The organism is Capnocytophaga sp. oral taxon 338 str. F0234 (assembly GCF_000192225.1).
Classification (GTDB): domain Bacteria; phylum Bacteroidota; class Bacteroidia; order Flavobacteriales; family Flavobacteriaceae; genus Capnocytophaga.
In genome coordinates this window covers 39,602-80,766 of sequence record NZ_GL872413.1, presented here as the reverse complement: position 1 = coordinate 80,766, position 41,165 = coordinate 39,602, and the positions used below count along the sequence as shown (strand labels likewise).

The 41,165-nt window shown below is 37.0% G+C and carries 40 protein-coding genes; 26 read left to right on the top strand and 14 right to left on the bottom strand.

What is annotated here, in order from left to right; genetic code table 11:
• From HMPREF9071_RS00355 to HMPREF9071_RS00340, 4 genes are all read right to left on the bottom strand, one after another.
• Positions 1 to 1,355: hypothetical protein (locus HMPREF9071_RS00355; RefSeq protein WP_009744535.1), on the bottom strand; the 1,355-nt coding region annotated here is incomplete at its 3' end.
• 188 nt (positions 1,356 to 1,543) lie between these two features.
• Positions 1,544 to 3,118, bottom strand: a complete 1,575-nt coding sequence (locus tag HMPREF9071_RS00350) for a hypothetical protein (RefSeq protein ID WP_009744534.1) — start codon at positions 3,116 to 3,118, stop codon at positions 1,544 to 1,546.
• A gap of 11 nt (positions 3,119 to 3,129) precedes the next feature.
• A complete protein-coding gene (locus HMPREF9071_RS00345) occupies positions 3,130 to 3,960 on the bottom strand; it encodes a DUF5689 domain-containing protein (RefSeq protein WP_009744533.1) in 831 nt (276 codons plus the stop codon).
• A 15-nt stretch (positions 3,961 to 3,975) separates the two neighbouring features.
• Entirely contained in the window at positions 3,976 to 6,723 is a 2,748-nt protein-coding gene (locus HMPREF9071_RS00340) for a TonB-dependent receptor (RefSeq protein ID WP_009744532.1), read from the bottom strand.
• 320 nt (positions 6,724 to 7,043) lie between these two features.
• Between HMPREF9071_RS00340 and HMPREF9071_RS00335 the strand changes: the two genes are divergently transcribed.
• The 3 genes from HMPREF9071_RS00335 (at position 7,044) to HMPREF9071_RS00325 (ending at position 9,375) form a co-directional block, all read left to right on the top strand.
• Positions 7,044 to 7,580, top strand: a complete 537-nt coding sequence (locus HMPREF9071_RS00335) for a GNAT family N-acetyltransferase (protein WP_009744531.1) — start codon at positions 7,044 to 7,046, stop codon at positions 7,578 to 7,580.
• Positions 7,581 to 7,702: 122 nt separating this feature from the next.
• A complete protein-coding gene (locus tag HMPREF9071_RS00330; RefSeq protein ID WP_009744530.1) occupies positions 7,703 to 8,389 on the top strand; it encodes a hypothetical protein in 687 nt (228 codons plus the stop codon).
• A gap of 38 nt (positions 8,390 to 8,427) precedes the next feature.
• Positions 8,428 to 9,375 carry a DUF4300 family protein gene (locus tag HMPREF9071_RS00325; RefSeq protein WP_009744529.1) on the top strand — a complete coding sequence of 316 codons (948 nt, stop codon included), beginning with the start codon at positions 8,428 to 8,430 and terminating at the stop codon, positions 9,373 to 9,375.
• A gap of 59 nt (positions 9,376 to 9,434) precedes the next feature.
• Here HMPREF9071_RS00325 and HMPREF9071_RS00320 read toward each other — a convergent pair whose 3' ends face one another.
• The 4 genes from HMPREF9071_RS00320 to HMPREF9071_RS12410 form a co-directional block, all read right to left on the bottom strand.
• A complete protein-coding gene (locus tag HMPREF9071_RS00320) occupies positions 9,435 to 9,719 on the bottom strand; it encodes a transcriptional regulator (RefSeq protein WP_009744528.1) in 285 nt (94 codons plus the stop codon).
• Positions 9,709 to 10,308: a hypothetical protein gene (locus HMPREF9071_RS00315; RefSeq protein WP_009744527.1), complete on the bottom strand. Its 600-nt coding sequence runs from the start codon at positions 10,306 to 10,308 to the stop codon at positions 9,709 to 9,711. The genes HMPREF9071_RS00320 and HMPREF9071_RS00315 overlap by 11 nt, the downstream gene beginning before the upstream one ends.
• Positions 10,309 to 10,667: 359 nt before the next feature.
• Positions 10,668 to 11,150 carry a cation:proton antiporter gene (locus HMPREF9071_RS12415; RefSeq protein ID WP_371258691.1) on the bottom strand — a complete coding sequence of 161 codons (483 nt, stop codon included), beginning with the start codon at positions 11,148 to 11,150 and terminating at the stop codon, positions 10,668 to 10,670.
• Complete coding sequence (locus tag HMPREF9071_RS12410) at positions 11,135 to 11,560, bottom strand: cation:proton antiporter (RefSeq protein ID WP_009744525.1); 426 nt, start codon at positions 11,558 to 11,560, stop codon at positions 11,135 to 11,137. The genes HMPREF9071_RS12415 and HMPREF9071_RS12410 overlap by 16 nt, the downstream gene beginning before the upstream one ends.
• 357 nt (positions 11,561 to 11,917) lie before the next feature.
• On the opposite strand from HMPREF9071_RS12410, the gene aspA reads away from it, so the two are divergent.
• The 23 genes from aspA (at position 11,918) to HMPREF9071_RS00195 (ending at position 35,409) form a co-directional block, all read left to right on the top strand.
• Positions 11,918 to 13,312 carry an aspartate ammonia-lyase gene (gene aspA, locus HMPREF9071_RS00305; protein ID WP_009744524.1) on the top strand — a complete coding sequence of 465 codons (1,395 nt, stop codon included), beginning with the start codon at positions 11,918 to 11,920 and terminating at the stop codon, positions 13,310 to 13,312.
• Positions 13,313 to 13,753: 441 nt separating this feature from the next.
• A complete protein-coding gene (locus HMPREF9071_RS00300) occupies positions 13,754 to 13,984 on the top strand; it encodes a DUF2007 domain-containing protein (RefSeq protein WP_009744523.1) in 231 nt (76 codons plus the stop codon).
• Complete coding sequence (locus HMPREF9071_RS00295) at positions 13,981 to 14,784, top strand: HAD family hydrolase (RefSeq protein ID WP_009744522.1); 804 nt, start codon at positions 13,981 to 13,983, stop codon at positions 14,782 to 14,784. Before HMPREF9071_RS00300 ends, HMPREF9071_RS00295 begins: the two co-directional genes overlap by 4 nt.
• Before the next feature lie 198 nt (positions 14,785 to 14,982).
• Positions 14,983 to 15,648 (top strand): hypothetical protein, encoded by a 666-nt coding sequence (locus HMPREF9071_RS00290; protein ID WP_009744521.1) that lies wholly within the window; start codon positions 14,983 to 14,985, stop codon positions 15,646 to 15,648.
• 294 nt (positions 15,649 to 15,942) lie between these two features.
• Entirely contained in the window at positions 15,943 to 16,965 is a 1,023-nt protein-coding gene (locus tag HMPREF9071_RS00285; RefSeq protein ID WP_009744520.1) for a DUF4434 domain-containing protein, read from the top strand.
• A 207-nt stretch (positions 16,966 to 17,172) separates the two neighbouring features.
• Entirely contained in the window at positions 17,173 to 17,688 is a 516-nt protein-coding gene (locus HMPREF9071_RS00280) for a PAS domain-containing protein (protein WP_009744519.1), read from the top strand.
• Positions 17,689 to 18,035: 347 nt separating this feature from the next.
• On the top strand, positions 18,036 to 19,421 hold the full coding sequence (gene gldK, locus HMPREF9071_RS00275; RefSeq protein ID WP_009744518.1) for a gliding motility lipoprotein GldK: 1,386 nt from the start codon (positions 18,036 to 18,038) through the stop codon (positions 19,419 to 19,421).
• A 50-nt stretch (positions 19,422 to 19,471) separates the two neighbouring features.
• Positions 19,472 to 20,170 carry a gliding motility protein GldL gene (gene gldL, locus HMPREF9071_RS00270; protein WP_009744517.1) on the top strand — a complete coding sequence of 233 codons (699 nt, stop codon included), beginning with the start codon at positions 19,472 to 19,474 and terminating at the stop codon, positions 20,168 to 20,170.
• Between the two features lie 37 nt (positions 20,171 to 20,207).
• Positions 20,208 to 21,767, top strand: a complete 1,560-nt coding sequence (gldM, locus tag HMPREF9071_RS00265) for a gliding motility protein GldM (RefSeq protein ID WP_009744516.1) — start codon at positions 20,208 to 20,210, stop codon at positions 21,765 to 21,767.
• A 14-nt stretch (positions 21,768 to 21,781) separates the two neighbouring features.
• Positions 21,782 to 22,684, top strand: a complete 903-nt coding sequence (gene gldN, locus HMPREF9071_RS00260) for a gliding motility protein GldN (protein ID WP_009744515.1) — start codon at positions 21,782 to 21,784, stop codon at positions 22,682 to 22,684.
• A gap of 45 nt (positions 22,685 to 22,729) precedes the next feature.
• On the top strand, positions 22,730 to 23,290 hold the full coding sequence (locus tag HMPREF9071_RS00255) for a Crp/Fnr family transcriptional regulator (protein WP_009744514.1): 561 nt from the start codon (positions 22,730 to 22,732) through the stop codon (positions 23,288 to 23,290).
• Between the two features lie 76 nt (positions 23,291 to 23,366).
• Positions 23,367 to 24,062 (top strand): L-2-amino-thiazoline-4-carboxylic acid hydrolase, encoded by a 696-nt coding sequence (locus HMPREF9071_RS00250; protein ID WP_009401265.1) that lies wholly within the window; start codon positions 23,367 to 23,369, stop codon positions 24,060 to 24,062.
• A gap of 108 nt (positions 24,063 to 24,170) precedes the next feature.
• Positions 24,171 to 25,460: a hypothetical protein gene (locus tag HMPREF9071_RS00245; protein ID WP_009401263.1), complete on the top strand. Its 1,290-nt coding sequence runs from the start codon at positions 24,171 to 24,173 to the stop codon at positions 25,458 to 25,460.
• Positions 25,461 to 25,978: 518 nt separating this feature from the next.
• A complete protein-coding gene (locus HMPREF9071_RS00240; RefSeq protein WP_009401262.1) occupies positions 25,979 to 26,506 on the top strand; it encodes a Crp/Fnr family transcriptional regulator in 528 nt (175 codons plus the stop codon).
• An 81-nt stretch (positions 26,507 to 26,587) separates the two neighbouring features.
• Positions 26,588 to 27,640 carry a nitroreductase gene (locus HMPREF9071_RS00235; RefSeq protein WP_009401261.1) on the top strand — a complete coding sequence of 351 codons (1,053 nt, stop codon included), beginning with the start codon at positions 26,588 to 26,590 and terminating at the stop codon, positions 27,638 to 27,640.
• Positions 27,641 to 27,686: 46 nt separating this feature from the next.
• On the top strand, positions 27,687 to 28,547 hold the full coding sequence (locus HMPREF9071_RS00230) for a DUF6268 family outer membrane beta-barrel protein (protein ID WP_009401260.1): 861 nt from the start codon (positions 27,687 to 27,689) through the stop codon (positions 28,545 to 28,547).
• 371 nt (positions 28,548 to 28,918) lie between these two features.
• Positions 28,919 to 29,701 (top strand): hypothetical protein, encoded by a 783-nt coding sequence (locus tag HMPREF9071_RS00225; protein WP_009401259.1) that lies wholly within the window; start codon positions 28,919 to 28,921, stop codon positions 29,699 to 29,701.
• Between the two features lie 57 nt (positions 29,702 to 29,758).
• On the top strand, positions 29,759 to 30,460 hold the full coding sequence (gene prfH, locus HMPREF9071_RS00220) for a peptide chain release factor H (RefSeq protein ID WP_009401258.1): 702 nt from the start codon (positions 29,759 to 29,761) through the stop codon (positions 30,458 to 30,460).
• A 48-nt stretch (positions 30,461 to 30,508) separates the two neighbouring features.
• Positions 30,509 to 31,900, top strand: a complete 1,392-nt coding sequence (locus tag HMPREF9071_RS00215) for an RtcB family protein (protein WP_009401257.1) — start codon at positions 30,509 to 30,511, stop codon at positions 31,898 to 31,900.
• A gap of 123 nt (positions 31,901 to 32,023) precedes the next feature.
• Positions 32,024 to 32,881: a hypothetical protein gene (locus HMPREF9071_RS00210; protein ID WP_009401256.1), complete on the top strand. Its 858-nt coding sequence runs from the start codon at positions 32,024 to 32,026 to the stop codon at positions 32,879 to 32,881.
• 47 nt (positions 32,882 to 32,928) lie between these two features.
• Positions 32,929 to 33,663 carry a hypothetical protein gene (locus tag HMPREF9071_RS00205; RefSeq protein WP_009401255.1) on the top strand — a complete coding sequence of 245 codons (735 nt, stop codon included), beginning with the start codon at positions 32,929 to 32,931 and terminating at the stop codon, positions 33,661 to 33,663.
• Between the two features lie 11 nt (positions 33,664 to 33,674).
• Positions 33,675 to 34,385 (top strand): DUF4272 domain-containing protein, encoded by a 711-nt coding sequence (locus HMPREF9071_RS00200; RefSeq protein WP_009401254.1) that lies wholly within the window; start codon positions 33,675 to 33,677, stop codon positions 34,383 to 34,385.
• A 499-nt stretch (positions 34,386 to 34,884) separates the two neighbouring features.
• Positions 34,885 to 35,409: a hypothetical protein gene (locus tag HMPREF9071_RS00195; RefSeq protein ID WP_009401252.1), complete on the top strand. Its 525-nt coding sequence runs from the start codon at positions 34,885 to 34,887 to the stop codon at positions 35,407 to 35,409.
• 37 nt (positions 35,410 to 35,446) lie between these two features.
• Here the strand turns inward: HMPREF9071_RS00195 and HMPREF9071_RS00190 are convergent, their stop codons facing one another.
• The 6 genes from HMPREF9071_RS00190 to HMPREF9071_RS00165 are packed head-to-tail and all read right to left on the bottom strand — an operon-like array spanning position 35,447 to position 41,045.
• Positions 35,447 to 36,289 carry a ChaN family lipoprotein gene (locus HMPREF9071_RS00190; RefSeq protein WP_009401251.1) on the bottom strand — a complete coding sequence of 281 codons (843 nt, stop codon included), beginning with the start codon at positions 36,287 to 36,289 and terminating at the stop codon, positions 35,447 to 35,449.
• A gap of 13 nt (positions 36,290 to 36,302) precedes the next feature.
• Positions 36,303 to 37,187, bottom strand: a complete 885-nt coding sequence (locus HMPREF9071_RS00185; protein ID WP_009401250.1) for a DUF4835 family protein — start codon at positions 37,185 to 37,187, stop codon at positions 36,303 to 36,305.
• 23 nt (positions 37,188 to 37,210) lie between these two features.
• A complete protein-coding gene (gene coaBC / locus HMPREF9071_RS00180; protein ID WP_009401249.1) occupies positions 37,211 to 38,422 on the bottom strand; it encodes a bifunctional phosphopantothenoylcysteine decarboxylase/phosphopantothenate--cysteine ligase CoaBC in 1,212 nt (403 codons plus the stop codon).
• Positions 38,403 to 38,750, bottom strand: coding sequence for a DNA-directed RNA polymerase subunit omega (locus HMPREF9071_RS00175; protein WP_009401248.1), 348 nt, complete (start codon positions 38,748 to 38,750; stop codon positions 38,403 to 38,405). The genes coaBC and HMPREF9071_RS00175 overlap by 20 nt, the downstream gene beginning before the upstream one ends.
• A complete protein-coding gene (locus tag HMPREF9071_RS00170; RefSeq protein WP_009401247.1) occupies positions 38,747 to 39,547 on the bottom strand; it encodes an outer membrane protein assembly factor BamD in 801 nt (266 codons plus the stop codon). Before HMPREF9071_RS00170 ends, HMPREF9071_RS00175 begins: the two co-directional genes overlap by 4 nt.
• Before the next feature lie 37 nt (positions 39,548 to 39,584).
• The gene (locus HMPREF9071_RS00165) at positions 39,585 to 41,045 is read right to left on the bottom strand and encodes an aminoacyl-histidine dipeptidase (protein WP_009401246.1); all 1,461 of its coding nucleotides are present in this window, start codon (positions 41,043 to 41,045) and stop codon (positions 39,585 to 39,587) included.
• Between the last annotated feature and the right edge of the window lie 120 nt (positions 41,046 to 41,165).

The following is a 41,165-nucleotide window of genomic DNA, read 5'->3' as shown; positions in this document are numbered from 1 at the left end:
CCTTGTGTTCTAAATGTACCAGTGGCAGTAAGTTCATAACCTTCTGTGGCGAGTTTGTCCTTTGTTTCATTGGAAAGGGCATCATAATTCTGCGGGATTACCTGAATTTCAGTACCATCCTTGAACTTGAAATAAGGGAGATTATTCTTTATAGTGATAATCCCATGTAGCTTTACCTTTTTACCGAGATGAGCAGTATAGTCCGCCACTTTGGATGTAGAGGCTTCTAAGGTAGGAATTTCTTCTGGAATAGGAGGGGTTATATTTCCGAAAAGTAAGTCCTCTGTAGCATTTTGGTAGATAATTTGTCGTACTACAGGGGAGGATTCGTCTTTTTTGTAGTCAGTAAATATCCCTGTTACGGTCACCTCTTGACCGACTGTTTTAAGTTTATCACTTATTTCAGAGGGAAGTTCTTTGAACTTAGGCGTGAATATTTGTATGAGTGTATTATCAGAGAGTTTGAAGAAGGATTTGTTTCCTTGTATTTCAGCTATATTTCCATGTAGTTTCACCTTTTTACCGAGATGAGCAGTATAATCGGTTATTTTAGCTGTAGAAACTTCTAAGGTAGGAACTTCTTCTGGGGTAGGAGGGGTTATATTTCCGAAAAGTAAGTCCTCTGTAGCATTTTGGTAGATAATTTGTCGTACTACAGGGGAGGATTCGTCTTTTTTGTAGTCAGTAAATACCCCTGTTACGGTCACCTCTTGACCGACTGTTTTAAGTTTATCACTTATTTCAGCAGGGAGTTCTTTGAACTTAGGCGTGAATATTTGTATGAGTGTATTGTCAGAGAGTTTGAAGAAGGATTTGTTTCCTTGTATTTCAGCTATATTTCCATGTAGTTTCACCTTTTTACCGAGATGAGCGGTATAGTCAGCTACTTTGGATGTAGAGGCTTCTAAGGTAAGAATTTCTTCTGTCTCAGGAGATTTCCCGAAATTGAGGTCTTCCTTGCCTTCGTAAACAATTTCCTTAATAGTTTGTCCATTCTTTAGCTTATAATTGGTAAAGGTTCCTGTTACACTTACTTCTTGTCCTTCTGTGTTGAGCTTAGTGATTATCTCTTGAGGGAAGCTCTGAGTGTTATATGAGAAAATCTTTATAAGAGTACCATCAGAGAATTTGAAGTAAGGAATGTTGTTTTGCAGTGTGATATTCCCGTGTACAATGAGTTTTTTCCCTTCTACAAAATCAGCCTCCTTGGCAGTAGAAGCCTCTAATGTAGGGAGTTCTTGAATTTTTGGAATTTGTCCTTTTTTTACAGGAGGAACTCCATCTTGTTCTTCTTTTTCGCAAGAGACCCATAATAGGCCTATCAACATAAAACTGAGTAAAAGTAATCTTTTCATAAATATAGTATTTAAATTCTTGGTTGATAGAATAGTTTTTTGTTTTCTGATAGGAGATTTTGATACCTGTTCAGTGCTACAAAATTAACAATATTTTCGTTATTTTCAAAATATTTTTATTGGAAAATATAAATTAGAAAAGGTCTACTCCCTAAGAAAGTAGACCTTTAGATTATGATACTAAGAAATTAGTTTGTCCATTTGATATTATCAAAAATAACTTGTTTACTAGGGTTAGAAAGTTTTATAGTAATTGTATAACTACCAGTTTTGTTAAACTCTTTAGAGTAAGTAGCTTTAGGCGTATCGTAAGCAAATTTTTTCTTATCAAGTTCTGTTGTACTGTTCTCATCTCCCTCGTAGATAATGAATTCCCTACTCTTTGTATTGGTGTAGAAAGGCTTGTAATCAAAAGAGAAATTCTTTACTCCATTAGGGAAAGTTATTTTAATGTAGCCTTTTTTATACCCATTAAGTACCAATCCCTTACCATCAATAGCATAATCTATATCTTCTTTTGTTTCTGTACGACCTTGAGCTTCCAATTTTACCCCATCAGAACTTTCTTTTTCAACAGCGTTTCCATAACTCTTGGAGATATTAGTGATCCATTCAAAATCAAATATCCCTGATGGTGAAGGATTAGGATTGGGATTAGGATTAGGTTGAGGGGTGGTACCTTGTCCGAATTTTAAAGCATCTTCACTTTCATAAACAAGTTGCTTAATTACAGTGGTAGAATTCTTAGGAGTAAAATCCTTGAAAGTACCTGTTGCAGTGAGTTCCTGACCGTTTGTTTTGAGTTTTGTTTTGGTATCTGCAGAGAGTGCATCGAATACACTTTTTGGTGAATAGAGTAGGATTTTTGTTCCATCTTTGAATACAAAGTAGGACTTTGTTCCATCCACACTAATGTTTCCGTGCACAGTAGCTTTCTTCCCTATAACATAATCACTTGCAGTTGCATTGGCAGCCTCGATGGTGTCTGAAGGTTGAGGTTGAGGGGTGGTACCTTGTCCGAATTTTAGATCATTTTCACTTTCATAAACAAGTTGCTTAACTACAGTGGTGGAATTCTTAGGAGTAAAATCTTTGAAAGTACCTGTTGCAGTGAGTTCCTGACCGTTTGTTTTGAGTTTTGTTTTGGTATCTGCAGAGAGCGCATCGAATACACTTTTTGGTGAATAAAGCAGGATTTTTGTTCCATCTTTGAATACAAAGTAGGACTTTGTTCCATCCACACTAATGTTTCCGTGCACAGTAGCTTTCTTCCCTACAACATAATCACTTGCAGTTGCATTGGCAGCCTCGATGGTGTCTGAAGGTTGAGGTTGAGGGGTGGTACCTTGTCCGAATTTTAGATCATTTTCACTTTCATAAACAAGTTGCTTAACTACAGTGGTGGAATTCTTAGGAGTAAAATCTTTGAAAGTACCTGTTGCAGTGAGTTCATGTCCATTTGTTTTGAGTTTTGTTTTGGTATCTGCAGAGAGCGCATCGAATACACTTTTTGGTGAATAGAGTAGGATTTTTGTCCCATCTTTGAATACAAAGTAGGACTTTGTTCCATCCACACTAATATTACCGTGTACAGTAGCTTTCTTCCCTGATACATAATCACTTGCAGTTGCATTGGCTGCCTCAATAGTATTTGAAGGTTGGGGTTGAGGCTGAGGAGTTATAGGAGGAATACTCTCTGGATCTTTTGCACAAGAGCCTATAAGTAAGCCAAGTGCAAGACTAAATAATAATAACTTTTTCATAAGAATAGTTTTTAATTTGTTGTTTGTATGTCATTAATAGCATTAATATAAAATTGATAATTGTTTCCGTACTTGGTCAGTACACCTGTAATACGTAATTTCCCTGCAGGGACAAGGTCTTTGATGTAAGAAGCATAACTACTGGTTAAAAAAGGAAGAGTACCACTTGCACCATCTGTAAGAGTATAGGTAGTATTATACTGATCACGAGGATTGTGAAAAGGTTTTCCTACATCAGCGGATTGGAAAGAAACATTGTTTAGAATAAGTAGTTTATTCTCTTGCGTAGACTTGTCAAAACTTAGATTATCAAAGCTTGTAGCAAGTTGTGACATAGGAGCCTTTTCAGTGGTAGGTATGATGATATCTTCATACATAGCTGAAGGGAGATTACTTATCTTAGTGTTTCCTCCAGCAGTTTTTCCATGTCCATAGCCTACTTCAAGTAAGGAATAGCGACTGCTGAACCATACGGTAGTTCCCTGGAGGCGAACTTGTACCTTAGTACCTATAGGATATTCGCCATAAAGCCCTTTTTTATCAATGGCTACAGCTATTGTTCCTGATTTGTCAGGAGCTTGTACATAGACCTTTTTATAAAAATTTCCTGCTTCGTCACTGGAAATTACATATCCTTCAAAAGCTTCATTATCATTATATTGAGTAAAAGAAGTGCTGACTTTTGCTCTTAGCTGTGCATAAGTAATTAAGGTGCCTGTGAAGGCTTTGGCTTTGGCATCTTGTTCTTTGGCAAGGTCTCCTGTATTAGGCTTGTCATAATTGGAAACCTTACTACAAGAAGTAAGGAGGCTGAGCCCTATAAGAAATATTATTTTTTTCATGCTGTTATTTTTTAATTAAAGACTTAAGGTTAGATTCAGATAGTAGGTAGTACCATAACCAATGAAATACTTGTTACCAAAAGTAGGATAACCGCTTTTGCGATCCTTAAGCATTGCTTGATAATCTCCCTTACGAGCCTGTTCAAAACCATTGGTTTTGTATTGAGTATTGAGTAAATTGTTTACACTGATAAAGGCATTAAGGAAGTGTCCCTTTATTCTCCATGATTTTCCTGCGGAAGCATTCATAAGAAATAGAGTAGGCAATTTTTCTTGTCGTAACAATCCTCGAACAGCATTCTCATCAACATTAGTATAGCGACTACCTGTATTAGGATCAAGATAGATATTCTCTGTACGAAGACTTGGAGCAATACCAATATAATTATTGTTGAACAAGTTGGCAGTAACTCCTATCCACCAGTAGTGAGGGCTCTGGTATTCTAATCCTAAGGAGTATACTTGCTCAGGTGCTTGTCCAGCATGGTAATCTTTCAAGTATGCTACTAAAGGATCTCCTACAAGTCTCTTGTCGGAGGATTGGAAAAGAATGGGATTATTTGTGTAAGTATATTGATTGATAGAAACGACTCCTGTAGCTTTCCATGAGGCAGTGATTTGCACTTCTGCTCCTAATTCTCCTCCAAAGTGGAGTTTTTCAATATCTGCCATCGTTTGAGTGAGGAACCCTGCGGACTCATCACCAAGACGAGACTGAGTAAAGAAATAGCTTTTTTCAGTAGCATTTTCGAACTTAGTTACATATCCTGTAAGGCGAGCCTTTATATAAGGCATGCGTATAATATAGCTCCCATCGGCAGTAATTTGGGTTTCTGGTTTTAATCGGAAAGGAATAATAGAGTTGGAATTACGGATATTCACAAAAACATTATTCAAAGGTTGTGCTTCTTCAAAGTAACCAGTGTTAAATTGTAAAATATGACGACCAGTGATACTATAGGTAAGTCCTGCTTTAGAACTGAAAGTATTAAAATATTTTACACCACTCTTACCTTTAGAGTCCACATATACAGAGTTATTAGCAAAGAGTCCTTCTCGCTCATAATTGGTACGATTCACACGACCTGCCACATAGAAGTCCGCCTTTCCGTACTTAAAGCGTAACTGTCCAAATACATTAGCTCTTTGTACAGTAGCTTTATAGTGATATTGATATTTGTCCCCTTCTCCAAGTCGTAGGTTTTCAGTAGTGTCATAATTCTCACCTGAATAATAACTCTTATTAAGGAAATATTGTCCTCCTAGTAGGTCATTGATCTGTTGAAAGTTCTCTGTCCCAATGTGTTGATAAGAAACACCTCCGTTAAAAGTAATATTTGAGGCTATTTTAGTAGTTCCTATTACATTAGCAGTAAGAGTTTTGGTATCAATAATATCTTCATTAAGGGAGAACATGCTTTCTCCTCCTGTATTTGTATTTATCTGATAGAGCTTATCCCAATTAAGTTGTTTATTGGCTTTGAAATAGTCTATTTGCCTTGCTGCTTTATCCCATGCAAAAGGATCTCCTTCGCCTGTGGATGCATCATACATATTATAATAATAGGTAGGCATATTAGTGTAATAGGAAGGGTCAGGGTTTTGTGATTTTACGTATTGAATACGAGTATCTCCTACTTGTCCAAACTGATAACCTAAGTGGGCGGTAATTTTGGTGTCTCCTTTATGGTAAGTATTAGAAAGAACAAAAAGAGGTTCTGCAATGCGTTTCATTTTGGAATTACGAACATAGTCTCCTTGCATACCCCAATTAGGATTGTAGTTTCTCCCTCCTAAGGAAATAGTCTCTTGGGTAAGAGGAGCTGATTTTCCACGATTGTTATAGGAGTAAATTCCCATAAGATTAGTGGAGAAGTAAGGACTTGCCTTGTATTCCACTGCAGCAGAAACTCCATAGGACTGATATACCATCCCTTCTATGGAAGGGATGAGCCATGTTTTCCCATTTCCTCCACGATAGGATGCAGATACCATATATCCCCAATTGCTAGGAGTAATCCCTGAATTATAAGTAACCATCGCACGTCCAAAGTAGTTTCGGTTGGTAGTAGTCCCTGAAATACGGAGTCCATTACGAAGCTCAGAAGGGGCAATAGTAATAGAATTACTACCAAAGACTCCCCCAAAGTCATTCTCTGAGGCACCTACCCCAGTAACAATTACTTGACTACGAGTAGCATCATTCAACCCTCCCCAGTTGCTCCATTGAGGGCGACCAGTCTCTACTTTGTTCATATTTACTCCGTTGACAAGTACCGTTGCGGTGCTACTTTGGTAACCGCGAGGTCGGTAGAATACAGGACTGAAATCAAAGGAAGAACGACGAAAATATAAGTCCTGAGAGGATTGTAGGAATCCAGAAATCATTTCTGGACTGCCTTCTTCATCATCCAGTTCTTCATCAGCTATACTAATAGTGGTACCCACTTGTTCTTCAGTGGAGACATTCTCTCTTTGTAGAACAACAGCAGGCAATGAGGTGGGTGCCTGTAAGTCCACTCGTACTTTCTGAAGTTGATATCCATTAGCATGGATACGCAGGATGTAATTTCCCTGTGGAAGGGATAACTCAAAAACTCCTTTTGAGTTCGTTTGTGTGCTCTGCTCCTGTCCTTCTATGGAAACAGTAGCCTCAGATAATGGAGCTTTTCCATCACTGACTTCTCCCTTAAGTGTAATGTTCTGTGCAAGAACAGTCGCACTTCCTAAAAGGAGAAAAAAAGAAAAAATCAAAGATTTCATTGTGCTTTTTTAAAATGAGTTTTGTTTAAAGTATATAAAATTTCCTTCTGCAAATTTACTCTTTTTTTTCTAAAAAAATACTTTTCAAATGTTAAAAAATGAAAGGAAAAAGTTTCTTCTTATAAGAGAGATTTTTATCAATAGGGAGCCTTGATATATCTTTCTAGAAAATTCTTTTGAAGGAGATGGATATATAAATTATAATTAAAAAAATAATGTATATTTGCAAAATAAAAACAGCAATCTTAAGAATCTCTCTTAAATTATGTATAAGGAAGATCTGTATATTACTGTATTGTTAACTATAATAATTCTGTATAATGAGTACAATAGTAATACTTAGAACCCCTCACCTTTTACTCCGTCCTTGGGAAGTTTCCGATGCCGAAGCACTATATACACAAGCACACAACCCTATTATAGGCAAGATGTGCGGTTGGCAGCCTCATAAAAGTGTAACAGAGAGCCGAGAGATTATTGAAATTGTACTTCGCAAGTCTCATTCTTTCGCTATTTGTTTGCCTAACAATACTCCTATAGGAAGTATTGGATTGAATTTGCAAGGAGAAAGCAACCTTCCTGTGGGCGAAAATGAAGCTGAAATAGGCTATTGGCTGGGAGAAGACTTTTGGGGCAGGGGTTATATGACAGAAGTCTCACTATGCATCATACAATATGCCTTTGATAACTTACACCTTACCCAGCTGTGGGCAAGCGTATACAAGGAAAATATTGCCTCACAGCGGGTACTTGAAAAATGTGGTTTTCGCTATCATCATCTCCTTGAAGATTTCTTGTTTCCGCTTATAGGGGAACGACATACGATTTTGGTGTATACATTAAATAAAGAAAAATGAAGATGAATACTCAAGAGATTGACGCTAAAAGTCTGCAAAATGCCTATCGCCTTTTTAGGTATAGAACAATCTTATTATGAGAGTCATTAATCATTGAACATTAACCATTAACCACTCACATTATGTACTCTGTAAATACTTGGCATAAAAAATTTAATTTTGTAATCATTCCTGAAGAGTTTGAAGCTATATTCAGTAGAGAAGATTATGAGTTTGTAACTAACAATATGCGAGTTGATATGGATTATATCAGCACAGAAAAGCAGGAAATTTTTACTGCTTATCAGCAATATTATGAAAAAATACTGCTTCGTGAGGAAAAGTATAATCACAAAATCCTGTGCCCTTTTGAAAATAAGATGCGTCAAAGTATGATTGACCAAACTCAGAAACTTATTTTCCCTGAGGTAATACTCAATGGCAAGGTGTCCGATAAGTATAAGTTGGTGCGCTCAAAAGAACCTTTTATGAATATTGACCCATTTCATCTTCTCTACATAAAGGAAAAAAAATTGCTCTCTACCATCTATTTCGAACCTGAAAGTACGTTTGGGTTGAGGCTTACTTATCCTAAAACCATTAGTCTTGCGGATAAAAATAATAACCTAAGAGGTAATTACGATACAGAAAAATATCCTATATGTGTGATTTTTAACGATATAGTAAATCGGATTAAGAAAATTAGTCATAAAGCAAAGATGGTCAAAAGAGAGCAGTTACTCAAACCTGATTTCTGGATTTCTGACAAGGCAAAGGAGCAAGTAGGAAAGAACTATTATTTACAGCAAATGGGATTGGTGTTTGTTTAAAAATATAGAACAATATAAAAAGGAGAAAAACATAAAAAATGAAAAAAATTGTATTGACTCTATTTTCTTTAGTCGCAATAGCCTGCCAAGAAAAGAAAACTCCTACTACAGCAGCGATAAATACCTCACAAGTGGCTGAGGAAAAAGCCACATCAACGCTGACCTACTCTAATTTGGTAGATACTGCTACTCAAGACGAGGTACAAAAAGCCCTTACAGCAGCAGGGATAGCTGAGCAAAATATAACTTCTTTTTTGGAACAAGTAAATCTTTTCAACCAAACAATAGGTGATAAAGCAGGTTTAGTATCCAAAGGTTTTGTTACTATTGATAGCTTACTTCCTAAGTATGACGAGGTAGCTATACAAACCGACTGGACGACCAAATACCCTACTTTTCAGGGGTATAACTGCCGCTTGACTTCCTTTACGCTCTTGCGTGATTTGATCGCCTTTCCCGATAAAAAATTTGCTAATAAAGGAGGGGACGAAGTACTCTTTATAGACCGAGAGTCTTTACGTAATGCTCCTAAGAAGCTTTTTACCACAAAAGAGGAAAATGATTTCTTTGCCCTCTTTACCGAAGTGCCTACTGCCAATACCAAGGATATCAATGCTCATTTGCAAGCCATGCAACGTGCTTGGAAAGAGCGTGGTATCTCTTTCCACTATAAGGGCGACCCTACCAAGGCATCACTTATCTCAGTGGTATTTCACTCTCAAATCACCCCAGAGGAGAATATGCTCTTTGTTGGTCATGTGGGGGTATTGGTGCCTTTTGAGAGCAAACTCCTTTTTGTAGAAAAACTCGCCTTCCAAGAGCCCTATCAGGTGATTATCTTTGCCAATCGTACTGAACTAAGCGATTACCTGATGAACCGCTATGATGTGGAATGGGAGCAGCCCAATGCTATTCCCTTTATCATGGAGAACGATACGTTAATGGATGGCTATCGTCCTAATCCGTATAAGGGAATAGGTAGATAGAAGAAAAGAGGCTGTCCAAAGATTTTTCGGATAGCCTCTTTAATACAAACATCACTATACTAAAGTTTTAGATAGCTTCTTAGAGCTTCTATATAACTTTCAAAGGCAAGAAGTCCTTTATGAGTAAGGGTGACTTCTGTATTGGGATAATTCTCCTTGAAAGACTTGTTAATAGTAACATATCCTGCAGCTTCTAATTTTTGGATTTGAACAGAGATGTTTCCAGAGGTAGCTTGAGTTACCTCCTTAATATGAGTAAAATCTACCTTTTCCTCAGAGATAAGTAAGGACATGATGGCAAGTCTTAATTGGGAATGTAATAAAGGATCTAAATCACTGAACATTTCTTTGCCTTTTATAGTCAGAATAAAACCTAATGCCGGGGACAAGGAATAGTAAGCATGCCAGTATGGAAGAGAGTAAAGGTAGCGTATACTTCTCATAATGGACAAATAGAGTACTATAAATAAGAACAATACCTATCAAAGAACTTACTATCCAAATGGAAATTCTTAAGTGTAAAGCAATTGCCAGAGCGACAAAGGAGAAGGGTAGATAAATTATCAATATGGCAATACGATAATCCTCCCAACTCGTATAAGGAATAAAGAAACAAATAGTTGCACCTAATCCTGATACCAACCAAAGCCAATCTAAACTATCAGAAATTTTCTTCTCTTTTCTACTTTTTATGCCTTCTTTCATTTTTGTAAAGAAGGAAAAGACAAAACCTAAAGGCATAAGTATTACCCATCCCATCCATGAATAATTTGGATAGTAATTCAAGGTAAGCATAGCAAATTGTAGTACCCCAGCTGCTATGATTAATACACTCCAAAAGATTAGAAAGAAACCATTTTCCTCATACTTTTGCTTTCTTTGTTCTATGATAGCTTGGATGAGTTTTAAGCTATCAGAAGGCTGTAGTTCCATGATTAAAAATTTAAATATTAAATACATTGCAAACGTAAATAAGTTTATTATATAAACCAAATTTTTTGTAAAATAGTTATTAACAGGATAACTATTTCATTTTGATTATATTAGTAATTATTTTCCCATTTTTCCTCTTTCAAATTGATTTGTCGTTTAAAGGAACGTATGATTTGTTCATTTAGTTGAGGGTTTTTATTGAGTTGAGCGAGGTATTCTCGCTGATAGTGTAGGATTGCAATATATTTTTTACGTACTTCAGCGGTAGTGCTACATTTAGGGGTATCCAGCTGGAATTGCCATATATCTTTCTGGTTCTGGAGTAAGAAGCTATTGGTAATACCTTCTCTGTAATGTGTTTACATATATTCCAATGCTATACGTGCAAGTTCTTTACGGATAAATGTCTTAGCTTCTGTATTAGGGAGATGTTCATTATAGTTAGGGAAGGTTATTTGCTTGATGAGAAAAGGCAGGGTGAGTCCCTGTACTATAAGAGTTACCAGTATTACAATAAAAGTCATATATAATACAAGGTTACGATGAGGAAAGGAGAGAGCTACTGCCAAGGAAAGTACTCCGCACATACCAGCCCAACCAAGAATAAGAGGGATGCCTACATTGTTATACTTACGTCCATCAGCTACTTTAATGAAATGTTTTATTATCTGGGTAATTACTACTGCACTATAAGCGCAGAGAATATGTATTCCGATAAGCACTCCTGCCATGAGTACTCCGTAGTAGGTAGCCGTACTTAGAGCGATTCCTTCTTCCTCAATACTTGAAAGGATTTGAGGAAGGCTAAGCCCTATGAGTGAGAAAGCTAAACCATTAAGGATAAAAATGATATTATCCCATATAGCGATTGCTTTATTGCGTAAGGAAGAACCATATTAGCGACCCATGCTATCACTGCTGCTGTGATAAATACTACAATAAAGAAAAAACTAAAAATAATACGACGCCATTTCCATAGTTCCTTTAATGATAGTGCCCATGTATCAGCATAGAGCAAAGGAGAAAGGAAGATAAGAAGTACCCAGTTCGGATCTATTACAATAGTGGGAAGTTCAGGACTGAAACTCAAAGCCAAACCACCCAATACTAACAGTATGGGATAAGCAACTTTTATACGATTAGCAAGCATTGTAAGTCCTACAATAACAGTAAGAATGTTAATAAATAAGGAAAAGATACCACCATGATGCCGTCTTATTTTCTTGAAGGGTAAAAATAATAAAAAATACATATTTGATAAAATGGAAAATGAAAATTCTCTAGAACTTAGAGGATAAAAAATAATGGCATTTCCTCTTAAAGAGAATAAAATATCATTAGAAGTTAATAAGTAAATTTACTTTATACCCTATTTTTTTAATAACATGGAATTAATTGAAATATTTTATTAAAAGAAAAACCACAATATTTTTATGATTTGTACATATATTTAACAGTTAGTGGTTATTTTTAAAGAGAATTACATTTGTTTTCTGCGGAAACAAAATTGTATTGTTTTGTGGAAAAAAAGATAGAAAAGAAAGAGGTTGTATAAGAAAAAAAACGTAACTTAGCGCCACTTTTTAGATAATATAAAAATCATTTATATATGAAGGAGTTTAGAATAGAATCCGATCTTTTGGGAGAATTACAAGTTCCCAAAGAAGCTTACTATGGAGTGCAAACACAGCGCGCCTTAGAAAACTTTCACATTTCAGGAAGTAAAATGAGTGACTATCCTGAATTTATTCGTGCTTTTGCTTATGTAAAATTAGCCGCAGCTCAAGCTAATGCAGCTTTAGGAGTACTTCCTAAAGAGATCGGGGCTGCTATAGAAAAAGCCAGTCATGAGGTAATTGAAGGTAGGTTCAATGATCAATTCCCCGTAGATATGTTCCAAGGAGGAGCAGGTACTTCAGTGAATATGAATACCAATGAAGTAATAGCTAATCGCGCTTTGGAAATTTTAGGATATGAAAAAGGAGATTATGTACATTGTTATCCTAATGACCATGTGAATTGTTCTCAATCCACCAATGACTCTTATCCAACAGCTATTAAGTTAGCCGTGTTCAATATGAACAAGATATTGGTAAAACATGCACAAGAACTTGCTAAGGCTTTCCGTGCTAAAGGAAAGGAATTTGCAAGTGTAATCAAGATGGGACGTACTCAATTGCAAGATGCCGTTCCTATGACTCTTGGTCAGGAGTTTGAAGCTTATGCAGCGAGCCTTGAAGCTGAAATTGCTACCTTGAACAAAACAGCCCAATCCTTATTAGAAATTAATATGGGAGGTACTGCAATAGGTACTGGGCTTAATGCTCCTCATGGCTATGCAAAACTTTGTACTGAAAACTTAGCTAAAGCTACAGGAGATGCTTTTGTCCTATCTCACGACCTTATAGAAGCAACTCCTGATACAAGTGCTTATGTGTTCTATTCTTCAGGATTAAAGAAATTTGCTGTAAAACTTTCTAAGATTTGTAATGACTTGCGCTTACTTGCCTCCGGACCTCGTGCAGGATTAAGTGAAATTAATCTTCCTCCTATGCAACCAGGTTCTTCCATTATGCCAGGAAAAGTAAACCCTGTAATTCCTGAAGTAGTGAACCAAGTTTGCTTTAAAGTAATTGGTAATGATCTTACTGTTACCTTTGCTGCTGAAGCAGGACAGTTAGAATTGAATGTAATGGAACCTGTTATTTGCCAAGCAATTATGGAGTCCATAACTCTTTTCCAAAACGCTTTAGATACACTTAAAGACAAATGTGTGGTCGGTATTACTGCTAATAAGGAAGTATGCCTTAATATGGTAAAGAATAGCATAGGAATTGTAACTGCACTTAACCCTCATATAGGATACAAGAATAGTACTAAGATTGCTAAAGAAGCACTTCAAACAGGAAAAGCAGTGTATGACTTAGTACTTGATCATGGATTGCTCTCCAAAGAAAAATTGGATGAAATCCTTGATCCTAAGAATATGATTGTTGCTAAGTAGATTTGAATACATAGCTTATATAGCAAAAACTTTGTGAGGATTTCCTTACAAAGTTTTTTGTTTTTATATAGAAATATTTTTGTACATTTGCCCAAGAAAAACTATAAAAGTAGCAATAGTGGTAGGAGGATGCTTCTGGTGTATGAAGGCTATCTATAAATGATTAAGCGGAATCAGTCAGCTATTTTTTACCTGAATGAAGAGCAACATAGAATAACAGAATATTCTAAGAGGGGCTCTTAGGAATCATCATTATGGGGAGCTGAATATGAAATAGAGACCCTTCCTGTTACAAAGTCTATCCTGCACAGGAAAATTATCATCAAAATTATTATGAGAATAATACCGATAGAGTCTATTGTGTTTTCACTATAGTGTTGGAAATTAATAAAATACAAGATCTTTTTACAAATAGAAAACCTAAATATAAAAAATTAGAACATGAAGACAGAACTTAAAAAACTTTATGAAGGGAGTCTCCCTGCAGTAACTTTGCTTAAGGGAGCTTTAGAACAAGAACATATCACCCCTATTATTAAAGATCCTATGGCTTCGGCTACTATTGCAGGATATGGAGCTTTAGGTACTGATCAGCAGGTGTTTGTCTTTGAAGATCAATGGGAAGAAGCTAATAAAATCCTTGAACAGCTTAACATAGAGAAAGAAGGATGATAAAACTTATTGTTTCTGATATGGATGGGACGCTTCTGAATAAAAATCATGAGCTTCCCAAGGAGTTTATGCAGGTATTTGATCTGTTGCAAGAACGAAAAATATATTTTTGTGTAGCTAGTGGTCGTCAGTACTTGAGCCTGTTATACTATTTTGAACCTATTAAGAATCAAATAGGATTTATTTCTGAGAATGGGGCTTTTGTACAAATAAATGGAAAAGTAGTCTATGAAAGTTCTATAATTCCCTATCATATCAATCAGGTATTAGCTCTTTGGGAAAAGTTTCCTCAGTTAGCTATAGGTTTGTGTGGTAAGGAGGCAACTTACTTATTACCTACAACGCCTTATGCGGAAGAGCAAGTGAATATCTATCATACTAAGGTTGTGAATATTAAGGATTTTTCTCAAATAGAGGATACTATTTTTCAAATGACTTTATTTGATCCAATAGGAGCTAAAAATCATTCTTTCCCAACTTTCTCTAAACTTTCTCAAGAAGGACTAAAAGTAACACTTTCAGGGGTAAATTGGATAGATATTACAAATGAAGGCGTTAATAAAGGTATAGCTGTTAATGCTTTACAAAAAGAATTGACCATATCTCCAGAGCAAACAATGGTCTTTGGCGACTATATGAATGATTTAGAAATGCTTAGAAGAGCTACTTATAGCTATGCCATGAAGAATGCTGAACCTGAAGTTAAAGAAGTTGCCTCTTATGTAACAGAGGAAGATAATGACAATAATGGGGTGTTAAAAACTATAATAGAAAAGTTAAAAATATCTCTTGTTTCTTAATTGAATAAGATTAATAATTTTATTCAATAGACTATTTCTGCTAATAAATTTTATTTTCCAAATAAAATTAAGAGATTAACTAAACTTTAATCAGAGATATTGACTTTTTATAGATAAAGCGTACTTTTGCCTCGTGGAATTTTAAGCACTCTTTCCTTTTTTAAAAGAAAGAGATAAGTCTTAAAGAAAAAACAGAAAATGCTTAGAGACAAAAAAACGTATCTTAATCTGGTGAGAGATTTACTCTTTTCACTGGGAATAACTGCTTTAATTACTATTTTATTAACTCCTACTTTAGGCACAAGAGATGATTTGCATGCAAGCCTAAGAGTAGATACTCCAAAACAAGTAGGGGTATATCAGAACTTCATTAATTTAGCCAATACTTCTGTCCTTATTAATGATAACAATGATTTTGTCGGTTTCAAAGAAAAGATGGGATACCGAGAGTCACGTAATAACTACTTTATTACCAATCCTTATGGACATATAGGGAAATACCAATTTGGGAAATCAGCTTTAAAATTTTATGGTATTTCTGAAGCAGATTTCTTAAAGAATCCCTCTTTGCAAGAAGATGTATTCTATATGAGTCTGGCTCATAACAAATGGAAACTACAACATGAAATTAATACTTTTGCTGGGAAGAAAGTAGCAGGTGTATTCATCACAGAATCAGGTATCTTAGCAGCAGCTCATTTAGTAGGTGCCAATAGTGTGAAATCTTTCTTCAAGTCCAAAGGAAAGAATTCGTTTGCTGATGCTAATGGAACTTCTATCACTAACTATATGAAAAGTTTCCAGAATTTTGATCTCTCTTCCATTAAAGCTAATAAGTTTGAAGGACAGCGGATTACTACATAAAATATTTCAAACAATATTATTTTCATAGATTATTATTTAATAGGACTATTTAAGATTCTATGGGCTCTCTTCTGGTTATTATTAATATTGGAGCTGTGTAGTTATAGAGAATCTCTATTGAGATTTAGATATTCCTTTCTTTTAATAAGATAAGAACTTCCCTTGAATAATTATGAGGGAGGTTTTTTTATTTAAGTAAATTATTTGGAATTATGTAAATATATTGTAATTTTGCACTTCATTTAGAAATTATTGGTAAAGATGAAAAGGAGTAGAATATACCTATTATATATAATGTTATTTTCTTTGATCATTCTCTCAGCTTGTGAGAGGGATGGCTCGCAGAATAATGAAATACCTCCTAAAAAAGAAATAAAGAAAATTACAGGTACATTTGTTGATTTTTGGTCAAAAGGAGATTGGACAACAGCTCAATGGGAAGAGCATTTTGAGGAAATGAGGGAAATGGGAATCACCACAGCGATAATACAATTTGTAGCTTTTAAGAATAGCAGTAATAATATTACTTGGTTCAATTCAGCAAATACTTTTGCTCAGAATAAGAAGAGTAATTCTCTTACTTACCTAATGGAAGCTGCTCAAAAAAAGCAGATAGATGTATATATAGGATTGTATTTTGATGATACTTATTGGAATCACCAGACAGATGTAGAATGGTTAAAACAACAAGCAGATAATTGTATTTTCATTGCAGAGGAAATAAATACACTATTCAATAGTAATACAGCTTTTAAAGGTTGGTATATTCCTCATGAACCTGAACCAAATGCTTATAATACAGTTGAAAAAGTAAAGTTATTTAAGGATTATTTTGTGAACCGAATTTCGGATAGGTTACATCAAATAAATAATAAGCCTGTTTCTATTGCTGCCTTTTGGAATAGCAAACTCTCTTCTCCAAATGATTTGCAACACTTTATGAGGGAACTTAGCAAGAGTAACTTACAAATTATTATGTTACAAGACGGAGTAGGGGTGGAGCATGTAACCCTTGATAAGCTCGCAATATATTATCAAAGTGCTGAAAAGGGGCTTTATGGAAAAGATTCCTCTTATAAGGGAGAATTTTGGGCTGATATAGAGACTTTTAAGTACCCTCGTGATGAAAGAGGGCTCACTCCACCAGCCGATTTTGATCGTATCTTCCAACAGATTTCAATAGCTTTTAATACGACTAAGTTAAAAAAAGTAGTCTCTTTTCAGTATTATAATGATATGAGTCCTAAAGGGAGTTTTAAGAATAGTGCTACTAAATTAAGACAAAAATATTATGATTATATTCATAATCTTCTGTAAAAAATATATTTTTTAGGATTTATTTTTAGATATTAGAATAGAAAATTGTTGATAACAGAGAAATATAAATTCCTATTTACATGTTAGGTAATAAGTTAAATAAAAAAATGGTTAATAAGTTTTTATGAAAAAAAATAAAAATATTTCTTTTTTTATTTGTTTCTAAAAATATTTTTATATCTTTGCCCCGAATAAATAGTTAGACGTATGAGTACACCAGTTGATAAAGAAGTTGCTTGGGATAAAACCAAGACTATTATGAGTAAGACCGATGCGAAAGGTACTATAGAGTATGTAAATCAAGTATTTGTAGACGTATGTGGTTATTCAGAAGCAGAATTGGTAGGTAAGCCACATAGTATAATTCGTCATCCAGATATGCCCAAAACTATCTTCAAAATTCTTTGGGATAATATTCAGAAAGGAATTAATTTTCATGCAATTGTTAAAAATATGGCAAAATCAGGAGAATATTATTGGGTAATTACTGATTTTGATATTATTCGAGATCCTAGCGGGCAAATTATTAATTATATGGCGAGAAGAACCTCTGTTCCTTCCCAGACAATAGAAAAATATATAGCTCCTTTGTATCAAAAAATATTACAAGTAGAGCAAGCAGGAGGTATTGAAGCTGGTGAAAAATATTTTGGACAATTCCTCAATGAACAAGGAAAAGATTACATTACTTATATAGAGGATGTGATTTTGGAATTTAGATAGAAAGATAATTAAAAAATCATTTGTATATAACTTAATCGTGAAAAATTAAACATCTCAGAGAGTGTCAAATGTATAAAACCTTGGTGTGAGTTTTTATTTTCTTATAATTCCTATTAGGCTTGTTAAAAAAAGTGAAATTTAGGATTAACAAAAAAAGTGTTAATAACTTTTTTAAAGAAAATATATCCTTAGATGCCTTTATAAGAAACTGGAAATAAGGGCATTATCAGTTATTTGTTTTTAGGAAAATTTACAGGAAAGGATAAAAAGTAAAATTATTTTTATAAAATTGCACTGGATAAATAAAAAGTAAGTACATTTGACCCCTGAAAATAATATTGTAGATTATGATATTGAAACTTAAAAAAGCAGTACTTGTTGTAATAGGTTATCTATTGGTGGCCTGTGGTGGAGGTAGTGACCGAGGAGAACTTGTAGGAGTGAAAGGAGGACATTGGAAGCAGCCAAAACCTTATGGAATGGCTTTGGTTCCGGGAGGTGCTTTCGTAATGGGAAGTTCTGACTATGATAAGGCTCATACAGAAGATGCTACCACCAAAACTGTAACAGTAAGCCCCTTCTATATGGATGATACTGAAATTACTAATGGAGAGTATCGCCAGTTTGTGAATTGGGTACGTGATTCCATTGTACGTCGTAAGTTAGCTATTATGGCAGAAGAAAGCGGTCAGTCAGCTGGAGGAGAAGGGATAGGTAAATATGCTTTCTTGGATACAGAGCAAGAAAAGCTCAATGCTTATGATAAGTACATGTATGAGAATTATGGCGATAAGGATAATCCTGAAACTCGTAAAATTAATAGAAAGGTTAAGCTTATATGGGATAAGGAAAAATATCCAGATGAACATTATGTAGAGGTAATGGATTCCATGTATGTGCCTATTGAGGAAACTTATAATGGTAGGCGCCCACTGGATGTAGATAAGCTTGTTTTTAAGTATCAGTGGATGGATATTGAAGCAGCAGCTCGTTCTCATAAGAAAGGTCGTAAGGACTTTATAAAGGAAGAAATTGTAAAGATTTATCCAGATACTACAGTATGGATTAAGGACTTTAATTATTCCTATAATGAGCCTATGCACAATGATTATTTTTGGCACTATGCTTATAGTGAATATCCTGTAGTGGGTGTATCCTGGAGACAGGCAAAAGCTTTCTGTGAATGGCGTACACTATATAAGAACTCTTTCCAGAAAGCAAAGAAGAAAAAGGATGTGAATGCATTCCGTTTGCCAACAGAAGCAGAGTGGGAGTTTGCTGCTCGTGGAGGTTTAGAGGGAGCAACTTATCCTTGGGGAGGTCCCTATACTACCGATAGTAAAGCATGCTTTATGGCTAACTTTAAGCCTTCTCGTGGGGACTATGCGGCTGATAATGCCCTCTATACAGTGGAGGCAAAATCCTACCATCCTAATGGGTACAATCTTTATAATATGGCAGGTAACGTTTCTGAATGGACAAATACCTCTTATGATTCTAATTCTTATGAATATATGTCCTCAATGAACCCTAATGTAAATGACCAACAGAATAAGAGAAAGGTAATTCGTGGAGGTTCTTGGAAAGATGTGGCTTTCTATACACAAGTAGCTACTCGTGATTATGAATATCAAGATTCAGCACGTAGCTACATAGGTTTCCGTACAGTACAAAGTTTTATGGGAGTGCAAAGAGTAGATTCCAAAAAAGGAAATCTTACCAATATGAGATAAGAAAAATTAAAAGTTAATAAATAATCGAAGTATAATTAAAAAGTAAAAAAATGGCAAATTCAACAAGGTCATCAAAAAAAATCATAAACATGGTTTATGGACTTGGAGCTTCTGTAGTAATCCTTGGGGCTCTTTTCAAAATTCTTCACTGGGAACTTCCTTTAGGAGGTGTTAAAGTAGGAGGAGGAACTCTCTTGGCAGTAGGGCTTATTACAGAGGCAATTATCTTTGCAATCTCTGCTTTTGAACCTGTAGATGCAGGATATGATTGGTCTTTAGTATTCCCAGAACTTGCAGGTGGAGAACCTAAACAACTTAATTTTAATGGTGCACCACAGTTGGGAAGTCAAAGAACTGAACAAGAAACACAAATGATAAAAGAATCATTATCTCAAAAATTAGATGATATTCTAAGAGAAGCTCATGTGGATGCTAACTTAATGAACTCATTGGCAGTTAGTATTCGTAATTTTGAAGGAGCAGCTAAGAATATTGGACCTGCAGCTGATGCAGTTGCATCTACTCGTAAATATGGAGAAGAACTTACTACAGCTGCTGTTCAATTAGAGGCTTTGAACTCTCTTTATCGTATCCAATTGGAAAGAACTGAACTTCAAGTAAATGCACAAGAAGGTATGGTGGATAACCTTAATTCATTGAATGCACAAGTTAATTCATTTAAAGAACATTTGAGATCTCTCAACACAGTGTATGGTGGTATGCTTTCTGCAATGGGCAGTGCAAAATAATTCTAAATTAGTTAATAATCATTAAAAAAATTTAGAAATGGCAGCAGCGAATTCACCACGACAGAAGATGATTAACCTGATGTATCTGGTTTTCATCGCGATGATGGCTCTCAATATGGGGAAAGAAGTGTTAAGTGCTTTTGGACTTATGAATGAAAAGTTACAAGCCGCAAACCAACGCTATGAATCCACTAATGAAGCCGCTTTCGCAGAGTTAGAGAGAAAGGAACAAGAAAAACCCGACGAGTATAAGGAAGCCTTAGAGAAATCACGTAGGGTGAGGGAACTATCTAATGAATATTATGCTTATTTGGGCGAGCTCAAGGAAAAAGTGATGTCCCAAACAGTCAATAAAACAGATTACCAAATAATGGATCAATCTGACTTCTTAGATGGCATGTTCTTTAAGACAGAAGGATTAAAACCTGAAGGACAAAAATTCTTAGATAATATTAATAATTATCGCAATGAATTGGTGAGCCTATTGGGGTCAAAAGATGATGAGCTTAAGGCTATCATTGAAGAACGTTTTAGTACAGGTACTAATAATAGAGTAAAGAATCGTGACGGAAATGAACTTGGTTGGGTACAGTATAACTATGAAGGATTCCCATATATTGCAGCCGTTACAAAGTTCTCTCAAATTCAATCCGACGTTCGCCAAACAGAGCAAGATTTCTATAAGGCAATGTTAGGAGAAAAAATGAAGGATGAACTTTCCATGAAACACTATACTACCCTGTTAGAACAATCAAGAGGGGCTTACTATACCAATCAAGAGTTTGACGGAGCTATCGTTCTAGGACGTAAGGATAATTCCACCAAACCTAAGAAAGTAGAACTTACTTTGGATGGACGACCTCTTTCAGATTCTCAAGTAGAGGTAGTTGAAGGAAAGATAAAATTGAAAGTAAGTACAGGAAATATAGGAGAGCACAAAATAGCAGGTACTCTTTACTATGAACAAGATGGTGTAGAAACTCCTGTGGAAGTGTCTCAGACATTCACGACTATTCCAAGACCTAATGAAGCAGTAATTTCTGCAGATAAGATGAACGTGGTATACCGAGGTGTAGTGAACCCAATGACCATCTCAATGCCAGGTGTTCCAGATAGTCAAGTAACAGCTTCAGCTCCAGGACTCTCTCGTAAAAGCGGACCTAATTATATTATGAAACCAAATGCAGGTTCTGCAGAAGTTAATATTGTAGTTACAGGTACTTTTGATGGACAAAAGTTTTCTTCCTCTAAGAAATTCCGTGTGAAAGATATTCCTAAACCTGAAGGAGCTATATTGCGTACTACAGGAGCTGTTAAGTTAGGAAAATCTAATGTATTGGCTGGAGAACTTACAGTAATGTTCAATGATTTTGATTTTGACCTTACTACAAGAGTGAATTCATTCCGTATTTTGGTACCTGGACAGCCTAGTGTAGTGGTACAAGGAAATAGAGTAAGTGCTAGTGCAGCAGCAGCAGCGGCTGTTAATAGAGCAAAGAAAGGAGATATCATTCAGATTTCTGAAATTCGTTACTCTGTATCTGGATATAGTGGAACACCTAAACCTGCTACACCTGTATCTATTGAAATATTGTAATAAATTAAACGATTATGAAACAAGCACTAAAAAAAGTCCTTGCGCTATCTTTTGTGTGGATAGTATCCTCAACTACTTTTGCACAGGTGAACATTCTAAATGCAAAGGTACCTTCTGAGATAGGTGCGAAAACCGCAGCTCAACAGGAATCAGATAATGATGTTCCTCTTCCTTATGGATATGTAGATGATCGAGATATTATGTGGTCTACTACTACATGGGAACTCGTTGACTTGGAAGAAAGAGCCAATTTCCCACTGCTATTCCCTATTGATACGATGGAAATTGGTGCAGATCGTCGCTCCTTATATGATGTACTTCTTAGAGCGATGAAAGAAAAAAGACTTACAGAAACTTATGTAGATTCTTATTTTACTGAAAAAAGAAGCTACGATGACCTTAAGTATAGTCTTTCTAAAGCAGATACATTGGATGCTGGGTATGAGATCCTTAATCAAGGAAAACCCTTACCTCCCGAATACATTGTACGTACCGACCTTACCTCAAGAGACATTGTACAGTACCGTATCAAAGGCTTATGGTACTTTGATAAGCGTCAAGGAGAACTCAAATATCGCTTACTTGGAATTGCTCCAGTAGCTCCTGATGTAAGTGTTTTGGGAACTGATGATGCACAATCCAACTTAGTGGAACTTTTCTGGGTATGGTATCCTTCTGCAAGAAATATTTTGCATAATGCAAGGGTATTTAACCAGTTGAATTCTGCAAATCGTATCTCCTTTGACCACTTGCTTAATGCACGGCGTTTTGTAGGGGTTATCTATAAGGAAGATAACGTGTATGGAGATAGGGAAATTAAGAAATATCTTCCTGATAATGCTTTATACCAACTCTTAGAAGCAGAGCGTATTAAGGAGCGTATCCGCGATAGAGAACAGGATATGTGGGTTTATTAATATAATAAAGAGGCTGTCTGATAAGGACAGTCTCTTTTTCATTGTATGGAAAAACTTATCACCTATATAGAAAAAGTAATACCGCAAGTACCCATAGATGTTGGGGTAATCTCAAAAGTTTTTCAAAAAGAAAATCTTGCTAAAGATACTTTATTGCTGGATTGGGGACAAGTATGTCAGCATTATTATTTCATAAATAAGGGTACACTTAGGATATTCTTTTATGAGGAAGGAGAGGAGTTCACCAGTTGGATAGCTTTTGAAGATTACTTTTTTACTGAGTTTAATAGCTATATGACTCATTTGCCCTCTCGTTATATTATTGTAGCTCTCGAAGATACAGAGGTGTTAAAAATACATGAGCAAAGGATGAATGAATTGCTTCAGAACTGCTCTTGGTGGCAACAGTTCTTCTTGCTAAATCAACAGCAAATCATATTACAGCTAATGAAAACGATTGAGCTTTTTCAAACTCAACCAGCTAAAAACCGCTATGAAGCCTTATTCAGTTTCCCTGCTTTTATACAAAAGGTTAAGCAGAAGGACCTTGCTACAATGTTAGGAATGACCAAATACTCTATCAGCCGCCTTAAATCTTTTAAATAAGAAAATGAAGTTGCCAAAAAGCAACTTTTTTTTGTGTCATATATACTAATTTTGTATTCGTAAAGATAATACGAATATGAATCAAGAAGAACAATATCGTTTTAGACCACTGGATGCTTATCAGTGGATAAAGGACAAAGCGTTGGTATATATAAGGACAAAGCAATGGATAGATGCTTCACAGTTTGAAGAGTTCTTAATTGTATTTGAAAGTAATTTTGTTGTCTCTTTGGAGAAAGTAGCTCCTCTTATTTGTAATGAATTAGACAAAGGAAATGTACAATTTGCAGTTTTGACAGTAGCCTTATATGAGGCTTTTATAGAATTCCATTACTCCGAAAAGGAAGCCTTTCACTATGTGTGTATTGCTGTAAATGAACCAATTGCTCCTTTTATGGAACAGAACACAGAAGCCTTTTTAACAGCCTCTGAGGATCCTTTTGAAACTATTGTTCAAATATCCAAAACACGAGAACAAAACTATTTTGGTAAGAGTTTCACCTTTGTACACCGTATAGATGATGCTTTCGGTTATGTCTTACAAATTAAGAGTTGTCTATTTCATGAAGTATTGAAAGTTCTTGGATATCCTTTTTTGCAATCGATCATCTGTCAGATAGATTGTGGTTGGATAAAAGGTATTAAGTCCGATAAACATGGTTTACAATTTGTACGTCCCACTACCTTTGCTACAGGGACTACTTGTCAAATGTGGTTTATAAAAAAGGAGCCCACTCCAAAAATAGCTAAAAATATTGATGATTTAATGTAATTTTGATTTATAAATAAGCTCTGTATTGTTATGAAAAACTTTTAAAAAGGTCTTCTATTTTGAAAACTATTTTGTATCTTTGTCATATACTATGAGAAGTATCCTTTTATGAAAAAAATAATTTTCTTTTTTTTGTATTCCTTTTTATCAATTATTACAAAAGCTTTTTCACAGGATATTTATATTGATAATCTTGTATCTATTTTACAAGAATTACGAGAAGCTACTACAAAGCATACTGATTTATGGGACAAAGAACTCTATGGAGGACTTCTTTTTGTTGATCCCAAAACACGTATAGTATATGCCAATGAACCGGACAAAGAAAGATGTCTCCAACCAACGAAGGGACTGTATATAGGCACACTCCCTACTGAAATTAATATAGCTAATACCGCTATGAAATGGGGTGGTAAAGAATGGGCAATGGTAATGCTTCCCTTACCTGATAAAAAGGAAGAACGAATTACGTTATTAGCTCATGAATTATTTCATAGGCTACAACCTCAATTACATTTCATCAATGAAGAAAGGGATAATGCTCACCTTGATACGCAAGAGGGAAGAATCTATCTAAGGTTGGAACTGGAAGCTCTTAAGAAAGCTCTTTTTGCTAAAACACTTAAGGAGCAAAGGAAGCATCTTATGCATGCACTTGCCTTTCGGACTTATAGGTATCAACTTTTTCCAAAAGCAGTTGAGGATGAAAATGTCATGGAAAAGAATGAAGGATTGGCAGAATATACAGGACTTACAGTTGCTGGATTTCAGAATAACCCATCAGTAGGGAATTATTTTAAGGTACGAATTGAAAATTTTGAAAAAAATCCTACCTTTGTTCGCTCATTTGCTTATACTACGATCCCTATATACGGCTATTTTGCCTTCAAAGAAAAGAAATATTGGAATAAGGATATTACTAATGAAACCAATCTTACAGATTACTTCATTAAGTTTTTTAATATTACTCTACCGGAAAACTTCTCTAAATTCCTAAATAAATGGGTTAATATTTATAATGGAGTCAAGATTACTGAACAGGAAAAAATAAGGGAACAGCAACGGCAGCAACTTCTTACACACTACCGTGCAAAACTCATTGACCGTCCACATCTGAGAATTACTTTTCAAAAAATGAAACTCTCCTTTGATCCTCGTAATGTAATTCCTTTAGAAGGGGCAGGAACGGTTTACCCTCAGATTCGAATTACAGATGTATGGGGTGTCCTTTCTGTTACAGGGGGAGCCCTTATTAGCTCTGACTGGAGAACAGTCACAGTGGAGGCTCCTATCGAAATCAATGGGAACCGTGCGCAAAGTAAGAGTTGGAACTTGATATTAGAAAAAGGCTATACAATTGTAGAACAAGAAGGAAATTACATAGTATGTCCTCAGTAAAGCGGTAATTAGTGAAGAGTATAGGCTAACGAAGATTCTTCAATATTGCATTGATATTTAATGGTATGCTTAATAAACTTGTTTAAACTTTTTTCAAGCTCTTATTCATGTCCCACTAATAAATGACCAACTGTTTCAAATGTAATGAAAGTACAGTTTGGAAATCTGAAAATTACATCTTTCATTCTTTCATAAGAGGCTATTTTATCATCCATGGCGTAAAAAATAAGAAGAGGGAACTTAATTATTCAAATAGGATAATTGTTAAAATTTCTTAACATGTCTGGATTTATCCGAGAACTGTCATTTATAATTTCTTGTTTTCTTTGTTCAATAGATAACTTAGAATGATGACTTGAGGACACACCTAATATTTGTTTAAAATGCCAAAGATGAACAAAAGAGGGCTTGAGACCAAATGTTTATTTCTTCTATGCTTGATGGATAAAAAAGAAGAGAAATGGATGGTAATTTGAAAAAATAAATGTATTTTTGTTATTGTTACCCATTATTAAGAAATGCCGTTTAATTTTGATTTTCTCAGCCAGTATTTTACCGAAGTACACTTCACTAAGGGAGCACTCTTGACCTGTGCAGGCAAGGTAGAAAACTATTTGTATTACCTTAGCGAAGGGATTGTACGTTTCTTTTATTATAATTCCATGACCGACAAGGAGACTACTGTGGATATATTGTTCCCAGAGACCTTTTGCCTCTCTTATGCCTCTTTTGTCAAGCAAGAACCCTCGTTGCTTTCTATTGAAGCCCTTAAGGATGTTACTGCCTATAAGATAGGACGCGAACACCTTGAGCATCTGATACAGAAACAGGAGTATCTCCAAATAAAAGCCGATATATTAGAACATTTGCTTATTGAGAAAATGCAACGAGAAGCCCAATTTCTGCTACAATCCCCCGAAGAAATCTACCGTACCCTATTGGAGAAAGATCCTAAGCTTATTCAGAATATTCCGCTGAAATATATCGCTTCTTATATAGGCATTACCCCTCAAGCCCTTAGTAGAATACGGAAACGCATTTTCTAAGGAACTTCATTTATTAACCCAAGTTCATTTTTTCTATGGTTTTTCGTCGTTATTTTGCCATGAAAAACAAATACAAATAAAATGAACTTCAAAATGTTATCTATTACTTTTATGATGGCGCTGGTTGCCCTTAAGGGACGCGCTCAAGATTCTGATTTCATGACCCTTATCAAGGCAGCTACTCAGGCGCCTTCAGGTCATAACTCTCAGCCTTGGTGGTTTGAGACTACGACTCATAGCATTGTGATCTCTCCGAATTTGGACAAGGCACTCCCTGCAGTGGATAGCCAGCACCGCGAACTTTTTATTAGCTTGGGTTGTGCCTTAGAGAACCTCTGTACGAAGGCTACCGAACTGCATTACCAGACTGAGGTAATCCTTAGCGAAGAAGGAGTTATCACCGTAGGACTCCATAAGTCCAATACGGTTGTCTCTGACCCTTTAGCAGCTATGATTGACAAACGACAAACTAACCGCTCTGTCTATGAAAACCGACAAATAGACTCTATACTATTGCAAAGACTTATAGAAAGGGTCTATCAAGGACAGGCTTCTACCGAGAGGCAAGTAAAACTCTATACCTTTGCCAAGGATACTCCACCTTTTGAGACCCTCACCCAAGCGGTACTACAAGGCAATACCGTGCAGATGGGAGACCCTGCTTTCAAAAGCGAACTCCTCTCATGGATTCGTTTTAATAAGAAACACGCTGAGAGTACCCATGATGGGCTGAGCTATGCAGTATTGGGGGCACCTAACCTACCTCGTTGGGTCACCGAACCTATTGTAAAGGCGAGCCTCAAGGCTAAGACGCAGAACAAGACCGACCTAAAGAAGATACAATCCTCTTCGCACATGGTGCTGCTGACCACCGAGAAGAACGATATTCTCACTTGGATACAGATAGGCCGCACTCTTGAACGCTTTTTACTCTTGCTCACTCAGGAGGGAATCGCTCATGCTTACCTTAACCAGCCATGTGAAGTGCCTGAAATCAGTGCTACACTGAGAGAAAATCTTCCCATAGCTCATGCTTACCCCCAAATACTTCTACGTCTTGGTTATGCGCAACCTATGGCCTACTCCAAAAGGAAAGATATTAGAGAAGTCATAAAAGTGAAGAGTGAAAAGTGAAGAAAGAAGAATATGGAATTTATAACAATTAACGATTAACAATTAGATGAAGAAATATCTTTTACTTTTTACCTTTTACTTTTTCTCTGCCTCTGCTCAGGTTTCTTTTAAGACAGATATATTGGGTAAAAAAGACCTTTTGAGGGAGGAACTCTCCCTACAATTGCCCATACATCTTGATTCGCTTGCCAATGACTCCTATAGGCGTATAGGCGTCTGGACAGCGGGGGGCAATATAGTCTTTCAACAGATGAACCCTACAGAGGAGCTACCTTATCAGACGATGAACCTTAGTGCTAATGTGTTGCATCTGCGCCCATTAGGTACCCGTTGGTCATGGCTTGCAGCGATAGGGATAGGAATATATACGACTGAAAACCGACTCTCGTCCATTGCAATAGGGGAAAATGTAGTAGCCAATGGAGCCTTGCTTTTTATCTGGCATCAGAACCAACATTTGCAAATAGGGGCAGGAACGCTCGTCAATACCCTCTTGAGTTATCCCATGATTTTTCCTACTGCTTTTGTAGAATATCAAGGGGAGCGATGGACAGGATGGGCTAAAGGTAATTTCTTAGAAGGAGGAAAGGGGGCTATAGGCTATCATTTTAATGACGTCTTTTCACTGTATCTCTTAGCCGACGCTTCTATCTATGCCGCTTTCTTGAGAAAGGAGGGCAAAAAAGCTGTCTTTTTCACCCAGCATAGTATCATTGGTCTACAACCTGATTTTAAGGTAGGCAAATACCTATATATCCCTTTGGTTGTGGGGATAGACCTTATGCGTATGAGCATCTACAAGGAGCGGAAGTTTAATACTTTCTTTACACAAACTTTGGAAGGGACGTCCAAACAAAGCTATAGTCCTGCATTCTATTTCTCAGTAGGGATAAAATTAGTAAATTAGCTCATTGTCAAATTTACTAATTTACTGATTGACTCACGGGTAAAACTGTTAATTATTTGTTATTAATCGTTAATCATTGAATATTAATCATTATCTTTGCCCCTGATTTTAAACAACTATTGTTTAACCTTCTAAAACTTTTGAAGAAATGACCTATATCAAGTTACATATTACCATAGAATTACCTTTGCACAAGGTAACGCTTCGTGGCGTATCCGCTTGATTAGAATAATAGTATAATATATAGAAAAGCCCGAAGCGACTGCTTCGGGCTTTTTCCTTACCTCAGTCCTCTCCAAAGGAGAGGAAAATCGCTTGTCATACTACGACATTTCCCGAAGCAATTTGTTAATTATTAATTGTCAATTGAGATGGGAAATCTATATATTACATCCGAAGGAGGAACTCGCCTCCGCAATCTGCGTTCTCGTAAACGTATTGCTCGAACCGACCATGAAAAGTACTTGCGCGCTTGCAACAAACGACAAGACGTGCTCTTAAAACAACGTCGTGAACTGCCTCTTGTTCCTCTTGACGAACCCTACCAAAGGGGTTATGTGCGTTTCTTTGTTGTCTGTGAAGATGTGAAACGCAGTAAGTCAGGTGAGTTTTTTGAAGATTTGTTGAGGAAAATCAATACCTATCAGTATGCTGATAATCGCAAGTTTCAAAAGAAGAAAAAGCGTAGAGGAAAGCGTACCTATATACCTCTAAAACAAGAACTTCGCTCTTTCAGTCAATGGGAGTGGGAAGAGCGGTGCCGCAAAGGCAGATTTACACCACGAGAGCAGGCACTTTTTGGCAAAGTAGAATGCTACTGTCATCGTTCTAAGCGTTTTGAAACTTATTATGAGTTTATAGACCAATGGCGTTTTGAGCTGCGAGTAAGACCCTATATGATTACACACTACCGCCCTATAGATGTAGCCATAGAGCGAGAACTTGCCGACTTGGAGAAGGTCACAGAAGATTATAAGAACAGGGGTATTATCAGGCATAAAATCTATGGAGGCAGTTATTCGTGGAAGCAATACGAGAAGCGCTATACGCCTAAGGAAAAGTACAAACGCACCCCGCTAAAAGAAATCGCAGCCCTTAAGTATCACACCTCAGCAATAGAAATCGCTGATTTCCTCTTAGAGGTCAATATTTAACCCTTATCTGAACAGTCTGCCCGTCAGACTTGTCTGATTTACAAAAAAACAAAGAAAATGCAAGAAAAAATCATACAAATCACCGCAGGGCGCGGTCCCTTAGAATGCCAATGGGTAGTGGCCAAAGTGCTGAAAGTCTTTTTGCAAGAAGCCACCCAAGCGGGCATCAGCTATACTATTCTCAGCCGTGAGGAAGGCGATGCCAACCTCACTGTAAAATCGGTTACGGTGCAACTCAAAGGCAAGGAGTTAGCCGCTTTTTTGAAAACTTGGCTCGGCACAGTGTGCTGGGTAGGCAAGAGCACTTTTCGTAAGTTCCACCAGCGCAGCAATTGGTATATAGGCGTTTTTGAGCTTGACCAACTGCAACGACAGCCTTTCTCCGAGTGCGATGTACAGTTCCAAACTACTCGTTCGCAAGGCAATGGCGGACAGAATGTAAACAAGGTAAATTCAGCCGTACGTGCCACCCATCTGCCTACGGGTATCAGCGTATTGGCACAGGATTCGCGTTCGCAACTCGACAATAAGAAATTCGCCCTTGCCCGCCTCAAAGAGAAACTCATCGAGATAGAACTCCAGCAACTTTCCGAGCAAGCGCAGAGCCATTGGAACAATCACACCCAAGTGCAACGAGGCAACCCTGTGCGCACTTTCAAAGGCACTGATTTTAAAAGCACTTATGTAGAAAAGAGCTATAAGAAAGAACGTGCTGCTGCCAAACGTCTCTGTAGGGGCGAATGGCAATTCGCCCATTAACAATGGTAATTCGCTTAGCAAATACCTAAGCCCTAACACCTAAAAAAAATGGCAAATTTAAAACTCAAAGGGAAAGACCTCCTCAAGTTAGGCTTCCCGAATAATCAATCTATTAATGTAGCGTTAGAAGTGATGAAGCGCAATTTCGCTACTAAGAATGCCGCTTATGTAAAGTCGGTACTTGAAGATATTTTAAAAAATCCTGTGCAGTACGAGGGGCATCTTACTTTTGGTCAGATAGCCGAAGCGCTGCTTTCATCTACCAAAACCGAAAAACGACAGCTCAATGCCTCACGAGCGCCTTATCATATCTTTGGCGATGACATCACTGAAGAGGCTAAAACGCAACTCTATACAGCGCTCAAGCTCCCTATTTCAGTAGGAGGTGCCCTCATGCCCGATGCCCATAGTGGCTATGGCTTGCCTATAGGGGGCGTGCTGGCGGTAGAGAATGCCGTGATTCCCTATGGGGTAGGCTTGGACATTGGTTGCCGTATGTGCCTTAGTATCTTGGATATCCCTGTGTCCTACCTCTCAGGGGCACGTGATAAGTATGAGAAAGCCCTTATGGAGCACACCAAGTTTGGTATGTACGAACATCATAAGTCGCATGTAGAGCACGAGATTTTCGACCGCGATACTTTTTTACTGATTCCTATCCTCAAGCGATTGAAGGATAAGGCAATCAAGCAGATGGGTACTTCGGGCAGTGGCAACCACTTTGTGGAGTTTGGCGAGGTAGAACTCTTAGCCGACGATCCGCAGATAGGTTTGCCCAAAGGAAAATATCTCGGTATACTTTCTCACAGTGGGTCGCGTGGCTTTGGCGCGGAAATTGCTCAGTATTACGTACGCGTAGCTGCCGAACAGTGTCCGCTCCCGAAGGAAGCCCAACAGTTTGCTTGGCTGGATCTCACTACCCACTTAGGGTTAGAGTATTGGACGGCTATGAACCTTGCGGGCGATTACGCTTCGGCTTGTCATGAGGACATTCACCGCCGACTTATTCGTGCGGTAGGCGGTCGCCTAAGAGCACGTATTGAGAACCATCACAATTTTGCATGGAAGGAAATTCACGATGGTAAGGAGGTGATTGTACATCGCAAAGGAGCGACCCCAGCAGGGGAGGGTGTATTGGGTATTATCCCTGCTTCCATGACCGAGGCAGGCTACATTGTGCGCGGTAAGGGCAATGCCGAGAGTTTTGATTCGGCTTCACACGGGGCAGGGCGTGCTTTCTCTCGTAATGAAAGCCGTAGCCGCTTTACCAGTTCTGATATCAAAAAAGCCCTCAAAGTCAAGGATATTACCCTCATCGGAGGCAATGCCGAAGAAGCCCCTATGGCTTATAAAAACATAGAAACGGTAATGGCTTCCCAAAGTGATTTGGTGGACATTATTGGTACTTTTCAGCCGAGAATTGTACGTATGGACAGGTAGTTAGTGACTAACGACAAGCAACAAGTGACTAATAACACGGTAGAATCAGTCATTTGTCATTTGTTACTATTTTTACTATCTTTGTCCCCATGATTTTTCACTATTCATTTTTCACTCAAAGAGATGACCAAGAAAAAGAAAACCCTTCCCGCCAACTTCAACGAACTGTTAGAAGCCAAAGATTTAGACGCACTTAAAGCGGTGTTCAACGAATGTGAGTTAAACGCTTACGATCGTCGTTCGTTCAAGACCCCTGCGCTTTCTTTTCATAAGATTCCGCTGGAGCTAATGGACTGGCTGATTGCTCAAGGGGCAGATATCAATGCCAAAGATAATATGGGGGCACAATGTGATAGAGCGTACACTCATAACGGCGGAGGCTATCTGCCTCAAGCTCTCAAGGCTATCAAAATTTATTTGAACGCAGGATTGAAGCCTACTGAATATGCTAGAGAACGACTCACTATCATAGGTGAAGATTTTGAATTTCGCCGTGCTGATACTAATTCTGAATGGTTAGAAGAAGCAGATGCTTCCCTCCAAGAACTATACATACTCTTTGATGTGCCTCCTGTACCACGTCGCATACAGCATGATGGCAAATTGCCTATTGTACTGGCAGGCGATACGTGGGAAGAGCGTTACGAACAGGCTTGGATACTTTTGGTATCTAGCAAAGGCAGTGCATCCACTGTGCAGGGTGAGGTAGTGCGTATTGCAGGTAGAGTGAATGATGAACTTTTGCGTAACGCTATGAGCAACTGGGATAAGGAATACCGCAAGATGATCACAACCATTAGCGGTTACTTGACTCAGGGTAATCCACTTACCGAAGCAGAACTTACCGAAGTAGCCAATATTCAAAAACACATCTTAGAAGATGATGGCATAGGCACTCATCGCCTATGCGAATTAACGACCGCTTGGGTGGTGCAGAACCCTCAGCCTATTGCTTTTGGGAAAGTAAATTATAAATACTAAAACAAAAAAATCCTTTACTAAAGACTTTTGAATGTTGACTTTGAGATATGGTAAAACTTACTGAAATAAGAAGTGTACTTGAAAAAGAAGACCTTGATACGATTTATCTGCGACACTTTCAGTGGATAAAAACATTAATCCCTTTTTGGAAAGAGGCTGTTGTCAGAATCGCAGAACTGAAGAATTTTCCTATAGAGAAAAGGGACAAACATCTCAAATCTATTGAAATGTCACTGGAACTGATGCCTGCTTGGCGACTCAAAAAAATAAAATACGTTGATGCCAGAAGAAAAGAAATAGATAGTGCAATTAGTTTTATTCGCCCCTCTTCATTTACACCAGCGATTTTAAAATACGCCTTTGCCCCTTTTTGTATGAATATGATTGGTATTCTTCGTCCTTTTTTGTATGTTTCCAATTCATATTATTCAGATGAGCAAGTACCCACTGTTATTGCACAGAGCATCTATGAGATAGCAATTTTACATACTTCTTTCCCATTTAATACGAGTGATTTTGTATATTTTCTTCCAGCGGAAAAGTCTATTCACACGGATAATCCAGCTGATTTGGATAATTGGCACCTAATGATGGATACAGTGGGGAAAGCTTTACAAATCACCCCTTTAATAGAAGAAGTTTATAAGCAGGCTGCCGAAATTTGGAAATCTTATGACCGACCTTTTCAGTGGGAATACAATCAGGATATTTGGTATTTGGAGGAGGAAAATTTATCACAGCAGTTGCACGATTTAACTGTAAAAGCCTTTCATAATAAATAACATCAAAATTTATGGAACATAACAATATTATTACTGCGCAAGAGCGCAAAAACAAGAGTATTGCCATACTTGCCTCGCAAGGTGTGCCTTATATAGAGCATTTGCCCTTGCGTTATGAAACAGAGGAAGTAACCCCTCGTGATAAAAAGGAAGTTATTGAGCGGGTTGCTTGCTCTTTTGCTTCTATCATGTGTGCTTTATCTATCGGTAAAAAGGAATATACTGAGGAGGATAAGGTATATATGACACAAGATTTTCTTTCAGCCAAATACGATGCTCTTGACCTGCTTACCCCTATGGAGAAACAGGTGATTGCAGGTGCTGTAAGCGAAGCAGAAGCTATAAATGCTGCTTGGAAATATGAGTCGATTTGGACATTGCTCTGGGCTTTAGGCATCGTAGAAGAGCTATCGTTTCCCAATGAGATTTGTGATTGTGATTTGGTAATGCATACAATGGATCGTTTTGAAGGACTTAGCGACTTTATGGCACATACTACCTTGCGCCCCATAGATGAAATATTGCAAGCCTTAGACTTGCATTATCGCTATCACTGGGCGGCGGTCAATGCTCGTGTGAATGGATCAGACCCAGCAGGTATAGATGAAGAAGTGGTAATGGAACGCCGTGCAGGCTTGGAGTGGCTCTGTTGTAAAGATGAAGAGAACGATAACCTTACTGATACCTATAACGCTTGGGATTACCCTGATTTGAATACTTAGTAGGTGAATAGTTAAAATATCATTTTCATAATATAAAAATCTCAATGATTTTATCTTTGAGAGTAAGGAAGGAAAACAAATTGATTTTATTGTTTATCATTAAGAAAAGAATGGAATGAGAAGAAAGTTTCTTTTATATTTTAATATTTGGTGTTTATTATCAGTGATTCTTGCACCGATAATAATAGTTACTTTTTTCTATAATCAGGATTTTTACCAAAAGAGCATCATAGAGTTTGTTTGTGGAAGTATTTTTGTTTCTGCATATCTCTTATTTCCATCTCTTTTTATATATCAGCTATTCACCAGAATAAGAAATAGAGAAAAAACACGAAATTTCACTATTTCTTTAATAACCTTTTTTGTTATTCTTCTGAGTATTTTGTTCTATATAGGTTTATATTGGATAATAGATGAGGCTGTTACAAATGTTTATAGAAATGATACATAGTTAAAAATGAGACAATAAGAAAGTTCTAATGACCTTAATACAATTATTATGCACTTATATCCTGCTATATCTTTAGAATTAGAGATAGCAATGAAACTTTTGTTTCCTTTGTTAGTCCTTCACTTGATTATTTTTGTAATAAGAAATACAGAGAATGATTTTTCTACTCTATTAGAAAAAATAATAACATGGGGTACCATCATCTATAACGTAGCAGTAGGTTACTTTCTGTGCCAATGTGTATGTCCTGTGTACTATGACTGGGAGTTAAACCTTATAGAATGGACTCTTGTGCCTATCTTTTTTGCATTTTTCCTTTTGCTGTTGAATATCCTCTATTTGATAAGATATAAAAATAAGCGTTATGAAAATGTCTTGTTTGTGCTCAGTGGGGGATTATTGCTGCTAACCCTCTATGAGTTTGTAGTTACCCGACCTTTTGAAGAACAAGAGGAAACTTCTTTATTAAGAGAAAATCTTTTAGAACATGCTCCTCTGATTAATTTTGCAATTAACACAGTGGTAAGTTTGTGCTTTATACTGCTTGTGGGCTATAGAAGAAAATGGCTGTGATTGTAAGCCTCATCTCTTTACCTTATTGACAAATTATCTAATTAGATAAGTCTTCATCAACGACTAAAATAAAATCGGCTTGGTTATAGCTTTCTTTAGCCAGTTTTTTAAGCGCTGCTTGGGAGGTAGTGGAGATGGTCAAGATCCGTAGGTTGGGTCGATCACGCTTGAGATACCACCAAATGCCTTGATAGAAGTCGGAATGGTAGCTTCCATTGAAATGAACAAAGAGAGTATTAGGCTTTAAGTGTGCTAATATAGACTCGGCCATGGTAGCGTCCTTAATAGCCTCTGCCATGGGGAAGTTTTCCGTATTGTGTCCTAGCATCTTTTTCATCTTCTCATATTGGGAGAGTGTACCGTCATAGGGAAAAGGTAGGCGTACCATCCATTGTTTTTCTGTGCTGGGCAGCGTGTCAAGGGCTTGCAACCCTTTCTTATAGACAAGGTTGGCATATTTACGAGGAATATTGGTCGCCACAAAGGGGAACTGGTGTTTCTTGGCAAAATCTACCAGAGGCTTATAATCCGTCTTGTAGTTCTTCCATAGGCGAGCTAAGGAGTCCAAACCCTTTTGGTCAATAGCTCCCTGCAAATAGTGATCTAAGGCTTCTTGGTTGTCTCGCTCCAGCATCTCCGCCCCTAAGATAAGTGGGTGATTGGGTTGTAGGTCTTTGATAAGTTCCAATTCCAACCAGTGGGCAATAGGGTTGTTATGATACTCGCCAAAGAGTACTACATCGGCTTTTTGGCTCCTTTTCAGGAGCTTCTTATAGGAAGTATGCTTGCCCTTCTTGTCAAAGAAAACAAAGGCTTTTTTATCCTGAGCAAAACCTTCAATAGTTAGTAACAACCCCAAGTAAAACAAAATCGTTCTCATACTCCTTCATTTTTCACTTTATCTGCCCCCATTCTTGTGCATGCGTAGGAGCCAATTTCAAGAGTACAGCACGCACCTCTTCTTTTTTATTTAGAGGCTTTCCACCGGAAAGAATCAAAGCTATTTCGTCGGCTTTAGCATCAAAGAAGAGCTGAGAGATAAACCGATTGATACGGCTGTTATTAATCTGATTGAGTTCTAAGAGAGCAGCTCCTATTTCATTTTTTCCTTTTTGGGCATCTTGTGACATGATATCTAATCCCTTGCGATGATAGGTGTATAGTGCCTTGTGGAAAGGAGTGAAATCTTCTGCTAAGAGATCGGTTGCCATTTGCCAACGGTTATTAGAACCATTCTGTTGCCAGGCACTATCGGAGCTACTTTGGGCATTGAGTACTACTGAAAGAGCTTGTTCAAAATAAGGAACTCCTCCCATAGGAGCAAAAGTATCAGCGTCTAAACCAATAATAATCAATACATAATAGGCAATAAAGGAGGACAGATTAGAGGTATAACTACTGGGATTAAAATAGATAGGCTCATTCTCAAGGTAAGAGAAAGAGACCCCTTTCTCTTGATAGTTGAGTAAGGGAGTAGGGTAGGCACTACCGTATACGGGACGAGAGGCTTGTATCTGTATATCCGCGGTGAAATTGTTATTTTCAAAAGAAGTGAAAGTAAAAACAAAAGAACAGTTAATACGCTCATTCTCTCTTGCCTTTATATTAGTCCACTGGTTTTTATTAATAAATTCCTGTAGAGATTTTTGTAATACGGAGAATACACGTTGATTTGTCTGGTTAATACGTTGTGTATTCATAGTTACTTTACAAGAGAGTTCTTGAGAGTAAACTACTGGGGAGAGTAGAATTAGGAAAATAATAATAAGTTTTTTCATAGAATAAAATTTAGAAAGAAGCTCTATTTTATCAATTCAGTGTGGATTTCTGTAAGAATATCTATAGCTATTTCTGTTTTTGATTTCAGAGGAATAGGAATCTCTCTTCCTTTATTGGTAATAAAAGTTACTTTATTGGTATCTCCTCCGAATCCTGCACCCTTGTCATTGAGGGAGTTTAGTACAATAGCATCTAAGTTTTTATGAGTGAGTTTTCCTTTAGCATTTTCTATTTCATTTTCTGTTTCAAGGGCAAAACCTATAAGGATTTGTTTATTTTTCCTTTTCCCTAAGGAAGCTAATATATCTTGGGTTTTTGTCAATTCTAAGGAGAATATTTCTGTTTTCTTTTTGATTTTCTGAGGAGCTTGTATTTGTGGTTTATAGTCAGCAACTGCAGCTGCTAATATGGCTATATCTGATTCTTCAAACTTCTCATTAGTTATTTCATACATCTGTTCAGCACTTACTATATGGTATACTTTTACATTATCTATTATAGGAAGTGAAGATGAGGGACCTAATATCAAAGAGACTTCAGCACCCATTAAGGAGGCTATATTAGCTAAAGCTATTCCCATTTTACCAGAGGAGAAATTTCCTATAAAGCGCACAGGATCAATCATTTCATAAGTAGGGCCTGCTGTAATAAGGATTTTCTTTCCCTTGAAGAGGTCCTTCTTAGTAAAGAAAAACTGAGATAGCGTATCCATTATGACCTTAGGCTCTGCCATACGTCCTTTTCCTATCAAGCCACTGGCAAGTTCTCCTTCTTCAGAAGGAATCAGATGATTTCCGTAGGATTCTAAAAGAGAGATATTATGCTTAGTAGAAGGATGATTGTACATATCAAGATCCATAGCAGGAGCAAAAAATACAGGGCATTTGGCTGAGAGATAAGTGGCTAAGATTAAGTTATCACAGATACCTGTTGCCATTTTAGCCAATGTATTAGCAGTGGTGGGGGCTATAAGAAATACATCCGCCCATTGGGCAAGTTCTACATGGCTATTCCATTCATGTTCATTGGTTTGAAAAGAAGTATATACTTTATTCTTAGAGAGCACAGAGAGAGTAAGAGGTGTTACAAATTGACAGGCGTCTTTACTCATAATAACCTTAACGCTTGCCTGTTCTTTGACAAGCAAGCGTATAAGGTTTGGAATCTTGTAAGCTGCTATTCCAGCAGTAATTCCTATAAGTATCTTTTTTCCTTTAAGCGAAGGAATATTCATGGTTGTGTTCTTCATCGGCATAACGATAATAAATGTCCCCATCCAACCACTCTTTTACAGCAATAGCTTGAGGTTTAGGAAGTTTTTCATAGAATTTGGAAACTTCTATTTGTTCTTTATTTTCAAAAACTTCTTCCAAACTATCATTATTGATAGCAAACTCTTCCAATTTTTCTTCCAATTCTCGCTTAATTTCAGCATTGATTTGCGAAGCACGCTTGGCTATGATGGAAATAGCTTCATAGAGATTACCCGTTTGGGCGTCTATTTTATTCTTATCATAGGTGATGGTACTTTGCGGTGCATCAATGCGTTTCAAATTTATCATAATTCACTTATTTTCTTTAAAATATCTTGATACATTTTATCAGCCCTTCCTTTAAAGTCAGAGTCTGGGAAAATACGTACGAAATTCTCATATTGATTCTTAGCTTCTTCAAAGCGCTGTTTCTCTTTGCTCTTTACACTATTTTTTGCTAATTCATAAGCTGAATGAAAGCGATAGTACAGAGCCTCTTCACGGAATACAGAACCAGGATTTTCAATTAGAAAATTATCAAATGACTTAATAGCAGCCTGATAATCACGAATTTTATCATATCCTTTGGCTATTTCAAAACTCTTACGTTGGAGCTTAGTAAGTAGTTCCAAAACCATATTATTAGCCTCTCGTAGATTTTCACTATTTGGGTATCTGTCAATATACTCTTGGAGTGCATCCAGAGCCTTATAAGTACCTTCTTGGTCTAAGCTATATTTTGGAGATTCCAAAAAGTAACATTTTCCTTGTAGGAAGAGAACTTGTTCAGCCTTTTCACTACGAGGGTAATTCTTAGTGAACCGTTCATACTGATACGCTGCCAACAAATACTTTTTTCGTTTGTAATAACTATCTGCATACATGTATAAAGCCTCTTCTCCCTGAGGGCGACCTATATAAAAACCCACGACCTTCTCCAAAAGGCGCATGCTACGAGCATAATCTCCTTTTTCATAAAGAGACTTAGCTACTTTGTATTTTAGTTCATAATCCTCTGTCTTTAAGGCTTTTTGGTATTCTCCACAAGCTGAAAAAGCAAGAGAAATAATAAGCATTATAGCTATTACTTTTCCTTTCATATTCATTGGGCAAAGATACGTATTTTTTTAATACTTCCTAATTTTATTTTTCAGGGGTATTTTTTAGAATTTCCAAAAGATATTTCCAAAATTTCTGTACGGAGGAGATACTTGCCCTTTCAATGGGTGAGTGAGCTCCGAGAATGGTAGGGCCAAAACTGATCATATCAATATGAGGGAAGTGTTCACCCAAAAGACCACACTCCAATCCGGCGTGGATAGCTGCTACATTAGGTTTCTCATGGAAAAGTCGTTCATATACTTCTGTTAGTACATGTAAAATAGGAGAATTAGCATTAGGTTCCCAAGCGGGGTATTCTCCAGAGAACTCTATCTTATACCCTGCCAATTCAAAGGCAGCGGCTAAGCTACTAGCTAGATCATGCTTGCTGCTTTCCACAGAAGAACGAGTCATGCTCAATACGGCTATTTTACCATTTTCTACTTTTACATTAGCAATATTGTTACTTGCTTCTACTAAGCCTTCTACGCTGCGACTCATAGCATATACACCACAAGGAGCTGCTGCAATTGCTCTGAAAAGTGCTATTTGAGATTTTACATCCATTACTTTAGCAGGAGTAGCAACTTCCTTTAGAGTGATGGAGAGATGCTCTTCTACCGGTTGTAATTCTTTGAATATAATAGCGGCATTTTCTTTAAGTTCTTTTTCGAAGGCTACTTTGTGTTCAGTAGGTACTACTATGAGGGCTTCGCTCTCACGAGGAATGGCATTGCGCAAGCCGCCTCCATGTAATTGACTTAGACGTAGACCGTATTTTTCATATTGTTGGAAGAGCAAGCGGTTCATGATTTTGTTTGCATTACCACGTCCCATATGGATATTCTGTCCACTATGTCCACCGATAAGGCCTGTAATACTTAGCTGGAAAGCTACTACATTATTAGGGGTTGCTTCCTCTGTATAGTCATGATAAGCAGAGACATCTACAGCACCAGCACAACCTATCTCTATTTCATTATCTTCTTCAGTATCAAGGTTAAGGAGAATTTTCCCACTAAGAGCATCAGAACTAAGTTCTTTGGCACCAGTCATTCCTGTTTCCTCATCGGTAGTGAAGAGTGCTTCTATGGCAGGGTGTTCTATAGTATTGCTTTCGAGAATAGCCATAATAGCAGCAACTCCCAAACCATTGTCAGCACCAAGGGTAGTCCCTTTAGCACGTACCCAGTCGCCATCTATATAAGTTTCAATGCCTTGATTATCAAAATCAAAAACGGTATCATTGTTTTTTTGGCATACCATGTCCAAGTGAGATTGGAGAATGATAGTTTTTTTGTTCTCATATCCCTTAGTAGCGGGTTTGCGGATAATAACATTTCCTGCATGGTCAGAATGTGTCTCTAAACCGAGTTTCTTACCAAATGCTACCATGAAGGCAGTTACTTTCGCTTCTTTCTTGGAAGGACGTGGTACGCCGTTGAGGTCGGCAAAGCGATTCCATACCTCTTTTGGTTCTAATTCTCTAATGGTTGTACTCATTATAAATAGATTGAAAATTAATACTTAACAAGCTTTTACACTTGTCTTAAAAATAAATGGTGTGCAAAGGTACAAAAATTTATTCAATTAGCATATAGCTGTAGAGCGTTTTTTATCACA

Bases quoted from the DNA above. Each gene is read 5' to 3' on its own strand.
- HMPREF9071_RS00350 (WP_009744534.1), bottom strand. From the start codon at position 3,118: ATGAAAAAGTTATTATTATTTAGTCTTGCACTTGGCTTACTTATAGGC.
- HMPREF9071_RS00345 (WP_009744533.1), bottom strand. From the start codon at position 3,960: ATGAAAAAAATAATATTTCTTATAGGGCTCAGCCTCCTTACTTCTTGT.
- HMPREF9071_RS00340 (WP_009744532.1), bottom strand. From the start codon at position 6,723: ATGAAATCTTTGATTTTTTCTTTTTTTCTCCTTTTAGGAAGTGCGACT.
- HMPREF9071_RS00335 (WP_009744531.1), top strand. From the start codon at position 7,044: ATGAGTACAATAGTAATACTTAGAACCCCTCACCTTTTACTCCGTCCT.
- HMPREF9071_RS00330 (WP_009744530.1), top strand. From the start codon at position 7,703: ATGTACTCTGTAAATACTTGGCATAAAAAATTTAATTTTGTAATCATT.
- HMPREF9071_RS00325 (WP_009744529.1), top strand. From the start codon at position 8,428: ATGAAAAAAATTGTATTGACTCTATTTTCTTTAGTCGCAATAGCCTGC.
- HMPREF9071_RS00320 (WP_009744528.1), bottom strand. From the start codon at position 9,719: ATGTTCAGTGATTTAGATCCTTTATTACATTCCCAATTAAGACTTGCC.
- HMPREF9071_RS00315 (WP_009744527.1), bottom strand. From the start codon at position 10,308: ATGGAACTACAGCCTTCTGATAGCTTAAAACTCATCCAAGCTATCATA.
- HMPREF9071_RS12410 (WP_009744525.1), bottom strand. From the start codon at position 11,560: ATGTATTTTTTATTATTTTTACCCTTCAAGAAAATAAGACGGCATCAT.
- aspA (WP_009744524.1), top strand. From the start codon at position 11,918: ATGAAGGAGTTTAGAATAGAATCCGATCTTTTGGGAGAATTACAAGTT.
- HMPREF9071_RS00300 (WP_009744523.1), top strand. From the start codon at position 13,754: ATGAAGACAGAACTTAAAAAACTTTATGAAGGGAGTCTCCCTGCAGTA.
- HMPREF9071_RS00295 (WP_009744522.1), top strand. From the start codon at position 13,981: ATGATAAAACTTATTGTTTCTGATATGGATGGGACGCTTCTGAATAAA.
- HMPREF9071_RS00290 (WP_009744521.1), top strand. From the start codon at position 14,983: ATGCTTAGAGACAAAAAAACGTATCTTAATCTGGTGAGAGATTTACTC.
- HMPREF9071_RS00285 (WP_009744520.1), top strand. From the start codon at position 15,943: ATGTTATTTTCTTTGATCATTCTCTCAGCTTGTGAGAGGGATGGCTCG.
- HMPREF9071_RS00280 (WP_009744519.1), top strand. From the start codon at position 17,173: ATGAGTACACCAGTTGATAAAGAAGTTGCTTGGGATAAAACCAAGACT.
- gldK (WP_009744518.1), top strand. From the start codon at position 18,036: ATGATATTGAAACTTAAAAAAGCAGTACTTGTTGTAATAGGTTATCTA.
- gldL (WP_009744517.1), top strand. From the start codon at position 19,472: ATGGCAAATTCAACAAGGTCATCAAAAAAAATCATAAACATGGTTTAT.
- gldM (WP_009744516.1), top strand. From the start codon at position 20,208: ATGGCAGCAGCGAATTCACCACGACAGAAGATGATTAACCTGATGTAT.
- gldN (WP_009744515.1), top strand. From the start codon at position 21,782: ATGAAACAAGCACTAAAAAAAGTCCTTGCGCTATCTTTTGTGTGGATA.
- HMPREF9071_RS00255 (WP_009744514.1), top strand. From the start codon at position 22,730: ATGGAAAAACTTATCACCTATATAGAAAAAGTAATACCGCAAGTACCC.
- HMPREF9071_RS00250 (WP_009401265.1), top strand. From the start codon at position 23,367: ATGAATCAAGAAGAACAATATCGTTTTAGACCACTGGATGCTTATCAG.
- HMPREF9071_RS00245 (WP_009401263.1), top strand. From the start codon at position 24,171: ATGAAAAAAATAATTTTCTTTTTTTTGTATTCCTTTTTATCAATTATT.
- HMPREF9071_RS00240 (WP_009401262.1), top strand. From the start codon at position 25,979: ATGCCGTTTAATTTTGATTTTCTCAGCCAGTATTTTACCGAAGTACAC.
- HMPREF9071_RS00235 (WP_009401261.1), top strand. From the start codon at position 26,588: ATGAACTTCAAAATGTTATCTATTACTTTTATGATGGCGCTGGTTGCC.
- HMPREF9071_RS00230 (WP_009401260.1), top strand. From the start codon at position 27,687: ATGAAGAAATATCTTTTACTTTTTACCTTTTACTTTTTCTCTGCCTCT.
- HMPREF9071_RS00225 (WP_009401259.1), top strand. From the start codon at position 28,919: ATGGGAAATCTATATATTACATCCGAAGGAGGAACTCGCCTCCGCAAT.
- prfH (WP_009401258.1), top strand. From the start codon at position 29,759: ATGCAAGAAAAAATCATACAAATCACCGCAGGGCGCGGTCCCTTAGAA.
- HMPREF9071_RS00215 (WP_009401257.1), top strand. From the start codon at position 30,509: ATGGCAAATTTAAAACTCAAAGGGAAAGACCTCCTCAAGTTAGGCTTC.
- HMPREF9071_RS00210 (WP_009401256.1), top strand. From the start codon at position 32,024: ATGACCAAGAAAAAGAAAACCCTTCCCGCCAACTTCAACGAACTGTTA.
- HMPREF9071_RS00205 (WP_009401255.1), top strand. From the start codon at position 32,929: ATGGTAAAACTTACTGAAATAAGAAGTGTACTTGAAAAAGAAGACCTT.
- HMPREF9071_RS00200 (WP_009401254.1), top strand. From the start codon at position 33,675: ATGGAACATAACAATATTATTACTGCGCAAGAGCGCAAAAACAAGAGT.
- HMPREF9071_RS00195 (WP_009401252.1), top strand. From the start codon at position 34,885: ATGCACTTATATCCTGCTATATCTTTAGAATTAGAGATAGCAATGAAA.
- HMPREF9071_RS00190 (WP_009401251.1), bottom strand. From the start codon at position 36,289: ATGAGAACGATTTTGTTTTACTTGGGGTTGTTACTAACTATTGAAGGT.
- HMPREF9071_RS00185 (WP_009401250.1), bottom strand. From the start codon at position 37,187: ATGAAAAAACTTATTATTATTTTCCTAATTCTACTCTCCCCAGTAGTT.
- coaBC (WP_009401249.1), bottom strand. From the start codon at position 38,422: ATGAATATTCCTTCGCTTAAAGGAAAAAAGATACTTATAGGAATTACT.
- HMPREF9071_RS00175 (WP_009401248.1), bottom strand. From the start codon at position 38,750: ATGATAAATTTGAAACGCATTGATGCACCGCAAAGTACCATCACCTAT.
- HMPREF9071_RS00170 (WP_009401247.1), bottom strand. From the start codon at position 39,547: ATGAATATGAAAGGAAAAGTAATAGCTATAATGCTTATTATTTCTCTT.
- HMPREF9071_RS00165 (WP_009401246.1), bottom strand. From the start codon at position 41,045: ATGAGTACAACCATTAGAGAATTAGAACCAAAAGAGGTATGGAATCGC.